Source organism: Pseudoalteromonas sp. Z9A4, from assembly GCF_011378845.1.
Taxonomy (GTDB): Bacteria; Pseudomonadota; Gammaproteobacteria; order Enterobacterales; family Alteromonadaceae; genus Pseudoalteromonas; species Pseudoalteromonas arctica.
In genome coordinates, this window is sequence record NZ_WTLA01000013.1 from 1 (window position 1) to 57,671 (window position 57,671).

General features: G+C 38.4%; 48 protein-coding genes (1 of these 48 running past the window's edge). 31 read left to right on the forward strand and 17 right to left on the reverse strand.

What is annotated here, in order from left to right; translation table 11 throughout:
- Window positions 1-490: 490 nt before the first annotated feature.
- The 4 genes from GQR54_RS10965 to GQR54_RS10980 all read left to right on the forward strand — a co-directional run bounded on the left by GQR54_RS10965 (window position 491) and on the right by GQR54_RS10980 (window position 6,630).
- Entirely contained in the window at window positions 491-1,531 is a 1,041-nt protein-coding gene (locus tag GQR54_RS10965; RefSeq protein WP_165726317.1) for a Glu/Leu/Phe/Val dehydrogenase, read from the forward strand.
- A 185-nt stretch (window positions 1,532-1,716) separates the two neighbouring features.
- Window positions 1,717-2,355, forward strand: a complete 639-nt coding sequence (locus tag GQR54_RS10970) for a chloramphenicol acetyltransferase (protein WP_166377727.1) — start codon at window positions 1,717-1,719, stop codon at window positions 2,353-2,355.
- Between the two features lie 165 nt (window positions 2,356-2,520).
- A complete protein-coding gene (locus tag GQR54_RS10975; protein ID WP_002961680.1) occupies window positions 2,521-3,345 on the forward strand; it encodes a M90 family metallopeptidase in 825 nt (274 codons plus the stop codon).
- A gap of 105 nt (window positions 3,346-3,450) precedes the next feature.
- Window positions 3,451-6,630, forward strand: coding sequence for an amidohydrolase family protein (locus GQR54_RS10980; RefSeq protein WP_166377639.1), 3,180 nt, complete (start codon window positions 3,451-3,453; stop codon window positions 6,628-6,630).
- Between the two features lie 199 nt (window positions 6,631-6,829).
- Here the strand turns inward: GQR54_RS10980 and GQR54_RS10985 are convergent, their stop codons facing one another.
- The gene (locus GQR54_RS10985; RefSeq protein WP_002961684.1) at window positions 6,830-7,171 is read right to left on the reverse strand and encodes a hypothetical protein; all 342 of its coding nucleotides are present in this window, start codon (window positions 7,169-7,171) and stop codon (window positions 6,830-6,832) included.
- A gap of 150 nt (window positions 7,172-7,321) precedes the next feature.
- On the opposite strand from GQR54_RS10985, the gene GQR54_RS10990 reads away from it, so the two are divergent.
- The gene (locus tag GQR54_RS10990) at window positions 7,322-8,074 is read left to right on the forward strand and encodes a Nif3-like dinuclear metal center hexameric protein (RefSeq protein WP_166377640.1); all 753 of its coding nucleotides are present in this window, start codon (window positions 7,322-7,324) and stop codon (window positions 8,072-8,074) included.
- 99 nt (window positions 8,075-8,173) lie between these two features.
- Here GQR54_RS10990 and GQR54_RS10995 read toward each other — a convergent pair whose 3' ends face one another.
- From GQR54_RS10995 to GQR54_RS11005, 3 genes are all read right to left on the reverse strand, one after another.
- Window positions 8,174-8,938: an ElyC/SanA/YdcF family protein gene (locus GQR54_RS10995; protein WP_166377641.1), complete on the reverse strand. Its 765-nt coding sequence runs from the start codon at window positions 8,936-8,938 to the stop codon at window positions 8,174-8,176.
- Window positions 8,939-8,992: 54 nt separating this feature from the next.
- Window positions 8,993-9,880 (reverse strand): LysR family transcriptional regulator, encoded by an 888-nt coding sequence (locus GQR54_RS11000; protein WP_166377642.1) that lies wholly within the window; start codon window positions 9,878-9,880, stop codon window positions 8,993-8,995.
- A 410-nt stretch (window positions 9,881-10,290) separates the two neighbouring features.
- Window positions 10,291-12,660 (reverse strand): EAL domain-containing protein, encoded by a 2,370-nt coding sequence (locus tag GQR54_RS11005; protein ID WP_166377643.1) that lies wholly within the window; start codon window positions 12,658-12,660, stop codon window positions 10,291-10,293.
- A 1,016-nt stretch (window positions 12,661-13,676) separates the two neighbouring features.
- On the opposite strand from GQR54_RS11005, the gene pyrC reads away from it, so the two are divergent.
- The 9 genes from pyrC (at window position 13,677) to GQR54_RS11050 (ending at window position 22,555) form a co-directional block, all read left to right on the forward strand.
- Window positions 13,677-14,729 carry a dihydroorotase gene (gene pyrC, locus GQR54_RS11010; RefSeq protein WP_166377644.1) on the forward strand — a complete coding sequence of 351 codons (1,053 nt, stop codon included), beginning with the start codon at window positions 13,677-13,679 and terminating at the stop codon, window positions 14,727-14,729.
- Between the two features lie 438 nt (window positions 14,730-15,167).
- A complete protein-coding gene (locus GQR54_RS11015; RefSeq protein WP_002961702.1) occupies window positions 15,168-15,371 on the forward strand; it encodes a cold-shock protein in 204 nt (67 codons plus the stop codon).
- A 1,103-nt stretch (window positions 15,372-16,474) separates the two neighbouring features.
- Entirely contained in the window at window positions 16,475-17,245 is a 771-nt protein-coding gene (locus tag GQR54_RS11020) for a DUF3450 domain-containing protein (protein ID WP_166377645.1), read from the forward strand.
- A gap of 6 nt (window positions 17,246-17,251) precedes the next feature.
- Window positions 17,252-18,616, forward strand: coding sequence for a MotA/TolQ/ExbB proton channel family protein (locus GQR54_RS11025; RefSeq protein ID WP_166377646.1), 1,365 nt, complete (start codon window positions 17,252-17,254; stop codon window positions 18,614-18,616).
- Window positions 18,616-19,140: a MotA/TolQ/ExbB proton channel family protein gene (locus GQR54_RS11030; protein WP_002961709.1), complete on the forward strand. Its 525-nt coding sequence runs from the start codon at window positions 18,616-18,618 to the stop codon at window positions 19,138-19,140. The genes GQR54_RS11025 and GQR54_RS11030 overlap by 1 nt, the downstream gene beginning before the upstream one ends.
- A gap of 14 nt (window positions 19,141-19,154) precedes the next feature.
- Entirely contained in the window at window positions 19,155-19,559 is a 405-nt protein-coding gene (locus GQR54_RS11035) for a biopolymer transporter ExbD (protein ID WP_007583867.1), read from the forward strand.
- A complete protein-coding gene (locus GQR54_RS11040; RefSeq protein ID WP_007583869.1) occupies window positions 19,559-20,176 on the forward strand; it encodes an energy transducer TonB in 618 nt (205 codons plus the stop codon). Before GQR54_RS11035 ends, GQR54_RS11040 begins: the two co-directional genes overlap by 1 nt.
- Before the next feature lie 11 nt (window positions 20,177-20,187).
- Window positions 20,188-21,447 (forward strand): tetratricopeptide repeat protein, encoded by a 1,260-nt coding sequence (locus GQR54_RS11045; protein ID WP_166377647.1) that lies wholly within the window; start codon window positions 20,188-20,190, stop codon window positions 21,445-21,447.
- 61 nt (window positions 21,448-21,508) lie between these two features.
- Window positions 21,509-22,555: a hypothetical protein gene (locus GQR54_RS11050; protein ID WP_166377648.1), complete on the forward strand. Its 1,047-nt coding sequence runs from the start codon at window positions 21,509-21,511 to the stop codon at window positions 22,553-22,555.
- 16 nt (window positions 22,556-22,571) lie between these two features.
- Here GQR54_RS11050 and GQR54_RS11055 read toward each other — a convergent pair whose 3' ends face one another.
- Together GQR54_RS11055 and GQR54_RS11060 are read right to left on the reverse strand one after the other, a co-directional pair.
- Window positions 22,572-22,898, reverse strand: coding sequence for a TraR/DksA C4-type zinc finger protein (locus GQR54_RS11055; RefSeq protein ID WP_166377649.1), 327 nt, complete (start codon window positions 22,896-22,898; stop codon window positions 22,572-22,574).
- 61 nt (window positions 22,899-22,959) lie between these two features.
- Window positions 22,960-23,940 carry a tRNA-dihydrouridine synthase gene (locus GQR54_RS11060; protein ID WP_166377650.1) on the reverse strand — a complete coding sequence of 327 codons (981 nt, stop codon included), beginning with the start codon at window positions 23,938-23,940 and terminating at the stop codon, window positions 22,960-22,962.
- Between the two features lie 225 nt (window positions 23,941-24,165).
- On the opposite strand from GQR54_RS11060, the gene GQR54_RS11065 reads away from it, so the two are divergent.
- The 10 genes from GQR54_RS11065 (at window position 24,166) to GQR54_RS11105 (ending at window position 33,783) form a co-directional block, all read left to right on the forward strand.
- Entirely contained in the window at window positions 24,166-24,699 is a 534-nt protein-coding gene (locus GQR54_RS11065; protein ID WP_166377651.1) for a hypothetical protein, read from the forward strand.
- Between the two features lie 67 nt (window positions 24,700-24,766).
- Window positions 24,767-25,624, forward strand: coding sequence for a DUF692 domain-containing protein (locus GQR54_RS11070; protein ID WP_166377652.1), 858 nt, complete (start codon window positions 24,767-24,769; stop codon window positions 25,622-25,624).
- A 36-nt stretch (window positions 25,625-25,660) separates the two neighbouring features.
- The gene (locus tag GQR54_RS11075; protein ID WP_166377653.1) at window positions 25,661-26,413 is read left to right on the forward strand and encodes a putative DNA-binding domain-containing protein; all 753 of its coding nucleotides are present in this window, start codon (window positions 25,661-25,663) and stop codon (window positions 26,411-26,413) included.
- Window positions 26,414-26,485: 72 nt separating this feature from the next.
- Entirely contained in the window at window positions 26,486-26,608 is a 123-nt protein-coding gene (locus GQR54_RS19725; RefSeq protein ID WP_002962301.1) for a hypothetical protein, read from the forward strand.
- A 169-nt stretch (window positions 26,609-26,777) separates the two neighbouring features.
- Window positions 26,778-27,323, forward strand: coding sequence for an adenine phosphoribosyltransferase (gene apt, locus GQR54_RS11080; RefSeq protein ID WP_007584093.1), 546 nt, complete (start codon window positions 26,778-26,780; stop codon window positions 27,321-27,323).
- A 3-nt stretch (window positions 27,324-27,326) separates the two neighbouring features.
- Window positions 27,327-29,852, forward strand: coding sequence for a DNA polymerase III subunit gamma/tau (gene dnaX / locus GQR54_RS11085; RefSeq protein WP_166377654.1), 2,526 nt, complete (start codon window positions 27,327-27,329; stop codon window positions 29,850-29,852).
- Window positions 29,853-29,912: 60 nt separating this feature from the next.
- Window positions 29,913-30,239 carry a YbaB/EbfC family nucleoid-associated protein gene (locus GQR54_RS11090; RefSeq protein ID WP_002962306.1) on the forward strand — a complete coding sequence of 109 codons (327 nt, stop codon included), beginning with the start codon at window positions 29,913-29,915 and terminating at the stop codon, window positions 30,237-30,239.
- 7 nt (window positions 30,240-30,246) lie between these two features.
- A complete protein-coding gene (gene recR / locus GQR54_RS11095; RefSeq protein ID WP_008165968.1) occupies window positions 30,247-30,855 on the forward strand; it encodes a recombination mediator RecR in 609 nt (202 codons plus the stop codon).
- Window positions 30,856-31,151: 296 nt separating this feature from the next.
- Entirely contained in the window at window positions 31,152-33,053 is a 1,902-nt protein-coding gene (locus tag GQR54_RS11100) for an MFS transporter (protein ID WP_166377655.1), read from the forward strand.
- A 4-nt stretch (window positions 33,054-33,057) separates the two neighbouring features.
- Complete coding sequence (locus tag GQR54_RS11105; protein WP_166110715.1) at window positions 33,058-33,783, forward strand: RluA family pseudouridine synthase; 726 nt, start codon at window positions 33,058-33,060, stop codon at window positions 33,781-33,783.
- 19 nt (window positions 33,784-33,802) lie between these two features.
- On the opposite strand, the gene agaR is transcribed toward GQR54_RS11105, so the two are convergent.
- The 6 genes from agaR to GQR54_RS11135 form a co-directional block, all read right to left on the reverse strand.
- The gene (gene agaR / locus GQR54_RS11110) at window positions 33,803-34,573 is read right to left on the reverse strand and encodes a transcriptional repressor AgaR (protein ID WP_166110718.1); all 771 of its coding nucleotides are present in this window, start codon (window positions 34,571-34,573) and stop codon (window positions 33,803-33,805) included.
- Window positions 34,574-34,862: 289 nt separating this feature from the next.
- Complete coding sequence (locus GQR54_RS11115; protein ID WP_166110721.1) at window positions 34,863-35,357, reverse strand: TlpA disulfide reductase family protein; 495 nt, start codon at window positions 35,355-35,357, stop codon at window positions 34,863-34,865.
- Complete coding sequence (locus tag GQR54_RS11120; protein WP_166110724.1) at window positions 35,357-37,459, reverse strand: glycoside hydrolase family 36 protein; 2,103 nt, start codon at window positions 37,457-37,459, stop codon at window positions 35,357-35,359. Before GQR54_RS11120 ends, GQR54_RS11115 begins: the two co-directional genes overlap by 1 nt.
- A gap of 46 nt (window positions 37,460-37,505) precedes the next feature.
- Window positions 37,506-38,600, reverse strand: coding sequence for an amidohydrolase family protein (locus tag GQR54_RS11125; protein WP_166110727.1), 1,095 nt, complete (start codon window positions 38,598-38,600; stop codon window positions 37,506-37,508).
- Between the two features lie 16 nt (window positions 38,601-38,616).
- Window positions 38,617-39,501, reverse strand: a complete 885-nt coding sequence (locus GQR54_RS11130; protein ID WP_166377656.1) for a DMT family transporter — start codon at window positions 39,499-39,501, stop codon at window positions 38,617-38,619.
- 125 nt (window positions 39,502-39,626) lie between these two features.
- Window positions 39,627-42,365, reverse strand: coding sequence for a TonB-dependent receptor (locus GQR54_RS11135; protein ID WP_166110733.1), 2,739 nt, complete (start codon window positions 42,363-42,365; stop codon window positions 39,627-39,629).
- A gap of 311 nt (window positions 42,366-42,676) precedes the next feature.
- Between GQR54_RS11135 and GQR54_RS11140 the strand changes: the two genes are divergently transcribed.
- From GQR54_RS11140 to adk, 5 genes are all read left to right on the forward strand, one after another.
- Window positions 42,677-43,978 (forward strand): D-tagatose-bisphosphate aldolase, class II, non-catalytic subunit, encoded by a 1,302-nt coding sequence (locus GQR54_RS11140; protein WP_166110736.1) that lies wholly within the window; start codon window positions 42,677-42,679, stop codon window positions 43,976-43,978.
- Window positions 43,979-43,981: 3 nt separating this feature from the next.
- Window positions 43,982-45,133, forward strand: coding sequence for an SIS domain-containing protein (locus GQR54_RS11145; RefSeq protein WP_166377657.1), 1,152 nt, complete (start codon window positions 43,982-43,984; stop codon window positions 45,131-45,133).
- A gap of 28 nt (window positions 45,134-45,161) precedes the next feature.
- Entirely contained in the window at window positions 45,162-46,100 is a 939-nt protein-coding gene (locus tag GQR54_RS11150) for a BadF/BadG/BcrA/BcrD ATPase family protein (RefSeq protein ID WP_166377658.1), read from the forward strand.
- 589 nt (window positions 46,101-46,689) lie between these two features.
- Window positions 46,690-48,603 (forward strand): molecular chaperone HtpG, encoded by a 1,914-nt coding sequence (htpG, locus tag GQR54_RS11155; protein WP_166377659.1) that lies wholly within the window; start codon window positions 46,690-46,692, stop codon window positions 48,601-48,603.
- A 204-nt stretch (window positions 48,604-48,807) separates the two neighbouring features.
- Window positions 48,808-49,452, forward strand: a complete 645-nt coding sequence (adk, locus tag GQR54_RS11160) for an adenylate kinase (protein WP_010553395.1) — start codon at window positions 48,808-48,810, stop codon at window positions 49,450-49,452.
- 88 nt (window positions 49,453-49,540) lie between these two features.
- On the opposite strand, the gene tpx is transcribed toward adk, so the two are convergent.
- Window positions 49,541-50,122 carry a thiol peroxidase gene (gene tpx, locus GQR54_RS11165; protein WP_166377660.1) on the reverse strand — a complete coding sequence of 194 codons (582 nt, stop codon included), beginning with the start codon at window positions 50,120-50,122 and terminating at the stop codon, window positions 49,541-49,543.
- Between the two features lie 220 nt (window positions 50,123-50,342).
- Between tpx and GQR54_RS11170 the strand changes: the two genes are divergently transcribed.
- The gene (locus tag GQR54_RS11170) at window positions 50,343-51,347 is read left to right on the forward strand and encodes a response regulator (RefSeq protein ID WP_166377661.1); all 1,005 of its coding nucleotides are present in this window, start codon (window positions 50,343-50,345) and stop codon (window positions 51,345-51,347) included.
- 3 nt (window positions 51,348-51,350) lie between these two features.
- Window positions 51,351-52,322: a diguanylate cyclase gene (locus GQR54_RS11175; RefSeq protein ID WP_166377662.1), complete on the forward strand. Its 972-nt coding sequence runs from the start codon at window positions 51,351-51,353 to the stop codon at window positions 52,320-52,322.
- Between the two features lie 100 nt (window positions 52,323-52,422).
- Here GQR54_RS11175 and GQR54_RS11180 read toward each other — a convergent pair whose 3' ends face one another.
- From GQR54_RS11180 to GQR54_RS11195, 4 genes are all read right to left on the reverse strand, one after another.
- Window positions 52,423-53,937: a SpoVR family protein gene (locus tag GQR54_RS11180; RefSeq protein WP_166377663.1), complete on the reverse strand. Its 1,515-nt coding sequence runs from the start codon at window positions 53,935-53,937 to the stop codon at window positions 52,423-52,425.
- Between the two features lie 19 nt (window positions 53,938-53,956).
- Entirely contained in the window at window positions 53,957-55,240 is a 1,284-nt protein-coding gene (locus tag GQR54_RS11185; RefSeq protein WP_166377664.1) for a YeaH/YhbH family protein, read from the reverse strand.
- Between the two features lie 31 nt (window positions 55,241-55,271).
- Window positions 55,272-57,194, reverse strand: a complete 1,923-nt coding sequence (locus GQR54_RS11190) for a PrkA family serine protein kinase (protein ID WP_166377665.1) — start codon at window positions 57,192-57,194, stop codon at window positions 55,272-55,274.
- A 210-nt stretch (window positions 57,195-57,404) separates the two neighbouring features.
- On the reverse strand, window positions 57,405-57,671 hold the end of the coding sequence (locus GQR54_RS11195) for a Fe-Mn family superoxide dismutase (RefSeq protein WP_024611616.1). The gene runs 315 nt beyond the window's last position; the window shows 267 of its 582 coding nt (coding positions 316-582); its start codon lies off the right edge, out of view; its stop codon occupies window positions 57,405-57,407.

Consider the following 57,671-nt stretch of genomic DNA (forward strand, 5'->3'; position numbering starts at 1 on the left):
AGACATAAAAATAGGCCACAACTTCTGTTGTAGCCTATTATGAGCCCTTTGAAAGATCGTTCAATTAGCTTAAACGATCTGCATTAAGCCTAGTGCTCGCTTTTTTGTTTTTTTAAATAGAGTCATTACCAAGTTTACAGCTCTGACCAGTTTGCGAAAAAGCTCACTTTTTACTGGAAACCTATAGGCAGCAGTACGTGGCGGGCAAGCAGCACTTGTATATTAAACTTTACACGCAATAGTTGTGTTACGTTCACGTAAACGTAAATTGATGTGGTTGTTCTATTTATAGTTTTTAAAACTTACAAATGACGATTTTGTGAATTTTTTATCTATACAATAGTTTTAATCCGGTTATTTAATTTAAGCTTGATGTTTTCATTGGTTTTATCTTCTGCGAGTATAGCGAACTCGAATATGAAGTGATAAAGTCTCGACTATTTCCAGCGCGCATACCCTCTCACGGGTTAACTATTTCGGAGTATTTTAAGTGGCTGTGTTTAATCGAGTTGAATTTGATAACCATGAACAAGTGGTTTTTTGTTCTGATGAAGAATCGGGTTTAAAAGCAATTATTGCTGTACATAATACCAACCTAGGTCCTGCTGTTGGTGGATGTAGAATGTGGGATTATGCGAACGACGAAGATGCTGTTTACGACGTGCTACGTTTATCAAAAGGCATGACTTATAAAAATGCAGTTGCGCGCTTACCATTTGGTGGCGGTAAATCTGTAATTATAGGTAACGCGAAAGAAATTAAATCTGAGCAATTATTCCGTGCATTTGGTCGCCAATTAGAGCGATTAAATGGCAGTTATTACTCAGCAGAAGATGTAAACATCACATGTGCTGATGTAGCTATTATGAATAAAGAAACTAATTACGTACTGGGCCTTGAAGGTAAAAGTGGTAACCCATCGCCATTTACAGCATACGGTACGTTTTTAGGAATTAAAGCAGCGCTACAGCATCAACGTGGTCATCAAAATTTTGCAGGTGTGAAAGTGGCTGTTCAAGGTTTAGGTGCTGTTGCTTATGGTTTATGTAAGCATTTAGCTGATGCGGGCGCTGAGTTGTTTGTAACAGATATTAACCAAGTTGCAATTGATCGCGTAGTTAATGATTTTGGCGCGACTGCGGTTGGCATTGATGAAATTTACGACTTAGATGTTGATGTTTATGCACCGTGTGCATTAGGTGCAACTATTAACGATTTAACGATACCGCGTTTAAAAGCGACTATTATTGCAGGCTGTGCTAATAATCAGCTGGCAGAGTCTCGCCACGGTGAAGTTATTCGTGAAAAAGGCATTTTATATGCCCCTGATTACGTAATTAACGCTGGTGGTATTATTAATGTTTATTACGAAACAGCGCCAGAAGGTTACAGTGCAGCAGCGTCTAATAAACATGTTGAAGGTATTTTTAATACGTTAACGGAAATCTTTGCCCGTAGCGAAAAAGAGCAAAAATCAACGCATTTAATTGCTGACGAATTAGCGCAAGAGATCATTAAAAACGGTCTATAAATTTAAGCTAAAATGCAATAAAGGTGTGCAATTGCACACCTTTTGTTTATCTGTAAGTTAAGGGGTGTTGATCTTTGCGGATTTATCCTTGAAAGATTAACAGACCCTAATGCAATTATTACTGAACAGCGGTACACTTTGTTTTTAATTTTGTGCGGCAAATTATGACTCCCTCAACTTCTCTCATGCAGCCTATCGATTTAGATAATTGGCCTAGAAAGCAACACTTTGAATTATTTAAACACTTTTCTCAGCCTTATTTTAATGTGTGTGTGCGTTTAGATGCTCAAGCACTTTACGACTATTGCAAAACCAATCAATTTTCTTTTTTTCAAGCGTATGTATATTGCACCTTAAAAGCGTGCCATGAGTACGATTCAATAATGCTACGTATAATAGATAATCAACCATGGTTACTTAATAGTGTTCGCGCAAGTGTGGTTGAGTTGTCTGAAAACGATACGTTTGTTTTTAGTTATTTTAACAGCACAGGCGAGTTTAAAGAGTTTGTAAATCATGCAAGTGACGTAAGCAAAAAAGCGAAATTACAGCCGTTATTTTCTGATGCATTTGCTCAAACAGAAGGGCAGGCAGATTTAATTCATATATCTGTTTTGCCGTGGCTGAATTTTAGTGCGTTTTCGCATGCATTTAGTGAAGGGCAGAGTTTAGGCATTCCTAAATTTGTATTTGGTCAGTTTGATAAACACACAGGCACAATGCCTTTAGCTGTCGATGTACACCATTCATTAATGGATGGTTTGCACGTAGCGAAATTTATAAACACATTGCAGGGTACATTTGACACCTTTTGCAAAAATTAACTTTAAACACATCAGTAACGGCAGTGCAAAGCAGTAAACAATTTATAAGTAATCTATAAGCAATGCGATGTGAATTACTTTATATTCAAATACATAACCTTATATGCTTGAAAAACACGTGTGCTGGACATATTTATATACCATACTTTAGCTCAGGAAATCCCCATGATAAATGGACTGTTAATTGTTGTTTTAATTCTTTTTGTGGTGATTTTCTGGCGTTGGCCATCAATTCAAAACCGATTATGGCGCAGTAAATATAAAGACTTTGCTTTAAATTCGCAGCAAAAAGATATTTTACTGCGTTGCATGCCCATCTATAAAAAAATGACCGACGCCGACAGAGAAAAATTAGAGCGACATATTACGTGGTTTTTAAACGAAAAACGCTTTGTCGGTTGTGATGGCTTAAGGCTAACGTCTGCAATGAAGTTAATTGTTGCCGCCGATGCGTGTGTATTAGTACTTAATAAACCGTGGCCGTTATATAGAAATGTAAAAGAAATTTTATTATATCCAAGTGCTTATTATGCTCCGCAATCAACTCGCGATAGTGCAGGACTTGTGAGTTACCATAATACGGTAAGACTAGGCGAGTCATGGCCTGGCGGCACGCTCGTTTTAAGCTGGCATGATGTACTTGAGGGTAATCGTTTACCAAGCGATGGACATAACTTGGTATTTCATGAGTTTGCGCATCAACTCGATCAAGAAACAGGTAAAACAACGGGCACACCCATTTTAAAAAGCTCAGCAGATTACAAAGAGTGGGGCAGAGTATTTAGCCGTGCTTTCACCCAGTTAAAAAGCCATGTTGCCTATAGCATGCCGCATGTTATTCACAGCTATGGTGCGACTAACGAAGCTGAGTTTTTTGCTGTACTCACCGAAACCTTCCTCGAAAAGCCCGCAGAGCTTCGCCGATACGATCCTGAAATTTACAGTATGCTAGTTAATTACTATCAATTTGACCCTATTGTTTGGCATTAAACCTACATAAACCGCGCTTTATCATATAACGCTGGCAAGTTGCGTTTGTTTTTGTTGCAATCATGTGAAATAGTTTTTACTGCAACAATAACAAGCGAGAAACGCATGAAAAAAATGCTTCATACAGTATTGGCGCTGTCGGTGTCATTAGCGATAGGGCAGGTAAATGCCGCTGAAAAAGACGAACAAAAATGGCAAGTAGATTCACCTAAGGGGCAATTTGTTGACGCTGCAATTAGCGTTGATCAGGGCACATGGATGAATATAGATATTAGCCCTGATGGTAAAACTGTGGTGTTTGACTTACTTGGCGATATTTACACTATGCCAATGAGTGGTGGTACAGCTACAAAGCTCACCTCTGATATTGCATGGCAAATGCAACCACGCTTTAGTCCTAACGGCAAAAGTATTGCGTTTACCTCCGATCAAGGTGGTGGCGATAACATTTGGATAATGGACTTAAATGGTGAAAATCAACACGCTGTTACCGATGAAACCTTTAGATTACTAAATAGTCCTGCATGGAGTCCTGATGGCGACTACTTAGTTGCGCGTAAACACTTTACAGCTAGCCGCTCATTGGGAGCAGGTGAAGTGTGGTTGTATCACAAAGCGGGTGGTAAGGGCGTACAGCTTACAAAACGCGAGAACGATCAAAAAGATTTAGGTGAGCCAATGTTTTCACCTGATGGTCGTTATGTATACTTTTCGCATGATGCAACACCCGGTAAAACCTTTCATTATTCAAAGGATTCTGTAGCGGGCATTTATAAAATTAAGCGCTACGACCGTGAAACGGGTGAAATTGAAACCATAATCGATACGATGGGCGGTGCTATTAGGCCTACACCATCACCAGATGGTAAAAAACTTGCTTATATAAAGCGTGATGACTTTCAAACTAGCTTGTATTTATATGACTTAACCAGCGGTGAGCACACTAAGCTTTACGATAAGCTTGAGCGAGATATGCAAGAAACATGGGCTATTCATGGTGTATACCCAACTATTGCATGGACACCCGATAACGAAGAGTTAGTATTTTGGGCTGGTGGTACAATTCACAAGCTAGATGTTGCAGACAAATCCGTTAAAACCATTCCTTTTAAAGTGCAAACTACTAAAAAAATTCAAAAAGCAGTGCGCTTTACACAAAACTTAGATACTGATGAGTTTGATGTAAAAATGCTGCGTAATGTGCAAGTAAGCCCCGATGGCGAAACGGCAATTTTTGAAGCGCTTGGGCATATTTATAAACGCGATTTAGAGTCGGGTAAAATTAAGCGTTTAACAAAGCAAACTGATCATTACGAATTATTTCCACAGTACTCTCGCGATGGTAAAAAAATAGTTTACACCACATGGGATGACAACAAACAAGGGTCTGTAAGGGTTGTGTCTGCGCGCAGTGGTCGTGGCGATACAATAACTAAAGAGCCTGGCAAGTACGTAGAGCCTACGTTTAGTCCAGATGGGAAAACGGTTGTTTATCGAAAAGCCACGGGCGGCAGTATTTTAAACCCTAAATGGTCACTTAATCAGGGGGTTTATAGCGTAAGCGCAAAAGGCGGTAAAAGTGAGCTTATTTCAAAAAGTGGTTATCAACCACAATTTGGAGATGCAAACGATCGCGTTTTTATAATGAGTCCTTGGCCAAAACCAACGCTAAGTGTAGTTGAGCTCGAAAGTAAAAAAGTTCGCAAACTGTACGAGTCAGAGCATGCGACTGAATTTAGAGTATCACCAGATGGGCAATATCTCGCTTTTGCTGAGCGATTTAAAGTATTTGTAACACCGTTTGTTCAAAGTGGTAAAACAATTAATATTGGGCCTAAAGATAGTCAATTCCCAATAGAGCAGTTATCGGTACGTGCTGGTGAAAACATTAGTTGGAGCGCTAAGAGCAACACGCTTTATTGGACATTAGGGCCTGAGCTTTATCATGCAAGCCTTGAGGGGATGTTTGCTATTAACAAAGCCGAAGATACCGACTTTAAAGTGAAAAGTGGCGATAATATCGGTTTCAGTAAAAAAATGGCAGAGCCTAAAGGTATGATTGCGCTCACTGGTGCAAAAATTATAACTATGGACGGCGAAAAGGTTATTGAAAATGGTGTAATTATCACTGATGGTAAGCATATTAAAGCAATTGGTACAGCCAGCGATATAAGCATTCCTAAAGGTGCTGAGGTTATTGATGTAACAGGTAAAACTATTATGCCTGGTATTGTTGATGCTCATGCACATGGCTCGCAAGCAAGTGACGAAATTATACCTGAGCAAAACTGGAAAAACTTTGCAGGTTTAGCGCTGGGTGTAACTACAATTCACGATCCATCAAACGATACCTCTGAAATATTTACCGCAAGCGAAATGCAAAAGGCAGGCATGATTGTTGGCCCGCGTATTTTCTCAACCGGTACTATTTTATATGGCGCAAATATGCCAGGTTATACTTCGCATATTGACTCGTTAGACGATGCTAAATTTCATTTAGAGCGCCTTAAAAAAGTAGGTGCATTTAGTGTTAAATCGTATAACCAGCCACGCCGAGAGCAGCGCCAACAAGTTATTGAAGCAGGTCGTGAACTTGAAATGATGGTTGTCCCTGAAGGCGGCTCATTATTACAACATAACTTAAGTATGATTGTAGATGGACACACAGGTATTGAGCATTCAATCCCTGTAGAGCACATATACGACGATATAAAGCAGTTATGGTCGCAAAGTGATGTCGGGTATACACCAACTCTTGTAGTGGCTTATGGTGGCATTTGGGGTGAGAACTACTGGTACGATAAAACTGATGTGTGGAATCATCCGCGTTTAAGTAAATTTGTGCCTAAAAACCAATTATTACCACGCTCTATGCGCCGCATTAAAGCGCCCGATCATCACTATAATCACTTTAATAACGCACGCGTTGCTGCTGAGCTACAAGACCTAGGAGTATTGGTTAACTTAGGTGCTCACGGCCAGCGTGAAGGCTTAGGTGCACACTGGGAGATGTGGATGTTTGCACAAGGCGGAATGACATCACTTGAAGCTATACGTGCATCAACAATCGATCCAGCTAAGTATTTAGGACTTGATAAAAACGTAGGCTCACTTGAAGTGGGCAAACTGGCAGATTTAATTGTTATAGATGGCGATCCGCTTAAAAATATTCGAGATTCGGATAAAGTAGATTACACCATGATCAATGGTCGATTATTCAATGCAGAGACAATGAGTGAAGTGGGTAAAAAAGAGCGCGAACCACTTTACTTCGAAAAGTTATAATTTATTTTGATCTTTTGAAAGCGGCTACATAGCCGCTTTTTTTAGTCTTACTCAACTTATAAGGCTCTATTTTTTTGATTAAATGGTGCAATTAAGGTTGGAAGACGATAATTAATATAATTTTTAGATATTTTTTTAGCAAATAACGCACATAAAAAAACCGCTTAACGCGGTTTCTTTTAAAAATCATAAATGTTGATTAAACAACACCGCGCGGTAAGCGACAGTCATGATCTTTACGCGCTAAAATTACAATCCAAAGTTCTTCCGCTGTGTAACCTTCTTCGTTTTCGGTAACAACAGTGAATGGCGCTTTTTTCTGTGCTTTAACAGGCGCAGCTGCTTTTGGTTTTTTCGTTTTAGTTGTTTTACCAGAGTTTAACTTTTTAGTAAGCTCTGCTACGTCAGCTAGGCGTAAATTTTTACCGCCATCAATGCTGTACCAACCAGGTTTAGTTGTGATTTCAGGTTTTTTACCATTGGCAGTTTCGTACGCTGCTTCAAAGGCAGATAACACTTCTGTTTTGTCTAGTTTGCTCATCAGAGACCCTATACGTTGTGAACACAGATAAAGAAGAGGTATTTATACCTATTTTAAAACAGTTTTTCAATTTTTTGCGATTTTCCTTTCATTTTAAGCTTATAAACGCCAAAATTTGCACAAAATTCAGTGCTAAGTAAGGTAAGTTATATGCAACGTAGAGAATTTAACCAACTCCTAAATGACATTTTAAAGCCTCATCTAATTAAAGATTTTTGCCCAAATGGCTTACAAGTTGAAGGTAAAAACGAAATTAAAAAAATTGTGACGGGCGTAACCGCAAGTCAAGCATTAATAGATGCTGCCATTGAGCAACAAGCAGATGCTATTTTAGTTCACCATGGATTTTTTTGGAAAGGGGAATCTCAACCCATTACAGGTATGAAAAAGCGCCGAATAGCTGCGTTATTAGCACACGATATTAATTTGTTTGGCTATCATTTACCACTCGATATTCACCCCGCAGTTGGTAATAACGCGCAACTTGCAAAGTTATTAGATATTGAAATTGAAGCAGGGCTTGAGCCAACTTCAAATAGCGTAGCAATGAAAGGGCGTTTAAAAACGCCATTAAGTGGTGAAGATTTTGCAAGTAAAATAGCAAAAGTACTTGATCGTGAGCCGCTTACGAGTTTGGTACGTTCAACAAAAATTGAAACCATTGCACTGTGTACTGGTGGTGGGCAAGGGTATATTGATTTAGCTGCAGAGCAAGGCATTGATGCTTATTTAACAGGTGAAGCATCGGAGCAAACGATTCATAGTTCTCGTGAGCAAAATATTGATTTTTTTGCCGCAGGGCATCATGCAACAGAGCGCTATGGTGTAAAAGCTTTGGGTGAGTTACTTGCTCAAGAGCATGGTTTTGATGTGACATTTATAGATATAGATAACCCAGTTTAATTAGGCTATTTATTAGTTAATTTAACTAGGTTATTAGCTAACCTGAACTTTGGTTGAAATAGATTTTATTGTCCAGAGTTCAGGTTAGGACTATATAAGTTACAGTGCCTCTGGATCTATCCAGCGGCGCAAACTTATCCATGTGTTTCCTACTACTTCGTGGCTATATTGCGTAACCACAAGTAAAGCATGAGCACTGGGAATAAACTGTTTGCTCCTCGGCAGTGCAGCAAAATTATGATAATCAGTGGCTGCGGTTATGACTTCAATACCTTGAGCATTAAATAAGTCTTTTGCGCGTGGCATGTGCAGTACTGATGTTACTAGTACAACCTTGAAGTCGACTAATTTTGATGCCAGTAACTTAGCTTCTTCACCTGTATCCATTGCTTTTGGGTTTTGAAATATACGACTCTTATTGACGCCTAAACTAATTGCCGTTTGATACATAAGCCCGCTATTAGTGATATTTTGATAACCCCCGCCTGAAACTATAAGCTCTGCATTAGGGTAGTGCTTTGCTAGTTTTACACCTTCTACTAAGCGCGTTAGTGCACAATTACCTAATTGATTATTAGCACTGAGTGCTGGGTTTGGGTTTATATCGCAACCTAGTACAACTATTTTGTCTATTTTTGGATGCTTTAGGGTATTAAATGCAAGCGACGCAGGTTCATTATTTTGGATAATCAAATTGGCGACAAAGGGCGTGCTCAATGCAAGTAATACAATTAAGCTTAAAGTCGATAAGAAGAGAGCTGATTTGCGGCCTTTAAATGCGAGTAGGAGCATCAGGCACGCAAATAAACCAAATAGAGGCAGTGGCATAAGTAAGCCACCAATCATTTTTTTAATAACAAACATAAGAGTTAAACGCTGTAGGATTAATTACAGCGATATTACTCATTATATTGATGATTATCGACCGTTATTTAGCTTACACGTATTTAAAAAGTGACGATAAACAGGATTATCTTTCATGTCTTTTTTCATCGCTAAATACATAGGACGAGTAAGGCCAAGAGCGCCCAAAGGAATTGATTTTATTAGTCCTTGGCTTTCATAAGGTGTAACTAGCCAGTCAGGTAAAGCGGCAACGCCCATGCCAGCACTTACGAGTTGAAAAATAAGTAATCCTTGGTCAACCGTTTTTAAGGTGCCATCAAAACGTGCATTTTGAATAAAGTATTTAAAAATATCTTGGCGTTCGCGCGGGATAGGATATGAAATAATAGTTTCGTTTTTTAAATCAAGCGCTGTTACATACGCTTTTTTAGCGAGTTCGTGATCTGGCGACACAATAAGCTTCAATTTAAAATCAAATAAGTGCGCGTATTCTAATGTGTCGGGCTCACGTATGTCAGATGTTAAAACTAAATCGAGCTCATCGCTTAGTAGGTCAGGAATAGCGTCGTAACTAAAGCCGCGCTCGTAGTCAATTTTTATATCAGGCCAAAAGTTATTAAATTCTTTAATAGTAGGCAATAACCAATGAAAACATGCATGGCATTCCACACTTAAACGCAATTGAGAAATAGGCTGATTTAAGCTTTCTTTCAAACGGCATTTTGTCGCTTCCATTTTTGGCAATATTTCGTGAGCTAATTCAAGTAATAGCATTCCCTGAGGGGTAAAGCGGACTGGTTGAGTTTTACGTTCGAATAATTGGCAATCCAATTTATTCTCTAAATCTTTGATTTGATGAGATAAAGCAGACTGTGTTAAAAATAATTCTCGTGCCGTATTAACCAAAGACCCTGTTTCTTTTAGGGTTGCTATGGTTTTTAAATGTTTAATACCAATCATCTTTAAAAATTCTCATGGAAAAAGTGAGTTTAGCTCAGATTAATTACATACTACGCCAATATAAAAAACGTTTCAACGTCTAGATGGCTAAAAGTTTGTGATTTATTGTGGTTTATTGCTATGAATCGCGAAAATATTAGAATTAGTAACGATAAAAGTCATTCAAAAACTGGTTTGATGAGTTTTAGATGAGTTTGCTTCATGTTGTATTTTAAGTATAGCGATTGCGGTGTGCTTCACCTCAGTGTGAATTTTGACTATGTAAATAACTGTGTGAGGTGGGGGATTGTTGAATGGTTACTTTAGATTGTGGTTTAAAAAATAGAGTCGTTTTGCCTTTTATCTATAGTTTAGGTCAATGGATGAGTATATACGTAATACCTAAGCCAGCTACCAACTCGCTGGCTTTTTTATAAGGGCTTATTAATAAGTAATATGGCTTCTTTGGCTGTGACCGGTTTTGACTTTAAAAAACCTTGGCCATAGTCGCACGCGGTGGATTGTAAAATGGCTAATTGTTCAAGTGTTTCTATCCCTTCAGCAACAACCTCAAGTTTTAATGATTGCGCAAGTGATAAAATGGCTTCAACAAGTGGGTTGGTGGAATCTTGTAGGTGGTCTATAAAACTTTTATCTATTTTTAAAATATGGATAGGCAGTTGGTGCAAGTAGCCCAGTGCTGAATAACCCGTTCCAAAATCGTCAAGGCACAATTTTACTTTTAAAGGTGAAAGACCTTCTATTATTTGAGTGGCGAGTTCTAGATTTTCTATTAAGCCTGATTCGGTAATTTCTAAACATAAAGAACCCAGGGGTAATTGGTACTTATTATAAATAAAATGTATTTGCGCTACAAAATCAAGGCTTGCAAAATGTCGTGACGACACATTAACCGTTACTTTCAAAAAGCGATGGCCTTGTTGGTGCCAATTTGAAATCTGCTGAGCGGCTAAATCAAGCAAATGTAAATCGAGATTTATAATTTGCCCTGTAGTTTCAGCTATCGATATAAAATCATTTGGTGATACAAAACCCTTTTTGGGGTGATGCCATCGCACAAGCGCTTCAAACCCAATAACTTCACTTGTAGTGATTGTGAAAATTGGTTGGAAATAGAGTTCAAATTCGTTGTGCTCAATACCATGTTGCAAGTCGTTTTCAATATCGGCATGAGTTTTAAGTTTCTTACGCATAGCATTATTAAAAAACTTAACCTGACCACGTCCGGTAGATTTAGCTTCATACATAGCTGCATCGGCTTGTTGTAACAGTATATAAGCTTTATCATTTACGTTGTTGGTATAGGCGATGCCAATACTAGTAGAAGCTTGAAGTAGGTGGCTATCTACATTAAGAGGTTTTGCTAATGCATTTTTAATCCTGTTTAAAGCTTCATTAACTTGGTTTTTATGTGTGGTATTTTCCATAAATATAGCAAATTCATCACCGCCTAAACGAGCAAATGTATCCGTGCTTCGTACTGTACTTTTAATTAAGTCGCATATTTTTATAAGAAAATGGTCTCCGACTTCATGCCCTAGCGAATCATTTATACTTTTAAAACGATCAAAATCTAGATACAGCAGGGCATGGCACGTACTTTTTTTAGCACGCGTTAAACGTAAAATAGCATGCTTTATTCTCTCAATGAGTAATGAGCGGTTAGCAAGGCCGGTAAGCTCGTCATGCAATGCTTTATGCTCGAGCTCTTGTCGGGCTAGTTGCCTATCAATTGCCATACTTATTTGGCGACTTACGTAAGTTAGAAGAGCGCTGTCGTGTTCGTTGTATTGCAGTGTTTTATCGTAGCTTTGTACAACAATAACACCGCTTATACGATCACTTGTTTTAAACGGAACTCCTAACCACGACTCTGATTGCCTCCCTACCATCTTAAAATCACCGTTATCAATATGACTTTGAAAGGCACCTTTGTTGAGTAATAAGGCTTGCTCTGTTTGCAGTAGGTAATATGAGGCGGTATCTTTTAGCTGTTCTTTAGATATTTTTTGATGTGTTTTGGTGTTCATGCCTTCTTCTACTATATAAACAAGGTCGAGTATATCCACTTTTTTGTCATATAGAGCGATAAAAAAGTTATCGGCACGAAGTAAGTTATTGATAATTGAATGCAAGGCTTTAAAAAAGGTATCTAAGTCGTCAGCTTTGTAGGTTAGGTTAGCTATTTGTAATAAGCTATTTTCTAATTTTTGTGCGTTGTTAAGTTGCTCGACTGTTTTTTGTAAGTTATTTACCGTATTTACCTGGTTAATTTTGGCACTGAGTAAGTGAGCAACTGTTGTCAATATCTCAAGGTGCGCGTTAGTAAAGTAACCCTTAATTGGGTGCTCACAATCAATAACACCTAAAACTTGTTTTTTATATATAAGTGGGACACAGAGTTCTGATTGAGCAGGGCGCTCATCAGGAATATAGCGACTATCTTTTGTTACATCGTCAATAATTACCGCTTTTCCGGTTGTTGCAACAGCCCCAGTAATTCCTTCACTAAACCTTATTGTTTTTCTCTGTGCTCTATATTTATAACGCTCATGGGCAATACCCATTGATGCTACTTGATTTAATATAGAAGCTGAATCGTCGGCAAGGTAAATGACACAGTCAACAAAACCCAGTCTATTTACGACCTGTGTAGTGACGTATTCAAATAGTTCTGCAAGAGTGTCAAGCTGTAATAGGCTTGACGAAAACTGATTAATAATACCGAGTTGTTCAGTTTTTATTTCTAGCGCTTGATTGATATCGATTCTTTTCGACATAGGCGATTATTATTTTTCTTATTATTTGTTAGCTCAGATGCTAAGTTAACTCAATCTGAATGGTTCTACAAAATAAAACGATGAATGTTTTCAGTTTATGTAAAATATGAGCTTTTTGAATTATAGAGGTTGATCATATCTACTTATTGGATAGCTTTTATTTTGCATGTGTAACTAACAAAGGTATTACTTATAAAAGTCGAGAAGTGGTTTACGAAAATCACCGCTCTACTATGAATTATTTACTTTAATTTAAGCCCCATACTAAGGTCTGTTTATCTTTCGAGGTTGAATTTACAGCAGCCTGTTTGGTTTTTAGAGAAAGCAGAGTATATGTTGTTCTCCATAAACAAGCGCTGCTCTTAGTTCGTTTTAGGGGCGCCTTACTCTTTGCTGTCTAATATGGAAGTAGGTCTGTTGAATCGATATTAACAATTCAACAGACAGACCATTTCTGATAATTCCAACTACCTTTTCTAGAGTACTTTCATACCAACGTGACAATTTCTTTTATTGTCATACTAACCTCCCAATTTCGCTAAACTATAATATAGCCAACGAAGAGACGGTGCTTTATCCGGTAATACGTCCTTTGAACTTTTGCCCATGGTAATTCCCGCGTTATCTCATTAACACCACTTGTAAATCTCACTTTTTGTACCGTATTTTGCAGCTGTAATAACCTGATAGTAATGAAAGCTTTAATGATGGCAATTCGTAAAATATTATTACTGTGCTGTCATAGGTAGGTACTTAATATTTTTCTTAAGTATCTACCTATGATATGGATGTAAGCCATTAGAATAACGCTGGAGCAGTTATCGATCTCACTAGGTTACAAACTTCGCGCCGCGAGTGAATCACCCCTTGATAGAATAAATTTTAATTTTGAAAGATCATCAGGCCTTAAGTTACATCTTGTTTTGTGTAAATATTATTGATTATTTTTAATAAAATCTTTACTCGAAAACAGCATATGCCTATGATCGAATAAATTCAGCCGTGGAACTAAAGTAATGACTAGTATAACTACAAACTCAGTAACAACATTAACGATAACTCGCCCTGATGATTGGCACGTACATTTACGTGATGGCGACCAGTTAAAAGATACTGTACGCGATATTAGCAGATACATGGGCCGCGCTATTATTATGCCTAACCTTGTTCCACCGGCAACATGTACTGATACCGCTCTTTCTTATCGAGAACGCATTATGGCTGCAGGCCCTCAAAGTACTTTTGAGCCCTTGATGGTGCTTTATCTTACAGATAAAACAACACCGGATGAAATAATAAAAGCAAAAGCAACAGGTAAGATAGTAGCTGCAAAGCTATATCCAGCAGGCGCTACAACTAATTCTGATTCTGGTGTTACATCAGTAAAAAATATTTACTCGGTTTTAAAAGCAATGCAAGAAGTAGGTATGTTGCTGTTAGTACACGGAGAAGTGACAGATTCATCAATTGATATTTTTGACCGTGAAAAAGTATTTTTGGATACAATTTTAGGGGATGTGGTAAATGACTTTCCTGAACTTAAAATTGTACTAGAGCATATTACAACTAAAGATGCCGTAGAGTTTGTAGTTAATGCACCAAGTAATGTAGCAGCAACAATTACGGCCCATCATTTACTTTATAATCGTAATCATATGTTAGCGGGTGGAATTCGCCCACATTATTATTGTTTGCCAATCCTAAAGCGTAACATTCACCAGCAAGCACTAATGGCCGCAGCCATAAGTGGAAATAAAAAGTTTTTTCTGGGAACTGATTCTGCACCACATTATAAAGATAAAAAAGAAGCTGCTTGCGGTTGTGCTGGTGCATATACGGCTCATGCCGCTATTGAGTTATACGCTGAAGCATTCGAAGACGCAGCGGCTTTGGACATGCTTGAAGGATTTGCAAGCCACTTTGGTCCTGACTTTTATGAATTGCCGCGTAATGCCGATACAATAACATTACAAAGGAAATCATGGGACGTACCTGCAAGTTATACCCTAGGCGACTCTGAAGTTGTGCCTATAAAAGCAGAAGATACTATTGATTGGTCTGTTAAATAGTTAATACTCTATATTTAAACCAATGCCGCTTAATTTTTAAAGCGTTTTTTTTGTTTGTATTTTTGATGTTATTGAAGTGTTATTTGACAGTATTGCTGTTGTAGAGGGCTTTTATACGCGTTTATAGCAATATATATTACAATAACACTTTATAATTTTTGCTTGTAAATTAGTCAGTTAAAGGGATTTAAAAACAAAATCATATTTTTAATAAATAATTCCTAATTAATAGAGCGAAAAAAAATATAATGTGTTAATCTTACCTTGCTTTGAGTTTTATGTATTGAATTTACGGATATTGTGCTGCGTTTAAGGTTACCGGTTAGGTTATTACTTGTTCCTGTACTGTACCTCCATATTTTTGAGCATTGACTCAGGGAGGATATTGCCATAATAATATGGCTGAATTTTAATTATTGACTTACAGGAAAATTTAGTATGTCGGTTACTGGTAAAGTAAAGTTTTTCAACGAAGCTAAAGGCTTTGGTTTCATTGAACAAGAAAATGGTCCTGACGTGTTTGTACATTTCAGCGCAATCACTGGTTCTGGTTTTCGCACTCTTAGCGAAGGTCAAGCAGTGACATTCAGCATCAAACAAGGTCAAAAAGGCCCTGAAGCTGAGAACGTAGAAGCAGCATAATTTATTATGTGAACTCTAGTTCATCTTGGTGAAGCAGGTCTCTGTTTCACCATAATTCTTTTTTATATACATAATTAATAAACCCCTTCTTTTTAAATCCATAAATCCATAAATCCATAAATCCATAAATCCATAAATCCAAATTTTATATATTTTTAAATCTTCTATTTTAATACAAACCCCAAAATTCAACCAATCAAACCACTTTATATCGCATTTAAAACATACCTTGCAATTTATCCAACTGGTCTGATACTTATTTAAATAAATATGATACTAAATAACGATCTGTGTAGGTTTTAATGTAAGCCATGACGGTGTGATGAAGTTTATAAATGGGGAAGAGAACCTCTATAGACCTCTGATGGCCTATTATGGAAGCGTTAGGCTTAATTTATAGTTCATTATTATTAAAGTAGGGCAGCTTTTTTATTAACTTAGTTACTAAATAAATTCAAGTGTTAAATAGTATTAATGAATACCCTAAAGCGGTAAATATAACTCGTCTAATTATTCATATCTATTTAGCTATATTAGGCCTTGCTGAAAGAAACTTATTATTAAGATTATTATTACTATTTATGGGAAACACGTTTTATAAATGGCTTTAGACATTGCGTTCATAAAGTGAGGGGGGGGTATTAGAGATTATCCAGTGTTGTTTTTTTGTGCGACAAATGGTTTGTTTTTTCAGATGAAGTGTTATTGGAGAGATAAAATGTGCTGAAATCGTTTAAAAAATAACTTTTGTTATATCTATTTATATTTTTTTTAGTTTTTTTTAAGTAAAAATTCAGCTTTAGCTAAATGTTGCAATAATGTTGTTTTATGTCAGTGCAATGCGAATAAATACACCCCCTAAAAGGCTTTACTTGAAATATTAAGAACAAACTTGGTTGCAATAATGTTAACAGTTGTGTGCTAGTACTTTTGTTTAAGTATAACTTAGCGATTTATTTACTGGGATTAGTAAACATCAAGTTGACAGCGCTAATTGCATTTAGCATTATTGGAAGGTTGATATCTATTAAAAGATATCAGGGTTGTTCTCTTCGGAGGATAATTAAATTATAAAAGTAACATTACTTAATTGGTTGGGAACTATGTCTGTTAAAATCAGAAAGAGTCTTGTAGCAACTGCGTTGGTTGGCGCATTTGCATTTGCAAGCAGCAATGTGATTGCAGATCCTTTGAATGACGTGCAAAAAGCAGGTCAAGAAATTCAAAAGGCTGCGGTTAAGTCTCAAACTAAAATTGACAATGTATACGGTCAAACTCAGGAGTTAATCGCTGAGTACCGTAGCGTCGTTGATGAGACTGAACTTATGAAAGTGTATAACGATCACGTGTCGCGCTTGGTAGATAGCCAAAACGCTTCTATAGAATCGTTTGATCGTCAAATCGCAACGATTGATAGCACTAAACAAAACGTTGTGCCTCTGATGTATCGCATGATCGATACGCTTGAGCAATTCATCAAAGCGGACGTTCCATTTAATCTAGAAACACGTTTAGGACGTGTTGAAAGACTACGTGAAATCATGGTTTCTGCGTCTGTAACGACGTCTGAAAAATTCCGTCAAGTACTCGAAGCTTACACTATTGAAACAGCATACAGCTCACTTGTATCTGCTTCACAAGGTACACTAGAAGTTGATGGCAAAAGCATTAACGTTGATATCGGTCAGTTAGGTCGTATCACTTACGTTGCTCAGTCTTTTGACTTGAAACATGCTTGGGTGTGGGATAACAACACTAAACAGTGGAAAGAATTAGGTGAAGAATACCTAAAACCTGTTAAAGAAGTTATTCGTATGGCGCGTAAGCAAGCGACATTAGAACTTGTTAAACTACCTATCTTTGGCGCGGAGTAATCAATAATGAAGAAACTATTTAAAGGTTTTGCTGTTGCAGCAGTACTAACTGTTTCTGCAGGTACCGCGCTTAATGCACATGCAAATACTGGAGCTCTAGATAAAATACTTGAGCAAGTAAAGCAAGAGCGTATCTCTGAAGGTAAAATTAATAAGCAACGTGAGCAAGAGTTCTTATCAGAACGTGCTGACAAGCAATCTTTACTTAACAAAGCTAAAAGCGAACTTGCTTCAGAGAAGTCTCGTGGTGAAAGCTTAGCTAAGCAGTATGCACAAAATGAAAACACTTTAGCTGAAAAAGAAGCTGCTCTTCAAAGTGCTCAAGGTACTTTGGGTGAGATGTTCGGTGTTGTACGTCGTGCAGCTCAAGACGCTATTGGTTCTATCGAAGCATCACTAGTAAGTGCTGAGAAACCTGGCCGTGCAGAAATCTTACGTTCATTAGCTGCTGCTAAAGAACTTCCAACTGTTCGTGAACTTGAAGAACTTTGGATTTCACTTCAAACAGAAATGACTGAATCAGCTAAAGTTTCAACTTTTGAAACTGAAGTTGCTGGTCTTGACGGTAATCCGTCAATGAAGAAAGTAACGCGTATTGGTAACTTTAACTTAGTTACAGATGATGGTTACTTAATTTACTCACCAGAAACTAAGTCTATTCAGCCTCTAGGTAAACAACCAGATAGTTATATTTTAGACGGTATCGCTGATCTTGAAAATACATCATCAGATAACTACGCTGGTGTTTATATAGATCCGACTCGTGGTGCTATCTTACGTATCAACACTCAAAAAGCGACACTTATGGAATATTTCCATCAAGGTGGCGTAGTTGGTTATATCATTACAGCTTTACTAGCTTTAGGTATGCTAATTACTCTAATTCGTTTTGTTGACCTTACACTTACTACTAGTAAGATTAAGAGCCAGCTTAAAAATGTTGCTACACCGAATACAAATAACCCTCTGGGTCGTATTCTTAAAGTGTACCATGACAACAAGAACCAAGATGTTGAAAACCTTGAGCTTAAACTTGATGAAGCGATTCTACGTGAAACGCCGCGCATCGAAGCTGGTATCAATATAATCAAGATTCTTGCTGCAATCGCACCGTTACTGGGTCTATTAGGTACAGTAATCGGTATGATCTTAACGTTCCAAACAATCACATTGTTCGGTACGGGTGATCCGAAGATCATGGCAGGTAACATCTCTCTAGCACTTGTAACTACAGCGCTAGGTCTAATTGCTGCATTACCACTAATTCTACTTCATGCTCTTGTAGCTGGTCGTAGTAAGTCGGTATTACACATCCTTGATGAGCAAAGCGCGGGTATCGTTGCTACTCACGCGGAGAAGGAGAAAGCCTAATGCTAGTCCTGATGGAGATATGGGAATCTATCAGGGATTTTGTTGGCACAGGCGGCCAGGTTTTATACGTGGTCGCGATAGCACTCTTTCTGATGTGGGTTTTAATGATTGAGCGCTATTGGTTCCTACTTGCAGAATTTCCTCGCACAGCGAAAGAAATTGTAGCAAAGTGGGATGCCCGCCAAGACACTACGTCTTGGTACGCACACAGAATCCGTGAAGCATGGATTTCTGAAGCGTCTGAAAAATTAGATCAGCGTATGTTGTTGATTAAGACATTAGTAGCTGTTTGTCCTTTAATAGGCTTACTTGGTACTGTTACTGGTATGATCTCGGTTTTTGAAACCATGGCCAACCAGGGTACGGGTAATGCACGTTTAATGGCGTCAGGTATTTCAATGGCAACAATCCCAACAATGGCTGGAATGGTTGCGGCATTATCTGGAGTATTTTTTAGCTCACGTCTTGAGACAAAAGCTAAAATGGTGAAAGCCAAACTTATTGATAGTATGCCTCATCACTAGAGAGAGAATTAAATATGGCACGTAAACAACGTTTTCGTGAAGAAGAAGAAGCTGCGGTTGATATGACGCCAATGCTTGACATCGTATTTATCATGCTTATTTTCTTTATCGTAACTACATCGTTCGTTAAAGAGGCTGGTATCGAGGTCAATAAACCAAAAGCTGCCCAAGCTACTAAGCAAAAAAATGCTAACATTTTTATTGCTATTCGTAGTAACGGCGAGATCTGGGTTGATAAACAACAAATTGATGTTGAACGTATTTCAGCAAAAATCGAAAGTTTATTAGCAGAACAACCTACTGAAGTTGTGATTATACAAGCTGATAAAGAAGCTAAACACGGCACAGTGGTTAAAGTTATGGACCAGATTAAAGCGACGGGTGACAACCTTAGAATTTCAATAGCTGGAGATCAGTAATGATTCGTTTTCTGTTTTCACTGATTGCAGGTGGGGCAGTTACTTTCGGCTTGTTCTACTTCATGGCCTTCCTCATCTCTGGTGGGGCTGACCGTAATACGGAACAAAAAGAGCAGATCATAGTCGAAATAATGACGAATCCGCCTGAATCTAAGGTGCAGGAGAGGAAGCGTGTACCGCCTCCTCCACCACCACCGCCAAAGCAGCCGCCTAAGCCGCAGCCGCCACAGCCGGAAAATAATAATCCAAACCCTGGTGCTATGTCATTTAATATGGGTAGCATTGATGTTGGTAGTTCAGCTGGTGGACTAAGTGGTCCTGGTGCATTTGGACGAGATGGTGATGCGACACCTATCGTTCGTATAGAACCAAAATATCCAACGCAAGCAGCACGTGATGGTAAAGAAGGTTGGGTTCAACTTTCATTCACTATCGACGAGTTAGGTGGAGTAACTGACGTTGAAGTAATTGACGCAGACCCGAAACGTATCTTTGACCGTGAAGCTAAACGTGCACTGCGTAAGTGGAAGTACCGTCCTAAGATCATTGACGGAAAACCACAGAAACAACCAGGTTTACAAGTTCAATTAGACTTTAAACTTAACCAAGGCAACTAAGGAGGCGAGTAATGAGAAATTTTTCTAAAGTAACTGCTCTTGCGATTCTTATGTCTGTGACTGGTGCTACTTTAAGTGCATCTGTTTTAGCGGCGCCAGATTACGCAAAGATTGAAGAGCGTAAAAAAGCAAAAACTAAAATCATGGGCGAGCGTACTGGTAAAAAGGTAATTAAAGCATTTGACTTGTACAATGAAGAGAAAGTTGATGAAGCAATTGTTTTGCTTAGAGAGATCGATGCTTCGAATGACTTTGATAAAGCGACTGTAAATCGTTACTTAGGTAGCATGTACGCGCAAAAAGAAAAGTATGACGAAGCAATTAAATATTCTAAACAAGCAGTTGCCCCTGATATTTTAAACTTTGCTGATCAAGAACAAACTTTAAAGCTGTTAGGTGATTTATATGCTGGCACAGAAAAGTATCAAGAAGCCAAAAAAGCTTATGTTACTTGGATGGATTTTACCGGTGAAGAAGATCCTACGGTTTACACGCGTATTGCTCAAGCTAACTATCAGTTAGAGCAATTTCGTGATGTTTTTGAACCAGCAGATAAGGCAATAAAACTTCAAAAAGAACCTAATAAAGGTCCTTACCAACTAAAACTTGGTGCATACTTTGAACTTAAAGATTATGCAAACATGGTTAAAATTGGCGAAGAAATTGTTCGTGTATGGCCTGATGATAAAAAAGCTTGGGTTAGCTTAGGTAAGTATTACCTACAAACCGAGGATTATTCTAAAGGTTTAGCAACTATGGAAGTTGCATATAAGAATGGTTACTTTGAAAATGAAGTTGAATATAAAGTCTTATCTAACTTTTACTCTCTTAATGAGATCCCTTTTAAAGCAGCTGTAACGCTAGAAAAGGCCGTTAAGAGTGAAAAAGTAGAACGTACAAAGCAGAATGTTAGTGCGATTGCTAGTAACTACCATCGTTCTAAGGATCTAGAAAAAGCTGCTAAGTATTATGAAGAAGCTGCTAAATTTGATGAAGATGCTGAACTTTACCGTAAAGCTGGTTCATTACTTTTACAATCTGAAAAATTCAGTGCTGCTGTTGTTCGTTTGAACAAAGCATTAGAGCTTGGCTCTGACAAAAAAGGTACTATTTATTCAGATTTAGCTGAAGCGTATTACTATCAAGGTAAGTATAAGCAAGCATATGCTGCAATTACTAAAGCTATGGATGACCCTCGCACACGTAAGTTTGCAAAGGGTTGGTCTACATATATTAAAGATAAAGCCGCTCGCAACGGTGTTAAAATTTAATTTTAATTAGCTAAAGCAACTTATAAAAAGCCCCTCTGGGGCTTTTTTTATTGGAACTACTATGTATAAAAAGCTCTCTTTTTCATTACTACTGTGCTTATTTTTAGCTGCATGTTCAAAGCAGCCTCAACCTTATGAGTCATTTGAAGACGCACAAGTTGCTTTAAAAACTTTAAACATGGCACTTGTACTACAACCAGACGCTAAAAAAATCGATAGGATTACTAAAGAGCAATTGGTCTTTTCTGATGCGTATTTAGTTAAACGTCATACTATTTATCAGAACTTAATGGGTATGGAGCTTAATCTCAATCAAATTGCACAAGTAAACTACTTGGTTATTGCAGAGCGTTTTCCTGCGCGCTATTTTAGTTGGCCGGCTCAAGTAGACGTATTAAAAAACATGCTTGCTTTTGAGGGGTCAAAAAGTACGCCGGATAATATTATTACTTGGCTTAAGTTAACCCAAGATACGCTAGACAGTGCTAAACAAAGCAATTTAAAGCTGAATAAAATTGAGCTCACACTACTACAAAGCTATGTATTGAGTGCGATAGGTAGTAATGACGTTCAACCAGCGCTTAAGAGTCATATAAGAGCTTTTAGCGATTATTTAGCTAGTTACAAGCCTAGAGGTAGTGTTGGTCTGAGAGGCCTGCCAAATGGGTCACAGTGGTATCAGAGCAAACTTAATTACTTTAGCGGCGAAGTACATTCACCGCTAGAGTGGGTTACTCTTTTAAATGAAAATATAAAAGTATTAGATCGTGTTGCATTCGATAGTAAATTGTCTATTTCTCATAAAAAATCGTTTTTAGTGCAGTATCTATCGGATGAAAAATTAATTGAAGGGCTTGATTGGCAGGCTGATTATCAAGACTTACCTGCAATGGCGAGCAATACGAACATGTCTGATAAAGACAAAACATTGATGCTTGCAATGATGGAATCAGATATTGGCATTCATTACCATGCGTGGACTTTGCCACAGGCGAAGGTAAACCTTATGAAACGCTTAGAAATCACCCAAGAAGAGGCTCAATATTTAGTTGAAGATATAATACTCTACCCAGGGCAATCATTTAGCTTTATACAACAAATTATATAATGATTTGAAAGTGCGCTTATTGTGCGCACTTTGTACACCGTTGAGTTGCGGGGTCTAGTTCAAGTGATTTGGCTGGTATTTTTTCTTCACAGTCGCAGCAGTAGCCATATTGCCCAATTTCTATTTGGCTGACCGCCGCTTCTAATTTAGTCATGCGACTTATCAAAAACGCATACTCAGGACCTAGCTTCTCTGTTGCACAGTCTAACCATTCATTGTTTGCTGTATTATCTAAAACTTGTATTAAATGCTGATGTGTAGGGTAGGCTGATTTAGAAAGCATAGTTAATATATTTAATTTAATTTGTGCTATTTCATCGTTTAGTCTTTTTTGATGATGCATTATCAGTACAACCTTATTAAATTGGCTTCACGTTATACTGATATTATCTAGAGGCTTTAAGTTAGCCGTTATGATTTGAATCAAGTTGCGGTGCTTTGGCGTATTTATTTAATATGCTTGCCACATCTTCTTTACTTTTTAAACGCCTGATTTCATCAAATAAATCGATCGCTTGCGGGTATTGGCGTTTAAGGTAACCTAGCCATTGCTTTGTACGAGAAGCAAAGTACTTTTCATCTTTTGCAGGGTCTTGATGAATAGCAGAGTGAATTAAGTGATAAATAATATGCTCCCATTGAAGGCCATCATATTGTTCATTATTTACATGAGCTTTAATTTTTTTTGCTAAATCAGGGTGCGAAAGGGCACCACGACCAAGCATCAAATCAGTACATCCACTTCGTTTTTGGCAAAGCATTGCGTCCTCAACTTGCCAAATTTCACCATTGGCAACAACGGCAATATTTTTATCTTTTATTATTGGTGGAATTTTTTCCCAATAAGCTGGCGGGTTATAACCATCACGTTTGGTTCTGGCGTGTATAGCTACACTATTTGCGCCTGCGCTTACCACAGCATCAACAATTTCTTGGCTGTTACTGTCATCATCAAAGCCTAAGCGAATTTTTGCACTTACTTCATGTTTATCATCTACAGCATCTCGGACTGCTTTAATAATCGTATACATGTGGTCAGGATCTTTAAGCAGTACAGCACCCCCTCGACTACGATTAACGGTTTTTGCTGGGCAACCAAAGTTAAGGTCGACCCCATGAGATCCTAAAGCAATTGCTCTTACTGCATTTTCGGCTAACGGATTTGCTTCTTGGCCGAGTAATTGAACACGCACAGGAGTACCTGCTCGCGTAAATCCATTATTATGTAGCTCAGGGCAAAATCGATGAAAAACTTTATCAGGTAAGCATGTTTCAACCACTCTTACAAACTCGGTAACGCACAAATCGAACCCACCAATGTCTGTGAGTAATTGGCGCATTTTAAAATCAACGACACCTTCCATAGGTGCTAAAACAAGTTTCATAAAGTGATTAATTTTGATAAAAAACTGGACGCATAGTTTACCTGTAAATCACACATTGATAAATCTGTAATTACCAACCATATTTAATGTAGAAACCGCAAAAGTAAATATTATGAAAATAAATGAAAGTTTTTATTCTTGTACAGGTCTACTTAAGCATACAAGCAATTTAAAATACATTTTTATTGCTGAGATTTACAATACTTGATTAAAGAGAGTCACAAAATGAATACAGTTAAAAAAAATACAATCGCGTTAACTTTAGGTGCAGTAGTTGTTGGCTCTGCAAGCTTTGTATCTGCAGATGTACAAGCCAACCCATTTGAGTTTCAACAATTAGTGACAGGTTACCAACTAGACGCTAAAGAAGGTAAGTGTGGTGAAGGTAAATGTGGCGGCGATGCAAAAGATGCAAAAGCTAAAACAGAAGGTAAGTGCGGCGAAGGTAAATGTGGCGGCGATGCAAAAGATGCAAAAGCTAAAACAGAAGGCAAGTGTGGTGAAGGTAAATGTGGCGGCGATGCAAAAGATGCAAAAGCTAAAACAGAAGGCAAGTGTGGTGAAGGTAAATGTGGCGGCAACGCAAAAGATGCAAAAGCTAAAACAGAAGGCAAGTGTGGTGAAGGTAAATGTGGCGGCGATGCAAAAGATGCAAAAGCTAAAACAGAAGGGAAATGTGGTGAAGGTAAATGCGGCGGCGATGCTAAAAAAACTAAAAAAGAAGGTAAGTGCGGCGAAGGTAAATGTGGCGGTCGTTAATATCTTATTCTAAATAAGTTATGCTAAAAGGGCCTTAAGGCCCTTTTTTGATAAGTTAGAGGTAGTTATGACACAAATCCAGAGTACAGATTTCGGGATGGTGGGCCTTGGCCTACGACGAGAAATGCTTGATGAACTGCTTGAACACGTACCTAATCAAGTAGATTTTTTGGAAGTTGCACCAGAGAACTGGTTAAAACTAGGTGGACGCTTTAAAAAGCAATTTAGAACATTAACAGATGCAAATAATTTTGTGTGTCATGGATTATCACTGTCTATCGGTTCACCCGAACCACTGGATGTTGAATTTGTTAAATCTTTAAAAGTTTTTTTTGAAGAGCACAATATAAAAATTTTCAGTGAGCACTTAAGTTACTGTTCCGGTACAGGCCATATGTATGACTTAATGCCTATTCCGTTTACACAAGAAGCTATAGCACATGTTGTCCCTCGTATTAAACAAGTACAAGACATACTTGGGCAGCAAATTGCGATAGAAAATGTTTCTTACTATGGCGCTCCTGGACAGCAATTATCAGAGCTGGAATTTACAAATACCATTTTAGAGCAGGCAGACTGCAAGCTTTTACTGGATGTGAATAACATTTATGTGAATTCGATTAATCATGGCTATAACGCACAATCGTTTTTAACTGGGCTGCCTTCTAATCGTATTGCCTATGGGCACGTTGCAGGCCATTATAATGAGGCTGATGACTTAATAGTTGATACACATGGTGCTGATGTCATTGATCCTGTGTGGGAGCTACTGGATAAAGCATATGAAGTGCATGGCGTATTTCCAACCTTGCTTGAGCGCGATTTTAATATCCCTACCATGAATATTTTAACCAAAGAGTTAGATATAATTCATGAGCTACAAGCTAAACACATTACTTCAACGGTTTCAAAACAACGAGCTTAATATAAGCCTTTATAAATATTAAAAGAGTGCCTGGTTATGAGCTTTATTGAAATACAAAACGAATTTATGGCGCATATTCGCGAGCCTAAAAAAAATAAAAAGCCCAGCGGTATCGAAGACAGACGTATGGCCATTTATCGCGACCTATTTTTTAATAACATTGAAGGTTTTATATCATCAGGCTTTCCGGTATTAAAAACCTTATATACAGACAAGCAATGGCTGGTTCTTGTACGCCAGTTTTTTAGCGAATATGATTGTCATTCACCGTACTTTTTAGATATAGCAGGGGAGTTTATTAATTACTTATCAAGTGATTATAAAATGAAAAGATACGATCCCGTGTTTATGCTAGAACTTGCACACTATGAATGGGTAGAGCTAGATGTATCAATTGCACACGAAGATGAGCAAGAGCAAAAATTACAAACAACAGCGCTTACTAGTTCTGCTTTGTATTTATCGAAAACGGCAAGAAATTTAAGTTATCAATTTCCAGTTCAAAATATTAGCAATCGCTTTAAACCAAAAGAGCCATCACCTCAGCCTAATTATTTTGTTGTATATAGAGATGAAGATGATGACGTTCAATTTCTGGCTACGAATGCGATGACTGCTTTGTTGCTATCAACTATTGAGGCAAGTGATGGAGCGACATTTGACGACGTGTGCCAACAGGTATTCGCTCATGCACCACAGTTTAATGCAGATCAAATTGCTCAAGGCGCATTGGTTACCCTCAATGCAATGGTTGAACGCGGTGTAATTGTGACAAAAAATCAAGATTAAGGTCTTTATTGATGATTTTACATCGTCTATTATGGCAGCCTTATTTGTCGTGCTTAATAAAAGGTTGTACCAATGTCAGATGATAAAGACTTTAAAGATCCGTTCAACGCTACTTATTTTCTTGCTTTCTTAGCTGTATTTGCAGGGATTGGTTGTTTAAATGCAATATTAGGCTGGATCACTAGCTTAACTTAAAATGCATAGCGTTTATTAAGGCTGTTGCTTACTTCAGCCTTGAACCACTTTATTTTAATTACCCCCCATAGTTAATACTTCTTTTATAGTAACGCCAAACTCGCAATTAAAGGTTAGTTAAGGTTATAATCACCTGCTTTGTAATATAAACAATTGAGCAGTTAAAATTATGACTCAAGTAACACCAGCAATTATCAAAAACAGCATAACTACAATTGCTGATTATCCAAAGCCGGGCATCATGTTTCGCGATGTAACCACTTTAATGGCAAATCCAGAAGCCTTTAAAGCAACTATTGACGCGTTTATCGCAGAATATAAAGATCAGGGTTTTACTAAAATAATCGGCACAGAATCACGTGGCTTTATTTTTGGTGCGCCACTGTCTTACGCATTAGGCATTCCGTTTATTCCAGTTCGTAAACCAGGTAAGTTACCACGCGAAGTTATTCGTCAAGATTACTTACTTGAGTATGGTGAAGACACGCTAGAGCTGCATGTTGATGCAATTGTACCTGGCGATAAAGTATTATTAGTTGATGACTTATTAGCAACTGGCGGCACAATTGAAGCCACAGCTAAATTAGTTCATAAACTAGGTGGCGAAGCCACAGATGCTGCATTTGTTGTATCACTACCAGAACTTGGTGGCGAGCAGCGCATCAAAAAAATGGGTATTAAAATCCTAAAATTGGTTGAATTCGAAGGCGAGTAATCGATGAGTTATCAGGTTCTAGCGAGAAAATGGCGTCCTCAAACCTTTCATGAATTGGTTGGGCAGTCTCATGTTAAGCAAGCGCTTGTAAATGCGCTTACACAAAATAGACTGCATCACGCTTATTTATTCACTGGAACCCGCGGTGTAGGTAAAACGACTATTGCGCGTATTTTTGCTAAAAGCTTAAATTGCGACGAAGGTATATCTGCAAATCCGTGTGGCCAATGTAGCAGCTGTTTAGATATAGAAGCAGGGCGCTACATTGACTTACTCGAAATAGATGCGGCTTCTCGTACAAAAGTAGAAGACACCCGTGAAATACTCGATAACGTTCAATATGCACCAACACGTGGACGTTATAAAGTATACCTAATCGATGAAGTTCACATGCTTTCTAAGCACAGCTTTAATGCGCTTTTGAAAACGCTTGAAGAGCCACCAGAGCATGTGAAATTTTTATTGGCGACGACCGATCCTCAAAAACTACCAGTTACTATTTTATCTCGCTGTTTACAATTTAACTTAAATGCCTTGTCGCAAAGTGAGATTAAAACACAGCTTGAACACGTACTTACTCAAGAGCAGCTTAGCTTTGACACTGATGCACTTAGTATTATTTCAAAAGCCGCTGATGGCAGTATGCGTGATGCGCTTAGCTTAACCGACCAAGCTATTGCACAAACAAATGGTGATATTAATAATCAAGCAGTACAAACTATGCTTGGTTTAATGGATACTCATTATAGCCAAAGCTTGCTTGCAGCATTACTTGCACAAGATGGCGCTGCGCTAATGGATGAGATTGCGCAGGTGGCAAGTCGTAATCCTAATTATGTGGCATTGCTTGATGATTTAATTGCACTTACGCATTTGACTCAACTAACCCAGTTAGTGCCAGAAGCGGCAGGGCTAGATGAAAAAAATGTAGATTATATTGCTCATGTTGCACAACATACGAGCCCACAACAAATTCAAATTTATTATCAGTTACTGTTAAATGGTAAAAAAGATTTACAATGGGCACCAGAGCCTCGCTTAGGTTTTGAAATGATAATGCTAAGATTATTAGCATTTAAGCCTACAGACGCTCAACAAACTGTACACACAGTAAACGAAGAGCCGGCCCCAAATAAACAAGGCCGCGCAAATGCACTGCGAGATATATTAAATAAAAATAAAACATCGCAAAACACTGTAGCTAGCCAAAGTAGTGTCCCTGTAAATAATACTAAGCCAGTTAGTAATACAGAGCAGCCTAAATCCCTTGAGATAGAGCCTTTACCAAATGTTGCCGCTCAGACATCGAATAATGATGTCGTACAAAGTAATAATGAGCCAACCCAAGTTGCAGTAGAGCAACCGCTTCAAGAAAGTGAAAACGCTTTTGAACAACAGGCTTCAACTAATGATCAACCACAAACCAATGTTGTTTCGGATGCTCAAGCCCAGCGCCAAAGTGAAGATGAAGCTTACATGCAACATAGTGATGCTGAGCAAACGTTAGCTTCGCAGTTTGATGATATAATGAGTAGCGCTGTAGATCAGGGTTTTAAACCTGCACCTACTGCAAACTCAGAGTCTTCACCAGAGCCCTTAGCAAATCACAATGCAAGTACGCCAATAGCTGAACAAGAAGCGCAGGCGCAATCTGCCATTGCTCGTATTTTACGTGACAGAAACATATCGGGTGCGGGTAGGTTATCAGGCAAGAGTACAAGTACATCTGCAAATAATGTAGCAGTGCAGCCAAGCCAAGCGCCTGCTAAAAAGCCAGAACAGCATCCAAGAATGCCTAAAGCCCAAAGTGTTCATCAAGGTAGTGCAGATACAAGTGCAAGTGAGCTTAATAGCCCTTCAAGTACTGGGTCTGGCGATATCCCTCCTTGGGCAACTGATAGCGAAGGTGAGAGTGAAAAAAAGCATGAGCTCCCAGTAACAGGGGGCCAAACTCAGGCACATAATCACTCCAACATAAAGCCAACTAGTAAGATTGATTTTAAAGCAAAGCACCAAACAATTACTGAAAATCTTGCGCCAGAATTACTTGAGCAAATAAACCCTCAAAAAGCGCCTGAAATAGTGCCAGAGGAAGTAAGTATTCCTGCCCCTGATGATTTTCAAAGCCCAATTAGTGAAATTAGATTTGCACATCAACAAGATGAATGGGCTTATTTAATTAAACGTATGGGACTGGGTGGTCGTATGCGCCAATTTGCATTGCATTCAATATTTACCAAGCAAGGCAACAGTTTACATATAGACGTTGATGAATCACAAAAGCATTTAGATACACCGATGCTTCGCCAAAGATTAGATGCCGCATTGTCGAGTATTTATGAGCATAACGTGTCGTTAAGTATTAATTTTGCTAAGGGAGTTATTGACTCTCCTTATCTTATTCAGCAAAAAATTGATGCAGGTCGTCATCAACAAGCAATCGATGTGATCACATCTGATGAAAACATAGTACAATTTCAGCAAGTATTTAGCGCCGAAATTGACGAAAACAGTATTCAGGCATTGTAATTACTTACAATCGCCCTTATGTTCATGTTAATTAATGTATTAAAAGAAAGAGAGAAAGTTATGTTTAAAGGTGGAATGGGCAACATGATGAAGCAAGCGCAGCAAATGCAAGATCGCATGCAAAAAGCCCAAGACGAAATCGCAACATTAGAAGTTGTTGGCGAAGCCGGTGCCGGTTTAGTTAAAGTAACCATGCTTGGTAACCACAATGTACGTCGTGTTCAGCTTGATGAAAGCCTTATGGAAGACGACAAAGACATGATTGAAGACTTACTTGCAGCAGCATGTAACGATGCTGTACGCCGTGTTGCAGAAGAAACACAAGAGCGCATGGGTAAAGTAACTGGCGGTATGCAATTACCACCAGGTATGAAAATGCCGTTTTAAGTAAATAATGCAACTTTCAGATAGTTTAAATCAGCTTATAGAAGCACTGCGCTGTCAACCGGGCATTGGTCCAAAGTCAGCGCAACGTATTGCTTTTCACTTGCTTGAGCGCGACCGAAAGGGAGGCACTCAGCTGGGCAATGCATTGACTAAAGCAATGACAGCCATAGGGCATTGTCAGTCTTGTCGTACTTTTTGCGAACAAGCTCAGTGCGATATTTGTTTAAGTACAAAACGCCAAGACAGCGGCATATTATGTGTTGTTGAATCGCCTACTGATGTGCTTGCCATTGAGCAAACAGGTCAGTATTTAGGGCTATACTTTGTTTTAATGGGTCATTTATCGCCAATTGACGGTATCGGCCCTAAAGAAATTGGCTTAGACGTTTTAGAGCAAAAACTTGCTCAAGGCGGTATTAATGAGGTTATTTTAGCGACTAACCCTACCGTTGAAGGCGATACTACGGCTCATTATATTGCTCAGCTTTGTCATAAATATAAAGTAGGTGCTTCGCGTATTGCTCACGGTATTCCTGTGGGAGGCGAGCTTGATTTAGTAGATGGTAGAACGCTTATGCATGCTTTTAGCGGCAGGCGTTTAGTTACACAAGACTAACTCTAAGTCACTATTTGAAAAGATATTATAAAAGCCTACATGATTAAATTATGTAGGCTTTTTTGTTTTTAAGGTAAGCTTAGAAGCAATCTAATACCAATCCGCAATAATACTTAATCATTTTGCGGGGCTAAACGTGTCGCTACCTGCGTTAAAAAATTCTCATTTAGAACAACTAAATAGCGAGTTTTTTGCCTAGCTATCAACACGTTTTCCCGCCCTCAAAATAGATCATTTAATTAAACGAATTGGTATAATATATTTTTGGGCTATGTCTCTAATTAGTAAGGAATACAATGAAAGATAATCAACCCTACCAAGGTACATTACTGGGTAGTAAGCGTTTTTTACCGCTTTTTATTACGCAGTTTTTCTCAGCAATAAACGATAACGTGTATAAGCAATCAGTGCTTATTCTATTGATATTTCAGGCTGCAACGCTTGCTGATGGCGCACTTTATTCAAATATTGCTGCTGGGTTATTTATCCTACCTTTCTTTTTATTTTCAGGGATGGCGGGGCAGCTAGCTGAAAAAACAGAAAAATCCAAACTAATTAGAATCGTAAAACTATGTGAAATCCCTATTATGGTTGTAGGGGCTGTCTCGATTTTAACGCAGTATGTTTGGCTGATGTTAGCCACCGTATTTTTAATGGGCGTACAAAGTACGTTTTTTGGTCCATTAAAATACTCTATTTTACCACAGCACGTAGCCCCTAACGAATTAACAAAAGCGAATGGCTTGGTTGAATCAGGCACGTTTGTGGCGATACTAATAGGTACAATTTTTGGCACCTATTATATTACTCAATCAGTAGGCCCTACGCTTATAAGTATTGCCGTATTAGTACTGGCCGTTATGGGGTATGTGAGCAGTCGCTTTATACCCATTAGTGAGGCGAACGAGCCTAACTTAAAATTTACCTATAATATATTTTCATCCACGAAAAACGTATTTTCAGCACTTAATTCGCAAACAGAATCGGTTGGTAAATCAGTACTTGGGATCAGTTGGTTTTGGTTAATTGGCGCAATTGTTTTAACCTCCTTACCAAATTATGTAAAACACACAATGGGCGGCGATGAACTGGTTGTAACTAGCGCGCTTGTTGTGTTTTCACTAAGTATTGCTATTGGTTCGTTATTGTGTGAAAAGCTTTCTCGCTCTCGAATAGAATTAGGAATTGTGCCTTTTGGCGCCATTTTAATTACCGTGTTTTTATACTTACTGAGCCAAGAGAGCGCTATTAGCTCTTATTTACCTCAAAACCTTGAATTATTGACGCTTGATCAGTTATTAAAAACAGGCGACATGGTGTGGCATTTTGTATGGATGGCAGGCATTGGTATTGGCTCTGGTTTTTACACTGTACCGCTGTATGCGCTTATTCAACAGCGCACTGAAGAATCTAGTCGCTCACGAGTTATAGCCGCTAACAATGTCTTAAATGCGTTGTTTATGGTGGGCAGTGCTATTTTAAGCATTGTTACGTTGTCTATTTTAAAGTGGAGTATTTCAGAACTTCTGTTGTTACTTGCTGGTTTAAATCTACTTATCTCTATTTATATCTATACAAAAGTCCCTGAGTTCTTTTTACGTTTTGTTATTTATATTTTGGCTATTTGTATGTACAGAGTGCGCACAAAAGGGGAGAGTAATATTCCGGATGAAGGCGCTGCTGTTGTTGTGTGTAATCATGTCAGTTTTGTCGATTGGATGTTTATTTTAGCAACATCACCAAGACCAATCCGATTTATGGTATTTGCCCCTATTTATTATTCACCAGCACTGCATTGGTTATTTAAAATGGCTAAAGCTATTCCAATTGACAGTGAAAAAACCAACCCTAAAGCGTTTAAAAAAGCCTTTGACGAAGTTGCATCCGCGCTTGATAAAGGCGAGCTCGTTGGTATCTTCCCAGAAGGGAAGCTAACGAGTGATGGCTCAGTGGATATTTTTCGCCGTGGAATAGAACGTATTATTAAGCGCTCACCCGTACAAGTTATTCCGGTGCATTTAGGTGGGTTATGGGGGAGCATGTTTAGTCGAAAAGCTAAGTGGCAATTACCCCGATTAAAATGGTCTTTAGTGTCTGTTACCGTAGGTGAAGCTATTGCCGCTGACAAAGTAACTGCTGATGATTTGCGCGAGCAAGTTTTGGCTTTAAAAGCGCTTCATTCTAAAGGTATTGATTAACTTAATGATTAACACAACACCTGAGTCTAACTTGATAGATCATATTATTATTGACGACTTTGTAGCGCCTAAATGCGATGGGTTTATTGACATATTATATCAAGATGATGATATTTTGCTTATTAATAAACCCAGTGGGCTATTGAGTTTATCGGGCAAAAACCCGCTTAACTGGGACTCAGTACATTATCGTTTAGTGCATGGTCAAAAGGGATTAACAGCCGCTTTTCCTGAAGCGAAGTTACCGCACCGATTGGATTTGGGTACGTCTGGCATTATGATTGTTGGGCTAAACGGTGCAGCGTCAAAGCACCTTAATAAACAATTTCAGGCACGCATAATTCATAAGCGTTATGTAGCGATGCTAGAGGGAAGCTTGGCTGTTGATGAGGGGCAAATTACTGCACCAATAGCGAAAGACAAGCTGCTTTTTCCGCGTGTTAAAATTTGCCAAACTACGGGTAAAGCTGCAGTGACTGAATACAAAGTGCTTGAGAGATTCAAACAACCATACAGAACCCTAGTACAATTTACACCCGTGACTGGGCGCACTCATCAATTAAGAATACACAGCCAGTTTATAGGTCATCCTATTTTAGGCTGTGATTTGTATAAAAGCGCGCAAAGCGAACACATGGCAGAGCGCTTGCAGCTGCATGCGAGCGACTTACATTTTGAACATCCAACCAGCGAAAAACGCATTCATGGTCAATGTCCTTGTCCGTTTTAATTATCTAATGTAATAATCGTTAAACGATTATTACATTAATACCAAGGCGTTTAAGCCCCTCTAAATAATTGTTTGGTATATTGCTGTCGGTAACCACGGTGGTGACTGCTGCCGGTTCAAGAATTTTATGTAGGCAAACATGTTCGAACTTAGATGAATCAGTAACAATTATTATTTCAGACGCGATTTTACACATCACTCTATTCAACACTGCTTCAGCTTCAAAGTATGTGGTAATACCGCGTTCCATATGAAAACCATCAACGCCTAAAAATAGTTTATCAACATGTAAATCTTCTAAGCACTTTTCAGCTGAGCTGCCAAAAAAAGACATGTTTTTACGTCTTAATGTACCGCCAAGTAACATAACGTCTATTTCGTCATACACCGACAGCTTATTCACTACATTTAAACCATTAGTAATAATAGTCAAATCTTCTTTATCTTTTAAGTGCGCCGCAATTTGAATGGTGGTCGATCCCGAATCTAAAATGATTGAATCACCAGAGTTAATTAATTGGGCTGCGGCTTTACCAATACTGAGTTTTTCTTCAGCATGGAGTGTTTGCTTTCGGTCTATGGCGAGTTCGGTTTCAATTACATTTGTTTCTTTCAGCATTGCCCCCCCGTATGAACGAGTTGCAATACCTTGCTGTTCTAAAAAACGCAGGTCTTTTCTTATTGTAACAGTTGATACGTCATACTTTACGGCGAGGTGAGGAACTTGTACGCTGCCTATTTCCTTTAACATTCGACTAATTTGCTCACGTCTTTGGCTAGTGTCGCGCATAATTTCCCTTTTATAAAAAGTTTCAAACTTAAATAATGAAGCCTGATTATATATGAAATGAAACATTTTACCAATAAAGCCTTTCGGTTTTATAAATAATTAGAAAAATAATATGCGCTATAAATTAAAGTATAGCGTGATGATTCGCCTACCTATCTTTTCAAGTGTATCAGTAAGAGGGAGAAACTTATTTAATGTAAAAGCCACTCGAGATGTGAGTGGCTTGGTATCAAAAAGAAGTCATAAAGAGTATCGTTTTATTTAACAATTACTTGTTTAAACCCTTCGTTTAAAACTCTGAAACGAGCTTGTCGACAACGGCCTCAAGATAATCTTTTTGTGCAGTATTAAACCCCATATGTTTAACCCTTATGTTCCCATCCTTGCCTATTAGATAGGCTGTTGGCATAGCTATAATTTCGTAATCAGTGCCCACTGTACTGTTATAGCCAGCTACAACAGGGTATGAAACAGGGTGTTGAGTTAAAAACGCATTAGCAGCCTCAGACTCTTGCTCTAAGTTTATTGCAATTACCTCAAAGCCTTTGTCTGTATACTCTTCTCGCAGCGCATTTAAAAAAGGAAATGAGCGGCGACATGGTACGCACCATGACGCCCAAAAATCAACATACACTACTTTGCCTTTATAATCGGATAGGGTGATCGTGTGTTCATCGTTTAATAACGGTAAAGAAAATGCTGGTGCAGTATCTTTTACCGCTAACGGCTGAGCTATACAAAAAGAGCACCCTATATACAACAATAAATAGATAATTGACTTCATTAATTAATCGCCTTTGTTGGCGTCAACTCTAATAATAAGTAACCTTTAAATTGAGTATTTAACTTAGCGTTAGTACCTGAGGTTGTGCCTAAAATTTTATTATTCACATAGTCTTTTATTTGATACTCGCCTTGTTCTAACCCTCTTAGTTCCACTTCGCCATCCCAGCTATCGGCATAAAATGCGTAATACATATTAGCGCCTTTTTGTATTGCATGGGTTTCTGGGAGGTCAAAACCAATATCGTATAACTCCCCTAAATAGATACCTTTAGGCAGCATTTTTTCTTTGTATATATCAATCCATTTTTTCCATGTTTGTTCTGTTTCTTTATCTAAGGCAAATTCAGCGGCAATACCCGTTGAGTTAGGCATGGTAAATTTTGTACCAACAATGCCTCCAATGCCAACTGATGAAGCAAAGTCATTGGCATTATCACTAAGCTCAACATGATCTCCATAATAAGGTGATGATTCGCCCATTAAACCTTTTAGCGTTTTTCCCTTGTGGCGTATTTGCCAAGACGATAACGGATCTGAGCTAACAGTTTGATTCATAAAAGGCAAGTTATGGAAAGCGTAAGATGTGCCGCAAGGACAAATTTCAATCACCGCATCGGGTTTTACTTCTTTTGCTGTTTTAAATATTTCTTCCCAATACTCGGCTAACTTTTCTACAGACTCTTCTGGGTATGCATGATTGTGTGCAGGGTTATAACAAGGCGCAACGCCGTTGAGGTGTTGTCCGTCAATCTTAAGCCCTTCATATCCCCATTCCCCCAGCATTTTGCGAACAAGTGCTTTACTGTGCTCAATTGTGTCTTTGTAGGCAGGGCAAAGGTAAAAACTATTCCACCATGTTACGTCTTGAACAGCTCCATTTTCATCAAGTAATAACATGTCGGTGTGTTCGTGTAATAAGTCGGTGCCAGGATCTACCGCTAAAGGAGCCCACCATAATTTTGCTTTTAGCCCTGCTTCGTTTATTTTAGATACAAAGGCTTTCATATCTTCATCGCCATTAGGGAACTTTTTACGGTCTAAGTACCAATCACCTTCAGCTGTCTGCCAGCCATCATCGAGAACAGCCCATTCTAAACCCATTTTTTTAGCGGTTTCTAATGTACCAAGTACTTCATTTACGTCAAAGTTACGGTCGTAACCCCACGCACACCAAATTGGCTCGTATGCTGAGTCGGGTACATCAGCCATTTTTAACCCTTTATCAGCCATTACTTTGCGGTAGCTTTTAAGTGTGGCGTAATAATCGTTATTATGGACGTTAACAAAGGTTTGAATGGTATTAAGTGTTTCACCTTTTTTGAGTTCATTTCCTTTCTCAAGCTCAACGTGAATTGTTGCACCGTTATCTGTTTTTGTATAATTAAGTGGTAATGAAACTAATTTAGGCGATGTTTCGGTATGACCGACGGCAATACCTATATCTTTTCGCCATAAATCGACTATTGCAGTGCCGCCGCCGTAATCTGATGAGTTCATACCCATGTAATTTTTCTGGCTATAACCAGGTGTGATTGGGGTTATCCAATCTCTTCGATCTTCATAAGAAGCGCCCTGATAAGACCAGTAGGCGGGCTGCTCGGTTTGAACCGTTTTATTGTCTGAAAGTGTGTAGTCGTTATTAACCCATTTAACAATTTTAATATTAGCGTCAGTTGTATTCGTGTAACTCACATTAAAAAATGCCATAGTCGGGTAGCGTTTATATACACTCACAACAGTTTTTTTAAGCAGTCCTTGTGATGATATACCGCTTAGCTCTACTTGGGTGCCGTAGCCTAATTCGTTTTCTATTGGCTGCACTTTTTTTTCAATAAAGTTAAAGTCGCTAATCACGTTTTTATCAAGTGTCACCACATATTCACTAGGCTTAATGTCGCCTAACGCTATTTGGTTTCCGTTTACATTCCCGACAATATGACTATGCAGTAAATTATTAAATTCTAAAGAAAGAGCATCTGTTTTTACGGTGTAAACTATATCATTGTTGATAGTTGAGTTAATTGCTTGTTTAGAGCAGCTTACAAGTGAAAAAGTGCTAATGGCGCAAATGAGTAAGTTAGAGGTGTAATTTTTTTTCATTATTTAACCTTTAAAATAATATATGTTGAAAGTGCAAAGCTAACGATTAGTTTGCACTTATATTGAAAAAACGAACGGCGTTGTTAGCATACAAATTATCAACAACGCTTTTTGGTAATGCCAAACCCACGATATCGCCATCCACTTCAGGCACACTTAATGACTTATCTGTATTTAGATACAGCCAGTCTTCAGTCCATTTTTTATGAGCTTCTTTTTTAAGCTGCATATCAGTAGCGTCAGGAGCGTGAGTTAAATCAGTCGCATATAAAATACGAGTTTGATATTTAATAAAAAATTCACGTACTTTCTGTTTATCGAGTTTTGATTGATACTGAATTTGCCCCATTCTTGCTGCCAAATCGACAACTGCATTTGGGTAGGTATCTAAAAATAAGGCTATTTCATCAACGCTCCACTCTAAACTTGCTAAGTGTGCTCCCATAAAATGCATATTAGGGTGCTTATTAAGCATATTGTTACGAACTTGCATTTGTTGCTCATAGCTTGGCATTTCAGGGTGTAAATACATATGGTATTGCGGATGAGCTGCAAAATATTGTTTATCATTATTTACCGTCATTTTACTCACAGGTAACCAGCAATTTTTAGGCTCGCCTTGATGACCAATCAATGGAATGTTTTTATTGGTTAAATGGTTAAAAATAGGATCGAAAAGAGGATCGTCAATCATTACCAAATTTTGCTTTTGGTTTTTAAAATCCATCCCTATGTTTTTCCATACTTTTACTGCTTTAGCGCCTTTATTTATTGCCAAATCAATGCGTTTAATTACATTGTTTTTCCATTGGGGTGTGTCTGCACCTTGCATTGAAAACGTGGTAACGAAATAAAAATTAAGCGGGTATTTTTTCGAAAGTAACTGCGCAATACTCGCTTGTTTATCAATACTAGGAAAGTCGGGGTAGTCGACGTTTATTGATAGTAACTTTATGTTGTCTTTTTGCGCTTGCTCAATAAAAGCCGCAGACGTGTTATTGGCATGTACATGAGCGTCAATTTTATTTACTGAGTAGTAATCGCTCATTGTGTAGTGTGCGTTGTTAGCTTTATCACTTACGCCTGAGCAACCGGTTAGAGAAAATGCGAAAATAGAAATAGCGCCAATGTGTTTTTTCATAATAGCCTCTCAAAAATTAGTTACTTGATTTGTTATCTTCAGGTTCTATAGCCAATAATATTGCTGCGATAATGGCGAGTATGATGCCTAAAATCTTAAATTCATTCGGGATAATTCCAATAAAAAGAATACTTAATATTGAAGAGATTAAAGGGGCACCTGCGTTTGTTAAAGGCGACACTACCATTGCTTTACCATAACGAAATGCATAAACCAGGCATAAAGCACCAATAGAATTTAGGATTTGAATACCTGCAATTGATGGGATTGTACTAAAATCAAAGTCTTTTAATGATTGTGTATCAGTCATAAAGTAAGCAACAGGAATTAATAGAAGCCCTGTAATTGTCATGTAAAAAAAGATGCTTTCGGCGTTCATGTGGTTATTAGAGAACTTCATAAAAAAAGCTTGTAGCCCCCATGCAGCCATCACTGAAATAGCGAGTAAGAACCATACTAAATTGTGTGTACTTGATTCATCGCCTTGTGAGTATTCAAATAATGGCAGTGTTATTAGCGCTAAACAAATACCAATAGTGCCTAGCTTGCCAGTACGTTCTTTGAGTAATAAAAAAGACAAAACGATAGTGATGAGTGGCGACAATGAAACAATGGGGAAAATAAGGTAAGCAGGGCCGGTATCTACAGCATGGAACAACAGCATTTGACCACCAGAGCCAAGAAACCCAATTGTACACCCCAGTAAAATTGAGTATTTATCAGTTGCTAATTTCCAGCCGACTAATTTAAGCGCAATAACACAAGGTATGACCATCGTCACAGCCCAAATAGAATAAATAATTGTTGAAGGAGTACTGCTTGCGAGCATTGCGGTCAATGCACCCCATAATCCCCACATAACGGTAACAGCGACCGCGAAAAGTAACCAAGGTTTTTGCATTTTATATATCTCTTATTATATTGGTGATATCTTTTTATCGTATTTATATGATGTGAAGTTATATGTAAACGTTGTTATCGAATGCCTATATATTTTATATAGGCATTCGTTTTTAGCACTAAAACTTAAAAAGATGCACGTACGCCTAAGCTAAGTGTTCTTCCATATAATTGAATAGAACCGGGCATATCATCTCGACCTTGAAATGTTTGGTTTGATTCATCAAGCAAATTTTGTGCTTCAACAAAGACTTGAAAGTTTTCATCAATGTTATATTGCAATGACGCGGAAACAATATATTGCTCATCCATAGATGTTTGATAATCATCACCAAGAGGGCTAAATGAGTCAGTTACGTAGTCATCGGTATAATCGAGTGCTATTTGGGTGCTGAATTTATCATCTTCATAAATGAATGAAACAGAGTATGAGTTATCAGCAACGCCTGTTAACGGACCCGCATCTACCCCATCGATTGTTGTACTAGTGTCTGTATAGGCATAGCTTGCGGTAAATCCAAAGCCACTTTCGAAGAATTTCTGTACACTTAGTTCAGCACCTAAAACTTCTGCTGAATCGCCGTTAATAGGCTGAGTTACTTGGAATGTTTCGGATGCAATTTCTACTTGAGTGGTATTTATTGTAATAAAACCGTCTAAGTCTTTCCAAAATATAGCACCGGCTAACATTCCACCTTCTTCAAAATACCATTCTAGAGAAAGATCGGCTTGATCTGAAAATACCGGCTCAATACTTGGGTTGCCACTAATCGCCATAGTGAATAACCCCGACTGTGCGTTATCGGTCGTAAGTGGAGCCAATTGATCTAAAGTTGGTCGCGATAATGACTGTGCTAATGCGCCACGTAACAAAAGATCTTCGCTAAGGTAAAGGCCCGCATTTATTGCTGGGAGCAATTTGCTATAGCTTCCTTGTGCTTCTTGGCCGGCACTGTCTGAATAGGTAACATCCCAAGATGGATTCGCTGCGTCGGGGTTAACGATTTGTATAGACTGAATAGAGTTATAAGAATATTTAGACGACACTTCGGTTTCAATCCAACGTAAACCAACATTGGCAAACCATTCTTCGCCGGCTAAATCGGCTTGAACATAAATTGCGGTCGTATCTTCTGTAATATCATAAGAATTTACAGGGTTAAAAATAGGTGACCATAAATCAGACTCATTCTCGCCAAATGTTCTTTCATTCCCTAAATAGTCTGTAATTGTTTGACCATCTGATGCCGCTAAACCGGCCGCATAATCAGGGATACTAAAAATCGGAAAAGAGCGGGGGATATTTGCAGAATCACCAGCAAAAAAATCATCATAAGGGAATTCTCTGGTAACATCAGCGCCCACTTCGCCAAAAGTGAACGGATAGCCACAATAATTACAGGCGCCTAGTTCATAGTTATCGTAAGCGGTATTTGTTTTATCTCTTGATGTAAACGCAGCACCAAACTGTACTTTTGGCATGTATTTATAATCGAGAAGTAGCTCCGCATCTAATGAAACACCGGTAACGGTGTCTTTAATGTCGCTGCCATCACGAGCAGCCCAGTGCGGTGAAAAATCGTCATTCCCAAAGTCGTCAGATGTTCTACCTTGTGTCCAGTTTGCAATGTAATCAGGTAAACCGCCAGAATTAGATTCGTAATGACCAGTATGCGCACCAGGCGCACCTGCAACAACGTAAGTGTTTTTACCGCCGGAGTCACGCTCAGAACTTGATTGGTAAATATCACCTTTAATAGTCAAGTCATCGGTCGCATTAAAAGTACCACTTAAGCCAAACATTTTGGTATCAACAGTTCTGTGTTCATCCAATGTGATTAATTCCATCGATACATCTGCAATATCCATTGCTGTTACAACATTACCATCGAGAACAATATTAGATAATCGATTTTGTGCAGCGCTTTCGTCTGCCATATAAAAAGACTGCGAGTATCCAGTTGCATCAGATTCTAGTTTGGTAAGCATTACATCGGCAACAAGTTCAAAACGATCGGATACTTTCCATTCAATCGAAGACGTAACACCGGTGCGTTTAAAGTCAGTCGCATAAACACCGAGTGCGTATGAACCAGGCATAACAAGGTTGGTTTCATCAGATGTGATATTTCCATCATTGTTTACATCGTATGATATTTCATCATCGACACCAAAGAAGAAATTATCAAACATCTCATCGGTGCGTCGAGTGCCTGTTGAGTGTGATAAGCCAAAAATGAAGCCAACGGTATCATCAGCGAACGTATTACTATAAATAGCATTTAATTTTTTACCGGTATCTTCTGATAAATCATTGTAATCAGCGGTAGCAGAAAAAAGCATTTGCTGGCCTGGGTTATCAAAGGCACGCGCTGACTTAAGGTTAACAGCACCACCAATACTGCCTTCTATATTTTTGGCTTCTACTGATTTCCATACATCCGCGCCACTTATCATTTCAGAAGGGAGTACATCAAATGCAAAGTTACGACCGCCATCGTCGGTTGCTAAAATTCTGTTGTTAAGTGTTACAATACTAAATTCTGGTCCTAGTCCTCGAATATTTACATATTGAGCTTCACCACCACGTGTTCGGCTAACTGTAATCCCCGAAATGTGAGAAAGGGAATCCGCTACATTATTATCAGGAAACCGACCCAACTCTTCGGCGGCAATTGAATCAACTAAAGATTTAGCCTCTTGTTTTATATCTGACGACTTAGCAAGACTGCCACGTACACCTGTAATACTAATTACTTCAATGTCTGTACTTTCTTGCGTTTCTTGAGCTAGCACTTGTTGATGACATGCGCCAAATATTGCAATCGTCAATAAGGTTTTTTTAAAGCTGATCCTGTTGTTCATAATATTCACCTGTTGGATTTTTTATTGTAATAAATATAGAAATCATTCTACTAAACCGCACAATCATACTGGAGGACATTGAAACTACTGTCAAACGAAAAGTGACAATAAAATGAAATTAAATTAAAGTAATATTAACAATTGAGATTGATTTGCAATCTAAATGCATCTTTTTATTTAACTTTAGTGTTTTTAAATTCAAAGTGAAGCTAAATGAAACTAAAAGTTGTTTACTTGTTTCTATGTTTGTTTCATACTCAGCTCAGTTATTTAAAAACATTTCAGTTTTAACTGCTTTATTAGGAGGTCAATTGAAAGTATTACTAGATTTAATTCAACAGCATAAAATGGGTAAACAAAATGGATTATATTCAGTGTGTTCATCACACCCATTAGTGCTTGAGGCTGCTATGAAGCATGCATTAAGTAAGGGTGAACATCTGATAGTTGAGGCAACGTCTAATCAAGTGAATCAAGACGGTGGTTATACGGGGAAAACACCGAGTGATTTTTATGATCTAATCCATGTTTTAGCTAATAAAGTAGGTTTACCTCTTAATAAAGTTATTTTGGGTGGAGATCATTTAGGCCCAAATTGTTGGCAGGATTTATCCGCTGATGAAGCGATGGCTAAATCAGATGTACTTATAGATGCTTATGTTAGTGCTGGTTTTAGAAAAATTCATTTAGATTGTTCAATGTCTTGTTCAGATGATCCTGTTCCCTTGGGGGATGCTGATGTTGCTAAACGTGCGGCTCGGTTGTGCGCTGTAGCTGAAAAAACATGGCAGAAAGTAGGCGGTGAACCACCAGTGTACGTTATAGGTACAGAAGTGCCGGTTCCAGGTGGAGCGCAAGAAGGGCTCGATTGCTTAGAAGTTACATCGCCTGAAGCGGCGAATGAAACAATTAATGTGCATTATGACGCGTTTAATAAAGTGGGCTTAAAAGATGCTTGGGAGCGTATTATTGGTTTAGTTGTTCAGCCAGGTGTTGAGTTTGATCACCATAAAGTAATTGCCTTTGAGCCAGAAAAAGCGGTCGTATTGAGTCAATTTATTGAGTCAAATAAAAATATGGTGTTTGAAGCACATTCAACTGATTATCAATCCGTTGGGCATTTGAGTGAATTAGTAAAAGGGCATTTTGCCATATTAAAGGTTGGTCCGTGGTTAACATTCGCGCTTCGCGAGGCCGTTTGGGCTTTAGATGCTATTGAAAAAGAGTGGATAGACTTAGAATCACTCTCAAATGTAAAAAGTGTCATTTTAGAAGCAATGCATGAAAATCCAGTCTATTGGAAAAAGTATTATGCAACAGAGGCAAAACAACAAGCCTTAGATTGCCAGTACAGCTTAAGTGACCGAGTTCGTTATTATTGGCCTACGCCAAAAGTTGATTTTGCATTAGATCTATTGATTAATAATCTTCAGCTTTCTCCACCGCCTTTAACGCTACTTAGCCAGTTTATGCCCGAGCAACATCAAGCTATTAAAGATGGAAAACTAAAAATGAATATACGTGAATTAATTTTTCATAAAATTTCTCAAGTATTAGAGCAGTATTCTGTTGCTTGTAATACAGCTGTTAACGCTCAAAAAAAGGACGCTTAACCTATGACTTACTTAAACTATTCTCAAGATTTATTAAAAGAGAAAGACGCGTATTGGACGGCAAAAGAGATTCAACAACAGCCAGCGTGTTGGGATAAAGTGCTGTCTAATTTAATACAAGTTCAGCCTAGTATTGATGCATTTTTGAAACCTATTTTAGCAAAGCCTAATTTACGTATTATTTTTACAGGCGCAGGCACATCTGCTTTTGTTGGCGAGAGTATTGCCCCTGCGGTTTGTGCTAAGTTAGGTAAACGAGTAGAGGCGATAGCTACAACTGATTTAGTATCAAATCCACATGATTATTTTCAATCGGATATACCGACTCTTTTAGTGTCGTTTGCTCGCTCAGGAAATAGCCCAGAAAGTGTTGCATCTGTTGACTATGCTGATTCATTAGTTAAAGAGTGTTACCAGTTAGCAATTACATGTAACGAAGAGGGCGAGTTGTATAAGCGTTGCTCTGGTACTAATAAATTTGCTTTATTAATGCCTCCAGAAACAAACGACATAAGCTTTGCAATGACGTCGAGCTTTAGCTCGATGATGTTATCTGCATTGTATGTATTTTGTCCGGTAGAAAATTTCAAATTACAATTTGAAAAAAGCATGGCCGCTACAGAGTCGTTAATAACGCGCTATGACCAAATAATAAAAACAGTTGCAAATAAAAAGTACGAACGCGTTATTTATCTTGGAAGTGGGATATTTAAAGGGCTTGCTCGAGAAGGTGCATTAAAATTACTTGAGCTTACCGACGGTGTAGCAGTGTCGAGCTTTGATTCTCCGTTAGGATTCAGGCATGGACCAAAAGCAATTGTGAATGATAAAACGCTCGTTATATTATTTATTTCAAATCACCCGTTAACGCGTAAATATGATTTAGATTTACTCACTGAGCTAACCGGTGACTCAGAAGTAGGTGAGATTATTGTCGTTGATGCTAAAGCAAGTGAAGAACACACTGGTTTTGAATGTTTGTTTTTATCAGGAATGGAAAATGCAGAAGATATATTTTTGCTTTTCCCTTATATTGTTTGCGTGCAAATGTATGGTTTTGAGCATGCCTTAGCGATCAATAATACACCCGATAACCCTAGCTCATCTGGAACAATAAACCGTGTTGTGCAAGGTGTAAATATCTATGCTTTATAAGCAAAGATAATTGAACAGGAGAAACAATATGTATTATTTAGGTGTTGATGGCGGTGGAACAAAAACGGCGTTTACATTACTTGATCACGCACATAATGTAGTAGCAAGCCATGAATCTGGAACTTGTTACTATGTTGAAGTTGGCTTAGATGGCGCACAATCGGTTTTAGAGTCGGGTGTTAAAGCACTGCTTGAGCAAGTGAACGGTTCAGTAGATGATATTACTTTTGCTTTTTTTGGGTTACCCGCATATGGCGAAGACAGTAAGTTAATTGATGAAATTAATGCTTTGCCGTCACACTTTATGCGCTCTGATAAGTATCATTGTGATAATGATATGGTCAATGGTTGGGCTGCTGCATTTAATGGTGCTGACGGTATTAACATTGTTTCAGGGACTGGTTCAATCGCTTATGGCGTGAGTAAGAATCAAAATGCTCGCTGTGGTGGTTGGGGGGAGCTTTTTAGTGATGAAGGCTCTGCTTATTGGATTGGCTGTAAAGGACTGCAAGTATTTACAAAAATGAGTGATGGGCGCTTAGCCAAAGGGCCGCTATACTTTTTATTAAAAACGACGTTTTATATTGAAAGTGACCTAGATATTACAGGATTAGTGCTTTGTGATTGGAATGGGGATAGAAGTAAAGTGGCTTCTATTTCTACTTTAGTTTGTAAGGCTGCTTCAGAGGGCGACAAATACGCCATAGCCATTTTAGATGATGCGGCTAACGAATTAGCTGAAATAGTTGAAGGGGTTCGTAAAGTATTACCGTTCGCTGAAGATGAAGAGGTTAAGGTATCTTATTCTGGCGGTGTGTTTAATGCTGGGGCATTAGTGCTGTTTCCTTTTATTAATGCATTAAAGCGTTTTTCGAGCAACTATAAACTTTATGAGCCACTTCATAGCCCCGTTGTTGGTGCTGCTTTATACGCTAAGCGCTTAGCTAATTTAAAAAATATAAAATAAAAATGAAATAATGATTGGGGCGTGTTGATCTTTGGTGGCTGAATTTACAGCGGTGTGCTTGGTATTTAAGCAAGGCAGAGCCTATGATGTGTGGTTGTTCCCCATAAATAGACGATAACGCGGTATAAAGGCAATGCATGCACAGCCCTTTGGGTTCTTTTAGGACCCAAAGGGTGCAGGTAAGCGGCGTGAGCAGGACGCGGAAGCTTTGCTCAATTTTTATTTATTCTTATATGGATGTAAGTCAATAGAATAACGCTGGAGCAGTTATCGAGCCCGCCAGATTACAAACCTCGCGCCGTGATCAAATCGCCCCTTGATTGAACAAATTCCAATTCACAAAGAACAACACACCCTAAGGTAATTTGCTTTTATAGCCTACACGGATGCAGGCTATAAGAATAACGAAAGGGCTGTTTCCTATGTCAAATTATGATTCTCCTGTAATAAACACCTGGGTGAGCAATAAATTAAATAGCTTCTTTTTACTTTTTCTTATCAAAAAAATATTTGTTTTCCCTTGAAGTTCTAACACCTCACCCCATATTAAGTGCATAACGCAGACACTTTGCAAATTGGAGATATATAAATGACTGCAGCACAAAAAGAAACATTAGGCTTTCAAACAGAAGTAAAACAATTATTAAACTTAATGATTCATTCTCTTTATTCTAATAAAGAAATATTTTTACGCGAGCTTGTGTCAAATGCATCAGACGCAGCAGACAAGTTACGCTTTTTAGCGCTATCTCAAGGCGACCTTTACCAAGGTGATGCCGATTTACGTGTACGTATTAGCGCAGATAAAGAAGCAAATACCATTACTATTTCTGATAATGGTATTGGTATGACGCGCGATGAAGTAATTAGCTCATTAGGTACTATTGCAAAGTCAGGTACTGCTGATTTTTTCAAAAATTTAACGGGTGATCAAAGTAAAGATTCACAGCTAATTGGTCAATTCGGTGTTGGTTTTTACTCAGCATTTATTGTTGCCGATTTAGTGACTGTTCGTACACGTAAAGCAGGCGAAACAACGGCTTACGAGTGGGAATCTCAAGGTGAAGGTGAATACACGCTTCAAGAAATTGAAAAAGAAGGCCGTGGTACCGACATCATTCTACATCTTCGTGATGAAGAAAAAGAATTTTCTGACGATTACCGCTTACGTGGCATTGTTACTAAATACTCAGACCATATTTCAACACCAGTACAAATGTTTAAAGCAGAAGTACCAGAGTCTGAAGGCGAAGATGGCGAAAAAATCGCTGCAGTACCCGGTGAGTGGGAAAGCATTAACCGCGCAACTGCATTGTGGACACGTGATAAGTCAGAGCTTTCTGATGACGAATACAAAGAGTTTTACAAGCACGTAAGCCACGATTGGGAAGATCCACTTAGCTGGGCACATAATAAGGTTGAAGGTAAAACTGAATACACTAGCCTTTTATACATCCCTAAAAAAGCACCTTTCGATTTATGGAACCGTGAACGTCAAAGTGGTTTAAAACTTTACGTACAACGTGTATTTGTAATGGATGATGCTGAGCAGTTTATGCCAAGCTACCTTCGCTTTGTAAAAGGTTTATTAGATTCAAACGATTTACCGTTAAACGTATCTCGCGAAATTCTACAAGATAACAAAGTAACGCAAGCTATTCGTAAAGGGTGTACATCGCGCATTATTAAAATGCTTGAGCGTATGGCTAAAAACAAAGCTGACGATTACCAAGTATTTTGGAACGAGTTTGGTCAAGTAATGAAAGAAGGCCCAGCTGAAGATGCAGCAAACAAAGAAGCTGTTTGTAAGTTATTACGCTTTTCTTCTACTCATACTGATTCAGAAACGCAAGATGTGTCGCTTGAGCAATATGTTGAGCGTATGAACGAAGGCCAAGACAAAATTTACTACGTTGTTGCTGATACATTTACCTCTGCGAAAAACTCACCACATTTAGAGATTTTCCGCAAAAAAGGTATTGAAGTATTATTGTTAAGTGACCGTGTTGATGAGTGGATGATGAGCCACTTAACTGAATTTGCTGATAAGCAACTGCAGTCAATTACACGTGGTGATTTAGATTTAGGTAAGCTGGACGACGAAGAGACTAAAAAAGCGCAAGAAGAGTCTGAAAAAGAGATGGCTGGGCTTGTTGAACGTATTAAAACAGCACTAGGTGATGACGTTAAAGAAGTACGCTTTACGCACCGCTTAACAGACTCTCCAGCATGTGTTGTAAGCGACGACAACGACATGAGCTCACAAATGCAAAAGCTAATGGAATCTGTTGGTCAAGCAGCCCCTGAAGCGAAACCTGTGTTTGAGCTAAACCCAGAGCATCAACTTGTTAAGCATTTGAATGACGAACAAGATGAAGATAAGTTTTCACAGTGGTCACATGTTTTACTAGACCAAGCATTACTTGCAGAGCGCGGTACACTTAAAGATCCAACAGGATTTGTGACTCGCTTAAACAAGCTTATGCTTGAACTAAGCAAATAGTCAATTAGCTACTTAACTTAGTCCTGAATTTGGACAAGAAAGTATAAACTATATACTTTAAATAAAAGGGAACGTGTGTTCCCTTTTTTAATGCGCTGTAAATACACCTGCAACTCATCAATTAGTATAAGTTGCTTGAGTATCGGCGGCGCTTGTGGAAGAATTCAGGCTTTAAAATAATTATCCATACTAGAGGACAATAATATGCGCATTATTCTTTTGGGCGCGCCGGGTGCAGGTAAAGGTACTCAAGCTCAGTTTTTAATGGACAAATACGGTATTCCACAAATTTCTACTGGCGACATGTTACGTGCAGCAATTAAAGAGGGCACGCCATTAGGCTTAGAAGCAAAAAAAGTAATGGATGCTGGTCAACTAATTTCTGACGATATTATTATTGGTTTAGTAAAAGAGCGTATTACTAAAGCTGATTGTGAGAAAGGTTTTTTACTTGATGGCTTCCCACGCACAATTCCTCAAGCTGATGCGATGAAAGAAAATGGCGTAGTGGTTGATCACGTTATTGAATTTGACGTGGCTGACGAAGTGATTGTTGAACGTATGGGCGGACGTCGCGTTCATCCAGGTTCTGGTCGTGTTTACCATATTGTATATAATCCACCAAAAGTGGAAGGTAAAGACAACGAAACTGGGGAAGACTTAATTGTTCGCGCTGATGATACTGAAGAAACAGTACGTAAACGTTTAGGTATTTATCACGAGCAAACTATGCCATTAGTTGATTACTACCAAGCAGAAGCTGCTGCTGGTAATACTCAATACCACAAACTAGATGGTACACAAGCTGTTGAAGCTGTAAGTTCACAACTTGGTGAGCTTTTAGGTTAATTATAAAAGCACATTAAAAAACCGCCAATTGGCGGTTTTTTGTTTTGAGGCTATGTAGCATTGCTTAATCAGTGCTATTTAATCGGCTTTAAAGCGTTTTAAGTTTCTTAATTACGCTGTTGTATTCTGGTTCAGTTGAAAGGCTACTAACTAATTGTTTATAAATGACGTTATGGCTTTCATCTAAAATAAATACAGTTCGCGTTAATAAGCCCATATCTTTAATAATCAATCCGTATTTTTGGCCAAAATCGCGCCAAACAGAATCTGATAACGTAGTGATTTTATCGATATTTTCAGCTTTGCAAAAACGCTTTTGAGCAAATGGTAAATCAGCACTAATTGTTAGCATTACAACACTTGGAAATTGCGAGGCTACTTTTTCATTAAAATGCTTAGTTTGCAGGCTGCAAATACCTGTATCAAGACTTGGCACTACACTTATCAATACAGCTTGGCCTTTGTAATCCTCAAGCGTTACCGGGATGAAGTTGTCATCAACTACTTTGAAATTTGGCGCACTATCTCCTAATGAGATACCTTGACCTAATAAAGTAACTGTTTTGCCTTGTGCGGATACTTTTCCTGCGTCTAGCGTGTTTTCTGGATAGTCGGCTGCTATAGCCACGGCGCAAAACGCACTTAAAGCAAAGGCAAGTGAACGTAACATAAGGTATTTCCTTTTAAATTAACGCAATGGGCCTCAGTGTATTATACTGCACAATAGTAACCAAGCGATTATGGTCCTAATGGAGTAGGAATCAGTTCTGGGATATGAATATTGTAACTGAGATAACCTTTGATTAACATGAAGTTACAAAAAATCTTGAATAATAAAAACCTTTAAGATCATTAAATACTTATGACGGGTTTATAAATAGAGAGATAATATGCCAACATCGGTATTAATATGTGATGATTCAAAATTAGCGAGGCGGCAGCTAGCTCGCTCATTACCTGAAGATTGGGATATCGAAATTGAATTTGCAATTGACGGCGTTGATTGCATAAAACAAATAAAATCAACTGAACCAGAGATACTGTTTCTCGATTTGAATATGCCTGAAATGGACGGCTATGAAGTATTAATCGCCATAAAAGAACTTGGGCTTAATATACTCACGGTTGTGGTTTCTGGTGATATACAACCAAGTGCACATCAAAGAGTGCTTGAACTTGGTGCTATCGATTTCATTCAAAAACCATGTTCCCCCGAAAAACTAGCCAGCATAATTGAACACCATGGAATAAAAGACAAAGCTATTCGTGAGCGACTTTCTAACTCATTAGGCGAGCAAATTGATCCCGATGTCCGTGATATATACCAAGAATTAACTAATATTGCCATGGGACAAGCTGGGGATTTACTTGCTCGTCTTCTCAATGTGTTTGTAAAACTCCCTATTCCTAACGTTAATATATTAGAAGTTAGTGAGCTAGATATGGCGCTACGTTCTATTGACAATAATGTTTCTACCTCCGGTGTTTGCCAAGGGTTTATAGGTGGAGGCGTATCGGGCGAAGCGTTATTACTCTTAAATGATTCAAGTTTCAAAGAAATAGCTTCGTTGATGAATTATGACGGCGAGTTAAACGATAAAGTTGAACTTGAGCTGCTTATGGATATTAGTAATATTTTGATAGGCGCTATTTTAACTGGCCTTTCAAAACAGCTCGATATGTCATTTAGCCAAGGGCACCCAATAGTACTTGGTCAGCACAGAGAGGTCTCCGAATTAGTCAAAGCCAACAAGTCGCATTGGCAGCGCACGCTTGCTATAGAGATTAGTTACGGTATTGAAAACCATGATATAAATTGCGACCTCATGCTGTTATTTACTGAAGATTCACTTAAAACTTTGAAATACAAAGTTGCTTACCTATTAGAAGATTAAGTTATGGCTGCAGATTTAGAAATGAATGAGATCCATTGGCTTATGGATATGTTTAATACTGTTGATGTAGGCCTTGTAGTGCTCGATAGAGATTATAAGGTGTGTGTATGGAATGGTTTTATGGAAAACCATTCAGGGCTTCTACCAAGCGCAGTAAAAGATAAAGACCTATTTGATTTATTTCCAGCAATAGACGAAAAATGGTTTAGAAGTAAATCTGAATCGGTTTTTGTGTTAAAAAATCGCTCATTTACTATTTGGGAGCAGCAGCCTTATATATTTCGCTTTAAAAATTACCGTCCAATTACAGGCAAAGCTGAATATATGTACCAAAATGCGACATTTATTCCATTGACTAATATAAGGGCTGAGGTGAGTCATATTTGTATTATTCTGTATGATGTAACTGATATTGCAGTAAATAAGAAAGAATTAGAGGATTTGAATAAAGAGCTTGAGAGAATGAGCCAAATCGATAATTTAACGCAGTTAGCAAATCGAGGTCATTGGGAAGCTCTGCTAAAGCAAGAATACTTACGTACAAAACGCAGCGAAGGCTGTAGCGCTTTATTAATGTTCGACATTGATCACTTTAAAAAAGTTAATGACAAATATGGACATAGCTGTGGTGATGAGGCTTTACGCCATCTTGCTAAATTATTACGCTCAGCACTACGGGAAACAGACATAGCGGGGCGCTACGGTGGTGAAGAATTTGTAGTAACATTATTGGATACAGATAAAGCAGGTTCAGTTATATTTGCTGAGCGCTTAAGACAATTGATCGAATCAAATCCTGTAATTTACAAAAATATAAAGGTTGAGATGACTGTAAGTATTGGCTTGGCTTGTTTTAGCCATGAATTTAAAAATCATGAGCGCTGGATAGAGGCTGCAGATAAAGCACTGTACCAATCTAAAAATACAGGGCGAAATAAAGTAATAGCCTACGAAGATATAAAAAATGACGCTTAAGCGTCATTTTTTATATCCAGAATTTAGGGTTAAATAATAGGGTGTTTTTTTATAACCTGCTGAGCAAACCCAATCAGTATGAAAATTTTATTGCTCTTCATTATTGTGTTGTGTGTCGAGAGTCATCTATTGGGCATTGACCAATCATTGAAACCTCACCAGAATTTGACTCTTGCTCTAGTTTTACTTTAAAGCCCCATAATCTGTAAAGATGCTTAAGCACTTCCTCGTGCGAGTTTGCTAAAGGAATATTGTTATGAGGTACATAGCGTAGGGTTAGTGAACGGTCACCTCTAATATCAACGTCATATACTTGAATGTTGGGCTCATGATTACTCAAGTTGTACTGCGCTGAGAGTGCTTCTCTTACTGCTTTATAGCCGTTGTCGTTATGTATTGCGCCAATTTCTAAATGGGGATTATTAGTATGATCAATAATAGTAAATAATTTAAAATCACGAATTAACTTAGGCGATAAAAACTGGCTAATAAAACTCTCATCTTTAAAGTTTTCCATTGCAAAATGCAGTGTATCTAGCCAATTACTGCCTGCATATTCAGGAAACCAGCGTTTATCTTCTTCAGTTGGGTGCTCACATATTCTGCGAATATCAACCATCATATTAAAGCCTAAAGCATATGGGTTAATGCCTGAATAATACTTACTGTTATAAGGTGGCTGATAAACTACGTTGGTATGGCTTTGTAAAAACTCTAACATAAACGAGTCGGTAAGTTTTCCCTCATCGTATAAGTGATTAAGGATGGTGTAATGCCAAAAAGTTGCCCAACCTTCGTTCATTACTTGAGTTTGTTTTTGTGGATAAAAGTATTGCGAAATTTTACGTACAATACGTATCACTTCACGTTGCCAAGAGTCGAGTAATGGGGCATTTTTTTCAATAAAATACAAAATATTTTCTTGGGGTTCAGAAGGAAAGTGGCGTACTTTCTTTTTGGTTTCTTGCTGTTGCTCAGGAATAGTTCGCCATAGTTCGTTTACTTGCGATTGAAGGTAGTCTTCGCGCTCTTGTTGGCGTTTTTGCTCTTCAAATAGCGATATTTGTTGTGGACGTTTGTAGCGATCGACCCCGTAATTCATTAATGCATGACATGAGTCGAGTAGAGCTTCTACTTGTGTAATACCGTGCTTCTCTTCACAGCGGCTTATGTAGTTTTTAGCAAATACCAAGTAATCAATAATTGAGCCAGCATCGGTCCAGGTTTTAAATAAGTAATTACCTTTAAAAAATGAGTTATGTCCGTAACATGCATGCGCCATTACAAGCGCTTGCATAGGTAGGGTATTTTCTTCCATTAAGTACGCAATACAAGGGTCTGAATTTATCACTATTTCGTAAGCGAGACCCATTTGTCCGCGCTTATAATTTTGCTCTGTTTGAATGAACTTTTTACCGTAAGACCAATGACTATAGCCAATAGGCATACCAACGCTTGAATAAGCATCCATCATTTGCTCTGCGGTTATCACTTCAATTTGATTAGGATAGGTGTCTAACCTGTAGTGAGCTGCAACACGGGCAATTTCACTTTGATATTCATTTAATAAACCAAAGGTCCAATCTGGACCATCACTCAATCGTTTATCATTCATAATGCTACCTCGCTTTAGGCTATGCAGAGTTTTGCTGTTGACGACCTTTTTTAAATAGCTCCCTAAAAATTGGGTAAATATCTTCAACGCTTTGAATATGTTGTATGGCGAAATTATTATGGCTGTGTGTTATAGATTCATATTCGCGCCATAGGCTTTGATGAGCACGAGTGGTTATTTCAATATAAGCAAAATAACGTACTGCGCTTAAGAGCTTATTACGTAAAATTTCACCACACTGCGGGGTGTCGTCCGCCCAGTTATCGCCATCAGAGGCTTGTGCGGCGTATACATTCCACTCGTTTGCGTGGTAACGCTCTTTTATTATTTCGTTCATTAATTTAAGAGCACTTGAAACAATAGTGCCGCCAGTTTCTTGGGAATAAAAAAATTCTTGTTCGTCTACTTCTTTTGCTTGTGTGTGGTGGCGAATATAAACAACTTCTATGTCTTTATAGCTGCGTGTTAAAAATTGATAGAGCAAAATATAAAAACGCTTTGCCATGTCTTTTGTTGGCTGATCCATTGAGCCTGACACATCCATAATACAAAACATCACCGCTTTGCTGGTGGGGTGAGGGCGCTTTTCGTAGTTACGAAAACGCAAATCGTAGTTATCAATAAACGGAACCGACTTAATTTGCACTTTTAATGCTGCAATTTCTTTTTGTAATAAAGCAATTGCCGCTTTATCGTTATGTGGACCAGCAAGCAGCAGAGCAAGTTGTTCTTCGAGCTCTTTTAAACGGCGTTTTTTACCTGCACTCATGGCAACACGGCGCGCAAGCGAGCCTTGAAGAGAGCGGACAATGTCAATATTACTTGGCATGCCGTCGCTACAAAAACCTGCGCGGTGGGTTTTCATTTGCACTAGCTTATCAAGCTGGTTCTCTTGTAAGTTAGGGAGCTCTAAATCTTCAAACAGTAAATCAAGGTATTCATCTTTTGAAATAGAGAATACAAACTCATCTTGTCCTTCGCCCGAATCGCTGGCGTCACCTTCACCGGCACCACTGCCTTGTCCGCCTTTAGGGCGCTCAATTTTATCACCTGTAGAAAACTGATCGTTACCAGGGTGAATTTGTTCTCTATTCCCGCTTTGCCCTTGATGAAACGTAGGTTCGCTGATATCGCGTTGTGGAATAGAAATACTCTCACCAGAGCTTGAATCGGTAACGCTGCGTTTGTTAATCGCATCTGAAACCGCTTCTTTAATTTGTTTTTTATAGCGCCTAATAAAGCGCTGGCGATTAAGCGTACTTTTATTTTTTCCGTTTAAACGCCTATCTATAAAATGCGCCATATTGACCTCCTATATACTACGACTATGAAGGTTATTGCGATTTTCTAACCCGTAAATACCACTCAGAAAGCAAGCGAACTTGTTTTTGTGTATAGCCTTTTTCGACCATACGGTTCACAAAATCCTCGTGCTTTTGCTGATCCTCTGCAGACGTTTTAGTATTAAACGAAATTACGGGGAGCAAATCTTCGGTATTAGAGAACATTTTTTTCTCAATAACCGTGCGTAGTTTTTCGTAGCTTGTCCATAGTGGGTTTTTACCGTTGTTGTGCGCACGGGCACGCAATACAAAGTTCACTATTTCATTTCGGAAATCTTTAGGGTTAGAAATACCTGCTGGCTTTTCTATTTTTTCAAGTTCGGCATTAAGTGCCTCGCGGTCAAATAGTTGTCCCGTATCAGGGTCGCGATATTCTTGGTCTTGTATCCAAAAGTCTGCATAAATAACATAACGGTCAAAAATGTTTTGTCCGTATTCTGAATACGATTCTAAATAAGCGGTTTGCAGTTCTTTACCTATAAAATCAACGTATTGTGGAATTAAATAGCCTTTTAGAAAGCTTAAATAGCGCTCTTCTATTTCGCTTGAAAATTGTTCGCGCTCTATCTGTTGTTCAAGCACATAGAACAAATGCACCGGATTTGCAGCAACCTCAGTGGTATCAAAGTTAAACACACGAGATAAAATTTTAAACGCAAAGCGAGTAGAGAGCCCCGTCATGCCTTCATCAACACCTGCGTAATCACGATACTCTTGATACGATTTTGCTTTAGGGTCGGTGTCTTTTAGAGTTTCGCCATCGTATACCCGCATTTTTGAATAGATACTTGAATTTTCTGGCTCTTTTAAACGTGATAGCGTCGTAAATTGCGCCAATGTTTTAAGTGTACCTGGTGCGCATGGCGCGTTGTATAGCTCGCTGTGCTCAAGTAATTTGTCGTAAATTTTAATTTCTTCGGTTACACGTAAGCAGTAAGGTACTTTTACAATATAAACACGGTCTAAAAATGCTTCGTTGTTTTTATTGTTTTTAAAAGTTTGCCACTCAGATTCATTAGAGTGAGCGAGGATCATGCCATTAAAGGGCAGGGCACTAATGCCTTCTGTGCCGTTGTAGTTACCTTCTTGGGTTGCGGTAAGTAAAGGGTGCAGCACTTTAATAGGCGCTTTAAACATTTCTACAAATTCCATCAGCCCTTGGTTAGCTAAACATAAAGAGCCCGAGTAGGCGTATGCATCAGGATCGTTTTGGGCAAAGTGCTCAAGCTGGCGAATATCGACTTTACCCACTAGCGCCGAAATATCTTGGTTGTTTTCATCTCCAGGTTCGGTTTTGGCAATGCCTATTTGGTTTAAAATAGAAGGGTAGCGTTTAACCACTCTAAACTGGCTAATATCACCATTGAATTCTTTTAAGCGTTTGCCAGCCCAAGGCGACATAATGGTTTTTAAGTAGCGCGGTTTAATACCGTATTCTTGCTTAAGTACGTCGGCGTCCTCTATTGGGTCAAATAATGCAAGAGGATGGTCGTTTACCGGAGAGCCTTTAATTGAATAAATAGGCACTTGTTGCATTAAATATTTTAGTTTTTCGGCAATGGATGATTTACCCCCACCAACAGGTCCAAGTAAATAAAGCACTTGTTTGCATTCTTCAAGTCCTTGGGCGGCGTGTTTTAAATAAGAGACTATTTGCTCAATGGCGTCTTCCATACCATAAAAATCAGTAAAGGCAGGGTAGCGCGCAACTACTCTATTAGAAAATAACCGGCTTAGTCGTGCATCCGTTGCGGTATCTACCATGTTTGGTTCGCCAATTGCCATGAGTAGGCGTTCTGGTGCGCTGGCGTAGGCAGACTTATCGGTTTTACAAATCTCAAGAAATTCAGCGATACTGTATTCTTCTTCCTGTGCCGCTTCGTATCGTGCTTGGTAATGCTCAAAAATCGTCATAATAACCTCCGAAACCCGCTGTAAAAAGGTGCTTACCTTTTAAAGTCTAGTCACGAATGTGTATTTTTGTGCAATAAAATTAAAAATTTAAGTGAAAAAAGATCATGTTACTAAAAGTGTTTTATTAAATGGTAAGGCGCTTGGGTGTGATAAATAAGAAACAAAAAAAGACGCCTAAGCGTCTTTTTTACATTAGCGTTTAAAGGCTAATTAAGCGAAGTTAGCGTTCGCGAATTCCCAGTTAACAAGCGACCAAAAACCTTTAAGGTAATCTGGACGAACGTTACGGTAATCAATGTAGTAAGCGTGTTCCCATAAATCCACTGTAAGGATTGGAGTAACGCCATCATCAGTTAATGGTGTAGCAGCGTTAGATGTATTAACGATGTCTAGTGAACCATCAGCAAGCTTAACTAACCACGTCCAGCTTGAACCAAAGTTATTTACTGCTTTGTCATTTAATGCAGCTTTAAACGC

What these genes read in the sequence shown, in the direction of transcription:
- GQR54_RS10970 (WP_166377727.1), top strand. Translation starts at nt 1,717, where the DNA reads ATGCAGCCTATCGATTTAGATAATTGGCCTAGAAAGCAACACTTTGAA.
- GQR54_RS10975 (WP_002961680.1), top strand. Translation starts at nt 2,521, where the DNA reads ATGATAAATGGACTGTTAATTGTTGTTTTAATTCTTTTTGTGGTGATT.
- GQR54_RS10980 (WP_166377639.1), top strand. Translation starts at nt 3,451, where the DNA reads ATGAAAAAAATGCTTCATACAGTATTGGCGCTGTCGGTGTCATTAGCG.
- GQR54_RS10985 (WP_002961684.1), bottom strand. Translation starts at nt 7,171, where the DNA reads ATGAGCAAACTAGACAAAACAGAAGTGTTATCTGCCTTTGAAGCAGCG.
- GQR54_RS10990 (WP_166377640.1), top strand. Translation starts at nt 7,322, where the DNA reads ATGCAACGTAGAGAATTTAACCAACTCCTAAATGACATTTTAAAGCCT.
- GQR54_RS10995 (WP_166377641.1), bottom strand. Translation starts at nt 8,938, where the DNA reads ATGTTTGTTATTAAAAAAATGATTGGTGGCTTACTTATGCCACTGCCT.
- GQR54_RS11000 (WP_166377642.1), bottom strand. Translation starts at nt 9,880, where the DNA reads ATGATTGGTATTAAACATTTAAAAACCATAGCAACCCTAAAAGAAACA.
- GQR54_RS11005 (WP_166377643.1), bottom strand. Translation starts at nt 12,660, where the DNA reads ATGTCGAAAAGAATCGATATCAATCAAGCGCTAGAAATAAAAACTGAA.
- pyrC (WP_166377644.1), top strand. Translation starts at nt 13,677, where the DNA reads ATGACTAGTATAACTACAAACTCAGTAACAACATTAACGATAACTCGC.
- GQR54_RS11015 (WP_002961702.1), top strand. Translation starts at nt 15,168, where the DNA reads ATGTCGGTTACTGGTAAAGTAAAGTTTTTCAACGAAGCTAAAGGCTTT.
- GQR54_RS11020 (WP_166377645.1), top strand. Translation starts at nt 16,475, where the DNA reads ATGTCTGTTAAAATCAGAAAGAGTCTTGTAGCAACTGCGTTGGTTGGC.
- GQR54_RS11025 (WP_166377646.1), top strand. Translation starts at nt 17,252, where the DNA reads ATGAAGAAACTATTTAAAGGTTTTGCTGTTGCAGCAGTACTAACTGTT.
- GQR54_RS11030 (WP_002961709.1), top strand. Translation starts at nt 18,616, where the DNA reads ATGCTAGTCCTGATGGAGATATGGGAATCTATCAGGGATTTTGTTGGC.
- GQR54_RS11035 (WP_007583867.1), top strand. Translation starts at nt 19,155, where the DNA reads ATGGCACGTAAACAACGTTTTCGTGAAGAAGAAGAAGCTGCGGTTGAT.
- GQR54_RS11040 (WP_007583869.1), top strand. Translation starts at nt 19,559, where the DNA reads ATGATTCGTTTTCTGTTTTCACTGATTGCAGGTGGGGCAGTTACTTTC.
- GQR54_RS11045 (WP_166377647.1), top strand. Translation starts at nt 20,188, where the DNA reads ATGAGAAATTTTTCTAAAGTAACTGCTCTTGCGATTCTTATGTCTGTG.
- GQR54_RS11050 (WP_166377648.1), top strand. Translation starts at nt 21,509, where the DNA reads ATGTATAAAAAGCTCTCTTTTTCATTACTACTGTGCTTATTTTTAGCT.
- GQR54_RS11055 (WP_166377649.1), bottom strand. Translation starts at nt 22,898, where the DNA reads ATGCATCATCAAAAAAGACTAAACGATGAAATAGCACAAATTAAATTA.
- GQR54_RS11060 (WP_166377650.1), bottom strand. Translation starts at nt 23,940, where the DNA reads ATGAAACTTGTTTTAGCACCTATGGAAGGTGTCGTTGATTTTAAAATG.
- GQR54_RS11065 (WP_166377651.1), top strand. Translation starts at nt 24,166, where the DNA reads ATGAATACAGTTAAAAAAAATACAATCGCGTTAACTTTAGGTGCAGTA.
- GQR54_RS11070 (WP_166377652.1), top strand. Translation starts at nt 24,767, where the DNA reads ATGACACAAATCCAGAGTACAGATTTCGGGATGGTGGGCCTTGGCCTA.
- GQR54_RS11075 (WP_166377653.1), top strand. Translation starts at nt 25,661, where the DNA reads ATGAGCTTTATTGAAATACAAAACGAATTTATGGCGCATATTCGCGAG.
- GQR54_RS19725 (WP_002962301.1), top strand. Translation starts at nt 26,486, where the DNA reads ATGTCAGATGATAAAGACTTTAAAGATCCGTTCAACGCTACTTATTTT.
- apt (WP_007584093.1), top strand. Translation starts at nt 26,778, where the DNA reads ATGACTCAAGTAACACCAGCAATTATCAAAAACAGCATAACTACAATT.
- dnaX (WP_166377654.1), top strand. Translation starts at nt 27,327, where the DNA reads ATGAGTTATCAGGTTCTAGCGAGAAAATGGCGTCCTCAAACCTTTCAT.
- GQR54_RS11090 (WP_002962306.1), top strand. Translation starts at nt 29,913, where the DNA reads ATGTTTAAAGGTGGAATGGGCAACATGATGAAGCAAGCGCAGCAAATG.
- recR (WP_008165968.1), top strand. Translation starts at nt 30,247, where the DNA reads ATGCAACTTTCAGATAGTTTAAATCAGCTTATAGAAGCACTGCGCTGT.
- GQR54_RS11100 (WP_166377655.1), top strand. Translation starts at nt 31,152, where the DNA reads ATGAAAGATAATCAACCCTACCAAGGTACATTACTGGGTAGTAAGCGT.
- GQR54_RS11105 (WP_166110715.1), top strand. Translation starts at nt 33,058, where the DNA reads ATGATTAACACAACACCTGAGTCTAACTTGATAGATCATATTATTATT.
- agaR (WP_166110718.1), bottom strand. Translation starts at nt 34,573, where the DNA reads ATGCGCGACACTAGCCAAAGACGTGAGCAAATTAGTCGAATGTTAAAG.
- GQR54_RS11115 (WP_166110721.1), bottom strand. Translation starts at nt 35,357, where the DNA reads ATGAAGTCAATTATCTATTTATTGTTGTATATAGGGTGCTCTTTTTGT.
- GQR54_RS11120 (WP_166110724.1), bottom strand. Translation starts at nt 37,459, where the DNA reads ATGAAAAAAAATTACACCTCTAACTTACTCATTTGCGCCATTAGCACT.
- GQR54_RS11125 (WP_166110727.1), bottom strand. Translation starts at nt 38,600, where the DNA reads ATGAAAAAACACATTGGCGCTATTTCTATTTTCGCATTTTCTCTAACC.
- GQR54_RS11130 (WP_166377656.1), bottom strand. Translation starts at nt 39,501, where the DNA reads ATGCAAAAACCTTGGTTACTTTTCGCGGTCGCTGTTACCGTTATGTGG.
- GQR54_RS11135 (WP_166110733.1), bottom strand. Translation starts at nt 42,365, where the DNA reads ATGAACAACAGGATCAGCTTTAAAAAAACCTTATTGACGATTGCAATA.
- GQR54_RS11145 (WP_166377657.1), top strand. Translation starts at nt 43,982, where the DNA reads ATGACTTACTTAAACTATTCTCAAGATTTATTAAAAGAGAAAGACGCG.
- GQR54_RS11150 (WP_166377658.1), top strand. Translation starts at nt 45,162, where the DNA reads ATGTATTATTTAGGTGTTGATGGCGGTGGAACAAAAACGGCGTTTACA.
- htpG (WP_166377659.1), top strand. Translation starts at nt 46,690, where the DNA reads ATGACTGCAGCACAAAAAGAAACATTAGGCTTTCAAACAGAAGTAAAA.
- adk (WP_010553395.1), top strand. Translation starts at nt 48,808, where the DNA reads ATGCGCATTATTCTTTTGGGCGCGCCGGGTGCAGGTAAAGGTACTCAA.
- tpx (WP_166377660.1), bottom strand. Translation starts at nt 50,122, where the DNA reads ATGTTACGTTCACTTGCCTTTGCTTTAAGTGCGTTTTGCGCCGTGGCT.
- GQR54_RS11170 (WP_166377661.1), top strand. Translation starts at nt 50,343, where the DNA reads ATGCCAACATCGGTATTAATATGTGATGATTCAAAATTAGCGAGGCGG.
- GQR54_RS11175 (WP_166377662.1), top strand. Translation starts at nt 51,351, where the DNA reads ATGGCTGCAGATTTAGAAATGAATGAGATCCATTGGCTTATGGATATG.
- GQR54_RS11180 (WP_166377663.1), bottom strand. Translation starts at nt 53,937, where the DNA reads ATGAATGATAAACGATTGAGTGATGGTCCAGATTGGACCTTTGGTTTA.
- GQR54_RS11185 (WP_166377664.1), bottom strand. Translation starts at nt 55,240, where the DNA reads ATGGCGCATTTTATAGATAGGCGTTTAAACGGAAAAAATAAAAGTACG.
- GQR54_RS11190 (WP_166377665.1), bottom strand. Translation starts at nt 57,194, where the DNA reads ATGACGATTTTTGAGCATTACCAAGCACGATACGAAGCGGCACAGGAA.